Below are 57,671 nucleotides of genomic sequence, written 5' to 3'. Positions count from 1 at the left end.
TTCATTTCAAGTCAATTCTTTTTAGACTAATAATCAACAACTTAATTGTTTTAATATTTTATCTATCCGTTCTTTAAACCTTTGTTATTTCTCATTTTTCAGCTTTAAAAAGTGCAATCGATTGCATCTATTGTCAGATAAAAGAAGAGCTTTTTACATACCCATAAGAAAGACTGATAGTCTTTTGATTTTAGTTTTATACTGTGTTGTTGTAAGTAATATGACAGAAAAAAGGCGTTCGTGTTATGCTTCGTAAAGTGTTTTTTTCTTCATTAAGAAACATCCTTTTTCTTCATACTTATTGATTATTAATTTCTGTTGAAGCGTTTAACCTAATGTTTTAAAGAGATCTTTTTGATAAATGAAAGGAGTAGGAAGCTCCTTTTTGAACTTCCTACTATCATTTTTATTTTTTGATTACTCTATTGATATAGACTTTCTCATTACTGATCAATCTAATGAAATAGATACCTTGTGTTTTATCAGACATATCAATCGATGTATGTTCTTTTCCTGTAAAGGAAGTCTGTTCTATTGTTCTACCATTGATATCAACCACTGATAATACAATTTGCTGATTGAGTAATTCAGCTGGAACTGTGATATTCAATTGATGAGCCACAGGGTTTGGTGATACGAAATTATCATAGCTTTCCTGATCGAAAACACTATTTACAATACCGTCGTCATCTTTGTCTTTGTCTCCGTCATCATCATCATCGTCGTCATCGTCGTCTTCCTCTGTAATTTCTTTTGCGTAAAAATCAATGAACTGAGGGCCTTCATCATTCAATCCTTCTTTGGTTACTGATAAAAAGTCAATATTCTGATATTGGAAATACTCGATTTTTACAGCATAGTAACCCGCTTCTAAACAAACTGTGTTATCTAATTCTACAAGATCATGTCTTCCGCTGTTATCGATAACCAATTCTTCATTGATATATAATTTTGCACCATCACTTGATGCTAGATTAAATCTATAAGGTCCTGCTTCTTCCACTTTGAAATAGCCTTCAAATTCAAAAGCAAATCTTTCAGCATTATCTTTTACTTGAAGAGTGATGGCATCTATTGTCGCACTTTTCTTTGGTGTAAGCGTTTCAAATTCAGGTAATACTACAAAAGCACCTTCATAGTAATGGTAATTGATTCCCTTTATTAATTCTTCTTCGTTTTCAATAGTAATCGGTGCAATTACATCACCTCCACAATCTGTATCCGGTACACCATCTAACATGATATTATTGGAACCTTGATCCATCAATTCGCCCCAAGTAATGTATTTATTATCACTTGATTTATCCCCTAATACAAAAGGATAGTGTGTGTAGTTTCTTACAATTGAATTAGTTACTGCATAGTCTCTTGTTCCATAAACATGTCTCCAGCCAGTTCTTACACCTGCCACTAGAATGTCTAAATCAGGAGCATCTTCTGCCGTATATTCATGACCTTCAGCGTATTTGATAGAAATATTGTGATTACTACCAGATAACCATGCCAGCATATTATTATAAACACCTGTCTCTTCTTCTACCTCAGATCTCAGCAATTCTAAAGTTGCATACCCATTTCTATCATTTGAATATTCATGAACAATCAATGGGCCGTTTGTTGCATCACCTTTACAGTTTACAGCCATTCCACTACCCATACTATAGGCTGTTTCACAACCAATCGAAACACAGTTTTCAGCATACTTTTTACCTGAAGCATGCGTAATTACAACTCCAGATCTGAAATTCTTTACAGTACAGTTCAAGACTGTCATGTTTTCTGTTTTTCTTTCACTATCTGACAACACATTTCTTTCTGCATCCCAAACACGGCCCGTATTATAAGCTCTAATTCCGTCCTCTTGACAAGAAAATCTCCAACCTCTTTCAAGTCCTAATTCTTTAAAACCTTCTACTGGATTAGCCTCGTTATTATTATTTTCATTACAATCATTGGCCGTACGGAAATAACCCCATTGCTGATACACTTCATCTGCAGGAGACCCCGTACCGATTTCATCATAAATATCATCTGTTGTACGTACTTCACCCTCTATATAACATCCTTCAATTACTGCATCATGTCCACCTTGCACAAAAATACCGTGACCGTAAGCAAAGCTATAAAGTTCACAATTTAGGAGGTGGTTTCTATTTCCTCTTACCAAATAACCACTATGTTTACAGTGACCTATTTGATTACAAGTCCCCCCTTTTCCAAAAATATCACCATAACCATACGGGTAAGAACCACGGATCGTTAGTTTGAAGCCCTCAATAAGATTATCGTCACCATCATACATTACACCTAACGCACCACCAAACACGGAGCAGTCCAACCCTTCTACATCTGCAATGATATCTTCCATTTCAAGATTTCTAAAAACGTTATTGTTCCCAGTGTTATGAAAATTCACGATTTCAGCTTTCGGTGCATTATCAAAAAAAGCATCAAAATTCACTTCTATTTTTACACCAGTGAAATCATAAGTGTTATTAGATCCCATCACTCTAATCACTGTACCTCCCCATTTATATTCATCAGGTCTGCTGTACATATTCGTTTTATCTACAACATAAGTACCTGGAGTCATCACAACATTTTGGTCAGATAATGTAGTTGTAGCCCAAAGTTCTTCCATAGAACTCACCGTTATTGTTTCGTTTGAGTGTACTAAAGAAGAAGCTAAAAGACATAAACCGATAGAGAGTAAAAAGGATTTAAAATACCTTCTTAAATTTGATAATTTAGTAAATAAAATCATTTGTGTTTACATTTTGAAATTAAAAAAATTACATAAAAGTATTGAAGTAAGTAAAGCAAAAAGTTGCTTTACTTACTTATCAAAATACTTTATTGTATTACACTATTCAAAAAAAATTAATTACCATTTGCTAAGTATTCTTCTAACTCAGCCACAGATCTGAATGTAATGAACCATTCTAACTCAAACTGCTGACCAATGACAGATGCGTCCATCTCGCTACCATTGAATTTATTCATATCATAAATATTAGTACCTTGACGTCCTGTTAGGTTATCAGTCATCATTTCAGTATTGGTTAAATCTACACTCATATCCCAATAGAAAACATCGTCAGAAATAAATGTACCTGTATTATCAGTTCTTGATTCAGAAATCTGTATAGAGTTTAAAATATGGTCATTACCACCAAAACCTCTTTCTGATCTAAAGGCTCTTGTAAACCATGACCCTGCAGGTCTGTTACCCATTCTTGCTGCATAAATCGGGAATTCAGGGTTGTAAACCCAGTTGTCCACCCAATCAGCATCTCCAGGAACATTTTGTCCTGCTGTTGAATTTTTACCGTTTTTCCAGTTTTGACACATATCAAGACGTCCTTCACCGAATGTCACTACAAATTTACCATCAGCTTGATGTGTAGCGTTTGATGATCTATGATCTGTCCAATCACAATTTACTTTCTCAGATTCGTTTCTATCAAATTCCCAAACATACTTACCATCAGGCAAGCTTTGCTCTGCATATTCTTCCAGCTTAGGAAGGTTCTCAAATGATCTGATGTATTCAATCTTCAAACCACTGTTCAACATTGTATTTAAGTTGAACTGTACTAACTCCGTGATATTATCTTCTGTTGTTGACATAGTATGTGACTCACCTGCTTCATTTTTGAAGACACCTGAAGTCAAGTCCCAATAGTAAATATCGCCATACAATACACCTGTGTAATTTGTAGAATTATAAACACCGTTTAGTTGTTCGAACGTACCAAAATCAGTTTCAAATGTTAGATCATAATCCGCCATTCTTGTTGCTTTCATCGCAATGATTGGATAAGTAGCCACATCAAAGTTAACACCGCTTTCCAACTGAATTGAAGATTGACCATCTACAAGTGATACATTTAATACATTATCAGAAGTACCGATTGAACCTTTAGCAGCTACCCAACCACTTTCATCTACAGAGAAATCTGATTCTAAACCTGTGAAAGGATATGTAAATAATGGACCTTCAATCACTTGTGGGCCGTGCATCAAAGTGATGTTGCCTGAAATACCACCTTTTGGTACTTCTACTAAAATTTCAGTTTCAGAGATAGACTTGATTGTTCCTGCAATACCTCCTTCATTTGATTCAAAAACAACCGATACATCATAACCTGATTCCTTGAAGTTTTCACCTTGCACAGCAATGATATCACCTGCAACACCAATACTTGGTTCAAGACCACTTACTTTCGCACCAGGAATTACAACGAACTCCTCTTCCATCAATACTGATTGTGTAAGGTAACGCACTTCGATCGCTCCAGTTGTAGCATCTACAGGAACTGGAAAAACAATACTACTGTCACCGTAAGAGATGTATGAATTTTGGTCTACTTCAATACCATTGAAATAGATAAATGTAGGCTCTTTGAAGTCTCCAAAGTTTTTACCTGTAATCGTCACTTGAGTGGATGGCAAACCTGTTTTTGGAGCAAAATTATTGACTTCAACTTCCTGAAAACTAGGAACTGTCGCTTCATATTCATCTTCCTTCGTACAAGAATAGAATAGAACCCCTGCAGTCAATAAGGATGGTAATAAATATTTCGTTAATATGTTATTTTTCATTTTTTTCATGTCAGATTAGTGAGTACCCACAAGGAATACCTTTAAGTGATATACCTTGTGGATTAAAAAAATAAACACTGTTTCAATTAGTAACCCGGGTTCTGTGTTAAATTCTCATTCAATAGAATTTGACCCGTTGGCACTGGTCTCAAGTAGTTTGTTATTGAGAAGTTTCTAACTCCCTCATCTGCAACTACAATTACCTCTTTTGTCTCGCCATTTGGCAACGTATAAGGGATTGGTTCATTAGGGTAAGCCTCTCTCTTGAATTTAGCTGGATCGTTTTCAAATGGAGTACCTCCTACTACCATACCTAATAATGGATCTCCTAGCTCCTGCTCTGCGATACCCCATCTTTTAAGGTTGTGGTAACGCTTTCCTTCCGAGTAGAACTCAATCGCCCATTCTCTTCTGATTTCTTCTTGTACATCAAGTGCATTAGCAGAAATGAAAGCATTTGTCAAAGGAGGAATACCAGCACGAGCTCTTGTTTTATTGATAGAAGCGTCTAATTCAGTATCTGATAATGTTCCATTCAATTCGTAAAGCGCTTCAGCATATGTCAAATAAACTTCTGGCAAACGAATGATTGGATAATCTAAACCTCCTTGAGCAAGTACATCAGGGTTATCATTTTGTCCCCATTTTGTATACTTGTGACACTTATAACCGCCACCTGCATCAGCATCTGTAAAACCTGCCAATAAAATTGTTTCGTTTGTTGGCAAACCAGTTGTCAAGTCAGTGTAATCACCGTATTGATTGTAAGATGAGAAGTAACCCTTCATACGGTAATCACGGTTGATAAACTCATCGCTTGCATTTACATATCCTTGGAATACTGCACTTTTTTCGATAGGCAAACCATCTGAGCAAAGTATCATATCCATCATCTTACGTGTAGGTGCTGTACGGCCAACCTGCGATGGGTTTCCGTCATGGAAAAGAGCCATATCGTGTTTACGAACAAAGATAAATTCTCTATTGATAGACTTGTCTACACCCACTGGATTTGAGCTTGCATCTAAGTTGAATAAGAAGAAGCTACTCATATTCTCTAATTGAGTATTGTAGTCAAATAACTGATAGTAAGGATCATCCATTACTTCTTTTGCTACTTTAGCTGCTTCTGCTAAGTAAATATTGATGTTTGCTTGGTCATAACCTTCACTACCTGCACCTTCTGAAGTACCGTCACCGTCCGTTTTGGTTCCCACAAACTTCATCCATGTCGCTTCATGCAATAATACACGTGCCTTGAATGCTTTTGCAACACCTTGACTAATCTGTCCTTTATCACCATCTGAAATACTTGATTCTAATGGTAAATTTGGAATCGCCGCATTTAAATCTTCAATAATTTGAGCAGTCACTTCGTAACGACTATTACGCTTTGCGTAAAGTTCTTCAGAATCGGTTGATAGTGGTTTTGTAACAACAGTTACTCCACCAAAATACTGCATCAATTCAAAGTGGTAATACGCACGGAAAAACTTCGCTTCAGCCACTTCTTTCATAATGTCCGCTTGATCCCCTTCATAGTTTTCTGCAAACTCGATTAACTTATTTACAGTACGTAAGTTAGAGTAATCTTTATCCCAGATCTTATGCGTCAATGGTGTAGAATAGTCACCATAGCCATATCTTGATCCATCATCAATCGCCTTGGCCATCAAATCATTACCATAACCATACAGATCCCATGTTTTTCTGTCCGCATCTCTAAAACTTGGCAGACCTGCGTACATTGCATTGGCTGCTTCTCTGAATTGGTAAGGTTTATTGAAATAACTGTCCTCTGTTACTTGGGCAGGATCGTCAAGGTCTAGGAAATAACTTGTGCAACTACTTAATAAGGCTACACCAAAAATTGATATTATATTTTTAAGTTTCATGATTGTAACTTTTCGAATTAAAATGATAGGTTAGCACCAAGGGCAAATGATCTGTAGAATGGGTAAGTCTGGTCTAAAGAGTTACCATATTCTGGATCCCATCCGTCTAAGATTTCATTTGAGAAGGTCAACAAGTCATTACCTGAGAAGTAAACACGTACTTTGTCCACTCCTTTAATTTTCCCTGTATTGAATGTGTAACCCAATGACAACGTTTTCAGACGGATATATCTACCACTTGACAACATAAAATCAGTGTTTCTGTAGTTCCAGTCATTGATGTCTTGCCAGCTTGTAACACGTGGGTAAGGTGCTCCTGTATTATCTGGAGTCCATGTGTGTCCTACGTAAGATACATTTTGGTTGGTAAAGTGTCCTGAACGAGGGAATACTGCTTGACCTTCGTTACGGTAGATTTTTTGTTCCAACACTCCTTGCCAGAACATATTGAAGTCAAATCCTTTCCATTGGAAACCTGCGTTGATACCGAATAAGAAGTGAGGTGTTTGATCACCAACATACACTAAATCACCAGCATCACCATTTTCAGGATCACCAATTGCATCAATGTATCCGTTGCCATCTGTATCTACGATTCTAGCATCACCTGCACGAAGAGGGTTAGCTTGCGGTAAACGACCTGGCTTTACGGTGCCATATAGCTCATAATAAGCATCTGCTTCAGCTTGAGTAGCAAAGAAACCATCTGTTTGATACATAAAGTAAGAGTTAAGTGGGTATCCTTCTCTTTGTCCTACTAAGCCTTCAGCCACATCTGTTTTTCCTTCCATTGAAACCAATTTGTTTTTGGAGTCACTTAGGTTGAAACCAATGTTGTAAGAGAAATCTGAACCTATCTTGTCATTCCAAGAAATCTGGAATTCCCATCCTTTTGTTTCTAAAGTACCGCTGTTTGTTGTTTTTGGCGAACCACCTAAAATTGAAGGATAAGTTACACCGATCAACATATCTTCATTCAACATTTGGTAGTAGTTGAATTCACCTTTCAATTTATCGTTTAAGAAACCGAATTCAAGACCAATGTTACTTGACTTAATTGTTTCCCAAGATCTTTCGTTTGTTGTGATATCATTAGCAGTTGCTGTAAGGTATGGATAAACACTTTGATTACCGAAGTAAGTAAATGAGCTTCTGTTCACTAGTGATGCATAATCATGGTTTCCAATACCGCCTTGGTTACCTAATTCACCATAACTTGCTTTCAGTTTCAAGAAACTTAAGATATCATTGTTCTTCAAGAAATCTTCTTGTGTAATTACCCAACCTAATGAACCACCGGCAAATGTTTTCCACTTGTAACCGTCAGCGAATTTAGAAGAACCATCACGACGAGCTTGTAATTCAATAAGGTATTTGTTTTTATAACCGTAGTTGAAACGTCCTAAAAGTGACATTAAACCCCAGTTTGAACCTCCACCATTCACTTCAAATTGATTTTCAACGCTACCCATTTCTAAATCATAGACACCTAAATCTTCAAAGTCATATAATTTCGCACCTAACTTATCATGAACTCTTTTCTCTGCAGTACCACCTGCTGTAACATTAAAGCTATGATTATTGTATGATTTCTCATAGTTAAATACACCTTGGTAAGTTTCATGTCTATCTGTATTAGATGACTCTGAGATATAGTTGTTGTTTGTATTTATTCTCGCATTAGCAACAGTATTATTCCAAGCATAAGTTGTCACTTCTGATCTATACTCCTGATTTCTATCCCAAGAACGATCCAATGCTGCATCCGCACGGAAAGTTAAGCCCGGTAAAATTTTCGCAGTAGCACTCAACATTGTTCTAAATTCCTGACGCTCTTTGTTTCTTCTACCACCGTCTACCATTTCAGCAAGTCTGTTAACTCCACCACCTGCTTGACCAAAGTTAGCACCCCAATTACCAAATGGGTTAGTTGTTGGGAATAATGGAATTTCTTGGAAAGCTCTAAAACCATCATAAGTAGGACCTGAGATTGTTCTGTTGAAATAAGAAACATTAGCACTTAAATCTAACCACTCATTGACCTGGAATTTATAATTACCTCTGAAGTTATATCTCTTTAAGGCATCTTTTACAGGCTTCACCGGACCTACTTCATCTACATAACCAAAAGAGAAACGGTAACTGCTTCTATCCGTACCACCTGATACACTTGCATCATGTCTTTGAGAAAAAGAAGTACCATATAAATCTTCTTGCTTAAGGTTATTTCCTACATAAATATTACCCCAATAAGGTGTTTCTAAATAGCCAGGTTCCCCCTTTGCCATCCAGTTCAATTGATCCTCAGTCCAAGCCCAGTAATAAGTATCCAAACCGGCTAATTTATCTTGCTCACCATATCTCAACCATGCATTCGCATACTCTTGAGGACTTGCAGCTAACGGTGCTCTCATTGATGGAGTATTCATTGAACCTTGAATATTCACGTTCACTTTGATCTCCCCTTTACCTTTTTTAGTGGTTACTAATAATACACCATTAGATGCTCTAGAACCATAAATCGCTGCAGATCCATCCTTTAATACTGAAATACTTTCAATATCATCTGGGTTTAAGGAAGTAAATGCACTCATTCCTAAAGTTGGAATACCGTCAATGATGACTAACGGATTAGAATTACCGTTGATTGAGTTCGTACCACGAATGGAGATAGAAGGATCATCGCCAGGACGAGCTGATGTACGTGTTACTGCCACACCAGGAGTTTGACCTTGAAGTGCTAAAGCAGGGTTAGAAACCGCACGGCTTTCAAAAACCTCAGAACTTACTGATTCTACTGCACCAGTTAATGTTTCTTTTTTCTGTTCCCCATAACCAATAACAATAAGCTCCTCCAACTCTGTTAAATCATCTTCTAATTTGACATTAATCTCTGATTGAGTTGAAACTTGAACTTCTTGTGGCTGGTATCCTATAAATGAGAATACTAAAACTGCTGATTTATCGGGAACAAACAAAGAGTATCTTCCATCAAAATCTGTTGTTGTTCCTTTGGCTGTTCCTTTAATCATAATAGAAACGCCAGGTAGTGGATCGTTGTTTGCATCAGAAACTCGTCCAGATATTTTAAATTCTTGAAAAGTTTCGTCCCCACTATTGTCCGAAGCGGGATCGCTAAAACCTGAAGTAACAATACCTACTATCAAGAGTAAGGTTGTTAGTACTTTTTTACGGACATTGCTAGTAATAGTTACTGCTATCATAAGTAAAAAAAAATTAATAATTATTCGTCTCTCAACAGATGAGTTACGATGATGTTATAGATATATGAAGAGAGAAAAGAGAAATCTTCAATACTTGAAAGGTAAGAGTATGTTTGGAATATATTTTTTAGAAATAAAAATTCTCCGTTTTAGGTTGTGAGGAAATTAATTTCAGAGAAAATAGTGGTTCTACAGTGGATGAAATTAATAAACTCACGTTCTGAAAGGGTGGATTTTTACTAAAAGAGATGTTTCAAACATGCTCTACGCAAAAAGGTATATTAGTATTCGTACAATTAGAACTTAAAGAAGTAATTAAACTCCTCAGAGAATAGTGTGATACATTTTAACTGCACGGTAGTGATAATTCAGATACCTTGTGTTGCTATTAGATATTAGTTAAATAAGTAAGATTCATTTCGTATTCGTTTAAAAAGTAAATAAATAATTCATTTCAAAAATAATTATATTGCATTATTCCAATGTATACTAAATATAGATCAGAGTAATTGTTATTAGATTGTCTAAGTAGATTGTTATTTTATTTTTTTAGATCACTTAATTATACGCATCAAATTAATTAGCGTTATTTATACGTATATCTTATATAACAAAAGTAAACAACTCTAATGTATTAAAAAATGTTTATTTAAATTATATTTGTGTACATATGAAACATTTGTGATTTTATGGAGTATATTTTAAATAACAAAAACAGTGGCGATCCTTCTATCTCAACCCAAAGAATAGATCCTCTAAGAATAGAAGTGCTATGCTGTCGGCTATGGTGGCTAAAAAAATGGAAAAATGGGAAGCTTTCTTCTCCTTACTGGAGACTTTACTGGAACATGAATAAAGGCGCCTATATCGCTTATGAAGGCAGAAAAATTGAAATAACACCGAATAAACTAGTTCTTATTCCTCCCAATACTACATTTGAAACTTATATTGATGGAAACAATGAAATCAGTGAAAACAAATTGATGGGTGGTGTGATTCACAGTGATGATGACATTGAGGAATGCATGAAAAAAAACAATATCATTCACCTCTTTATTCATTTTAATTTAGGTGGAGAACTTGATCATTTTAAAAAGAATATTTATGAAATTCCGTTGTGTGAAATCCAAAACTTATTCATACAAGAAATAACAGAAAAAACCCTCAGCAACAATGATTTAATTCAGATACACACCGCCATAAAAATCCATCAATTAATCCTCTCTACAATACAAAGTATAGGCGAAGATGAGCTATTACCTCAACAATTGCATCCTAGAATAGTAAAAGTAATTGAATTCATTAATCAGGAATATCACAGAGTGATCGACAATGCCGAATTAGCTGATTTTATTAATATGGCCACGAACTCTTTTACTCGGTTTTTCAAGGAAAATATGCATCTGAGTCCACAAGAATACATCAAGAATGTACGCATCAATAAAGCTTGCTATTTAATTGAAAACGCTGACCTTTCCTTTGATTTTATCGCTCAAAAAGTGGGTTTTTCAGACCGTTATCACTTCTCTAAAGTCTTTAAATCTGTAAAAGGAATTCCGCCCGCTCAATACAAAAAACAATTTATCAGAAAATAGCAAACAGGTTATCAAGCCATTACCTCATCATTAGCCTAAACTTCAAGAAGTGAGCTAATGATGAGGTAACTGTATAAACGTAAAAAAACTATGGCTAAAAGTTTAACCATAGTTTTTCAGGCTGTCCAAAAAATTATTCTAAATTGACGATAAAATTGAATTTCCTTCTTGTAATTTTTTCAATCTAACCAATGCTTCTACGTAGTAATAATCCGCATAATTGATTGATGCATCTATCTCAGAACCAGCAGGATGGTGACCTGTTGAATGCGACAGAAAAGCAGAATTGCTATCTCTACTTTGGTAACGTTCGGAAGATAATTCGATAATCATTTTTTCAGTTAAGTTTATATATCTTTTCCCTTTTTCACCGCCTACATATCCACCTAATTCAAGTAATGCTGAAGCTGTAACTGCAGCCGCTGAAGCATCTCTTGGAGCATTTGGAATATCAGGAGCAGAAAAGTCCCAAAATGGTATTAAATCTTCTGGCAAACGGCTCAAATATACATCTGATACCTGTTGCGCAAATTTCAAATATTTTTCATCACTCGTCATTCTATACATCATTGTGTAGCCATAAATAGCCCAAGATTGCCCCCTTGCCCACATAGAATCATCTGCATAACCCTGATGTGTCACTCCTTTAATTTTCTGACCATTTTCACGGTCGTAAATCACTACATGATAAGAAGTAAAATCGTCTCTGAAATGATTTTCCATAGTCACATCCGCATGGTTTACAGCAACTTCTCTAAATGCTGCATCTCCACCGTTTTGTGCACTCCAAAGCAACATTTCTAAGTTCATCATATTATCCATGATGGTATTATGCTGAGGCCATTCCATATTTGGAACATCTCTGGGCCAGCTTAAAATGGTACCCACATTTGGGTTATACAAAGTGATCAACTGCTTGGAAGAGTTCATGATTAAATCCTTATACTCCTCATTTCCAGTGAGTCTGTATCCATTTCCAAAACTGCAAAACATCTGAAAACCAATATCATGATCTAGTGGAGGTCGTGTGGCTAAAGGTGAAAGGAAACGGCTGTACTTATCTGCCGCTGTCAACCATTTTTTATCTTTAGAATATTCATAAAGATACCATAGTGTGCCTGGAAAAAATCCACTTGTCCAATCTTCTACAGGCACATAGCGCCATTCTTTACTTCCTTTGTTAATGGTTCTTGGAAAAAGAGAATCAGCAGGCACTAAGGCTAATGTTTTTTCGGCCTGAGCCAAACAATAATCCAGTTGTGCATCTATGTTGAAACTATCTGAATTCTTAGCCACTGTATCGTTTTGGCTTTGAGGCTGTCCACACCCAAAAACAAGACTGATTATCAGCAAATTGAAAGAATACAGAGTAATATATGATTTGAAGTTTTTCATCAAATTTTGATTAAAAAGTGGTAGATTAGTTTTTAAAAATTCAGTCACGTTATATTTTATTGATCTCGATGCTTACTGGGTTTTTCACTCGCTCCATAAAAGTATGTAAGTACTGATTCCATTCATCTTCAGATGCAAATTGCTTACTTTTCTCCCATCCAAAACCGGCGTAATAATCAATTTCTGATTGATTTGGAGTGGCAAGCACCAATAGATGACTGGCATCTTTATGATCGGATACTTTCTCAAAACCTTTATCTAACTGACTCGGCATCACAACACCTAACCCTAAGTTTACATCATCAATTTTTTCCCAGTAGCTGTATATACCTTTTGAATTATCAATCAAAACCTCTCCTTTATTATCATGCAATGTAATACCTACAGCAACCTGAGGTACAGCACCTTCCGTAGTGAATTTTGAATGAAAATGACATAAGTTACTCCCAAGATCTAAACTGATAATTTTCTCTTCCGCTATTTGCTGTCCGTTCACTTCCCAAGGAGCATAACTCAATTGAAAAACAGTACGAATAGGCCCTTCTGAAATGGTTTTGTATGAAGTAAAATTCTTTGATGTGTAAAGAGAATCATCCACCCAAAATCCAATACCACCGATACCTCTACTAGGACCTACATGATAAGGATCGTAACCTTCACCAGTATCAATATGATAAGCACCTTCTTTTTCAGAGTTATTCTTATACCATTTATCAATAATTGGATAGTCTACTTTCTTCAGCCAAGCATCGATTCCGCTTGTCAACGTACCACCATACTCATTCGCTTCAGCTCTTCTCTGAGCATCAGGACCAAAAGTTCTTAATGCCACCCTGTCATTTTCCCAAGCGTAATCGTCAGTTCTCTCTGGAACAAACCTTGAATACGTCGTTTTTTGTGAAGAAGGTTGTGCCTCACCCGACTTCAATGGGCGAACAACAAGTGATAATTTAGAATTTGATTTTATGTCAATTTGAAACAACCACTGATTCATCACTTTATCATCATTCAGGTCAATCCATTGGTTGATTAACAACTCTCCTGTTTCAGTATTTTCAATGGCTAAATTTTCATAACCATATTTCTTAATCAGTTCTTCAAAAGGTTGAACATCAAGTTCAATGGTCTCATTTATACGGTCAACTAAAATTGTATTATTAATAGAAATCACTAATGTATCGTTATTTTTTGAACAACTAAATAAAAGCTGCATCAATAACATCACACTACAAAGCCTATAGAATAGAGTAGATTTTTGTTTCATAGTTCCTTTAGATAAATAGTAATAACATTTAAGTACTTGAAAAAAGTTATGGAACTTTTTTAATGAAGAATGATGAATGAAGAAAAATGTTTCTTGTTCTGGCATATAAGCCTGTCTTTATGACGGAAACCGTTGCAGAGATGTTGTATTGCAATGTTCATATGGACCATAATACTGATCACCTTTTCTTCATTCTTAACTCTTCATTCAAAAAGTCCCTTTTCTTCTGTCCTCGTAGTTAGTAGAAATACAAAGCATAATTTAAATTGATGACCTATTTCGAAATAGATCTCAATATATATTTTGCATTTCGATTTATCATTATCATCACATGATAATTCACAAAAATGTAATAACGTATATTAAATATACATCATTAAAAGCACTTTTGTACATTAAAGCCCAGAAGGGTAGTTTTTATTTATACTAAAATGAAAAGGCATAGAGAGTCCATGATTAAAAAGGAAGAAAATTTTCAATCGGACTTACTGGAGTAATTAGTTAAACAAATTACAATGTTAAACTTACTCTCAAAAAACAGATTTTCATTTTAGGACAAAATACATGGAAAGAAGAATTCAGGTATTTCGTAGACCCATGACTTCTAGTCATGGTGCACGATATTTTAACCTTTTTCTTTTATCCTGTGAATATTTAAAAAACGATAATAATTATAATATCAACATCTGCTCATATAAAGAATTCATCTTTGGAATGATAGCAGTAATGTAAATATTTTATTGATTCATTTTTTTTAAGTTCAAATACGTAGTTCATTTTGTAGTTAAATAGATTAAGATCTACAGATACTTTAGTTGTAATTCTTTCCTTTATTTCTATTGGAATAGCTTTCCAATATTCAAACACTTTCACTATGAGATAATCATGGAGGCTCCCTTTTGTTCTAGGACACAACTGAAGATGCCTTTTGTAATGATTGATCTTTTTAGTGAGACTTTATATTGTAATTCAACAATCTTCAAATTCAATGAAGACGCTTTACCGATTTTGTAATTTCTTATTTATTACCCATCATTCCATTTAGCTCGGGTGGTATTCTAGTTGTTCAAAAAACGACGCCTACGCAATCGATTGCATCATCTTTTATAACTTAAGAGTTTTGTTTCTCTTTATACTATAAATATAAGCAGTATAAACCGTATTATGCAAATTTTTTTTAGATATTTTGAATAAAAAATACAATCGATTGTTTTTATTGGTTTTTTTTGTGTTAATTGGTATTGAGTTCTGTTATACAGTGGTTTATTTAGATATAAAAACACAAATAACAAAATTCACAATTACTTGATTATCTGATACATAACTAGTTATCCAGTTGACAAAAAGTATCAACTTTATAATTATTACGAAATGAAACTTCTTCAATCCACTTTTCAAAAAGAAAATTATACTCCTCATAGGAAAAAAATAAAGCCTATTTAAAGTATGAAAAAGTAGTTTGGAACATTAAAAATTAATGAATGAAATAAAAGCAAATCTTCAACCTCAAATGTTCTTCACAAGAATTATGTCAATACAGCAAATTTGAATCAAAAATGTTCGTGTTTTCCCCATAAATCAGTGAAAAACTATTTGAATATAACGTGATTTCTACTACCGCTTGCACGTACTTTGTATAAACCAATTGAAAACAACATCACAAAACGTGTATAATCCTGATATTCAATATAAGACAGTGAACACCTGCTTTAATTTTTATGGTAATCAAGTAAAATGATCAAAGTATTGAATTGAAAATAGTTTATGAATGGAAATTAAAAAAGCAACCACAATCCATGACATCGCTAAAGCATTAAATCTCAACAGTTCAACAATTTCTAGGGCTTTAAATAATCACCCCCGTGTTTCTCAAACCACAAGGGATAAGGTGAAGGCAAAAGCTTCGGAATTAAATTATCAGCCCAATAATCTGGCGGCTAATTTGAGAACGAATAAAAGCAATACGATAGGTGTAGTGATCCCTTTTCTCTCAAGGTATTTTTTCTCTACAGCAATTGCCGGAATAGAAGATGTTGCTCAAGCTTATGGCTACAATGTGATTATTACACAAACAAAAGACATTACTGAAAAGGAAAAGGAAAGTATCAATACGCTTCTGAAAAGCCGGGTGGAGGGGATATTGATTTCTCCTGCGATGTATAATGATGATATTGAGCACATTGAAAAAGCAATCAATCAGCAAATCCCTATTTTTTGTTTTGACCGATATGCTGAGGGTTTTCAAACGACGCGCGTTATCATGGATGATCGAAAAACGGCCCTTCTGATGTGTAATCACCTTATTCAGCAAGGGGCTAAAAAGATCACCGTATTATCTGGATATAAAACAGCTTCAATTTACAGCAACCGACAAAAAGGTATCATTGACAGTTATATCAAACATGACATAGACTTGAAGCATCTGAATATCAAAGAGATGGAATTGGACACACATAAAGCCTATTGCTATGTGAAAGATTTGGTCGAAAAGGGTAATGTTCCTGACGCCATTTATGCTCTTAATGATATGACTGCTTTTGGGGCAATTAAAGCACTCAATGAAACGAAACTTTCTGTCCCAAAAGATGTGCTAGTGGTGGGTTTTAGTAACGAACCTCTTTCTGAACTTTTCACGCCTTCACTCACTACTGTCAATCAACCTGCTTATGAAATGGGGAAATTGGTGGCGAAAAAGCTTATTCTGCATTTAGAGGATAATGAAGAATTACTGACTAGTGAAACTTCAATTCTAAAAAGTGAATTGATTATTAGGGAATCTTCGTTGAGGAGAAGAAAGAAAGTTTAAAGACAATAAGTAGTAACACAAAACAATCATCGCCAACACTTTAATCTATTAATTAAGTGTTGGCGATGATTGTTTTTTATGTCAATTGCAATTTATTCTCCCCTTGATTTCTCTAATCCTCCAAAAGACGATAAACCTTAAAATTGTCCAGTGTCATATGATTATGTACTGTTCTTAAGCCAAAATGTCCTTCTTTGTAAGGGTGCTGATCTTGGTAATTGAAAATCAATGAGTCATTTCTGTAGTATTGAACGAGATCATTGTAGGCGATCAGTCTGATTTTTTTGGTGGTGTTGGGAGTGATTAGAAATTCAGGATCCGTTAGATCATGTTCTGGTAGAAGTGGCTTTTCACCATTACCGGTGTATCTACGGAAACGTGTTTTCTTGTTGTAGTGCCCGCCCATACCCACATAATAGAGGCTTAAGGAGTCGTAATTTGGAAAACGACCGCTTCTGAATTCTGATTTTGCGAACAGATTTGTAGGGTTTTCACTGTCAGTGGCCATCCAAAAACAATTCAAATCAGAAGCTCTGTCAAATTCACCTCCTTTTTTGATGACATGTGCATCATATTCAATCATTATTGGCCCTTGAAGTTTTTCTTTAAACCAAACGGTACAGCCTCCGGCATCATTTACTTCCAATTTTCCATCTTTATGATAGACTTCTCCCCCTGACATCTGCTCTGCTTTCCAGTTATCAATTCCTTTTTCAAAATCATCACTGTAAATCAGTTTTGCTTTTACCGTTGTGGTGTCATTTAATTTTAGCGTACGCACTTCATTGGAGTGGCAACCCATCATTGTGACGGCCAAAAGGCTCCATAAAATCTTCTTTTTTTTCATCTTTCTATTCTGCTAAAACTGCATCTTCGTTTACTGTCTCAGAGGACGCTTTTTGTTTTATTTTGATGGTAAATGAAGCCATCAATAAGTAAGCCGCACTTCCTAGGATAATAATTACAGCACCCATTTGTGAGTGCATCGCATCTGATAATAGTCCCATGGCAAATGGAATAATTGCTCCTCCAAATACGCCTGTGATCATTAAACCTGAGATTTCATTGGCTTTATCGGGGTGGACTTGCATGGCCATACCGAAAATAATGGCGAAGATATTGGCGATGAAAAACCCGATTAGACCGTATAAGGCGAAGATGCCGATCTTTGTTTCTACAAACAGTAAAGCTACAATACCGGCTACTGCAATCACCATACTTATTTTAAAGAATTTGGCTGGCGAAAGCTTTGCTAAAATGAATGCACCCATGAATGCACCTAATGTACGAAGTGCAAAATATACGCTTGGACCGTATCCTGCTTCAATGGAAGTGAGTCCACAACGCTCCATCAGAATTTTGGGAGCGGCGGTATTGATTCCTACATCTACACCCACCACAAACAGAATCCCTAAGAATAAAAGCGCAATTGTTTTATCTTTTAAGAGACCTAAAACCTGTCCAAATGAACTTGCTTTTTCTGTACTGATTGTTTCTTCAATAGGTGCGAAGTATAGCCAAATTGTTGAAACCAAAGTGATGACTGCATAAATAGGGAAAATGTATTGCCAATTATTAAAATAGCTTGCTGCAAATGCCGCAATAAAAGGTGCCGTAAAAGATGAAATTGCCTTTACAAATTGTCCTGCAGTTAAACTACTTGTCAGTTGGTCTCCGCTCACTACATTCGATAAAAGAGGATTTAGTGAAACTTGCAGGATGGTATTGGCAATACCTAATAGGGCAAATGCAACCAAAGCCATTTCAAAAGAATACTCAATCAGCGGTATAAACATTGCAAATACCGTAATGATATTACTGAGTAAAACTGTCTTCTTCCTTCCAATTTTTGTCATCAATATTCCCGTAGGAATAGAGAAAATCAAAAACATAGAAAATAGGGCTACTGGAATTAAGTTGGAAAGTGTATCTTGGTAATCTTTGCTGTAATCTACCAGTAAATCTTCTTTGACATGTGCTACGGTAATGCCTACTACATCACAGAAACCCATTACAAAAAAGCCAAACAATACTGGTAATACAGTTGATGTTACTTTGCTATTCATAATTGTGTTGTTTGAAGTAATAAAAACTGAATGCATTGTAAACTTTCAATTTCTACAAGCTTTTTATGATCTACTTTCAAGGCTGGGGAAGCACTACTAAACTAATCGGGTAGAAAGTTCATTGTTGCTAATGTTAGATCATCAGAAATCTCACAATTTTAAAAAACTTAGCTAATTGAAAACTGCGTTTACAATGTACTGACTACTTCTGAGTACCAAGACATCATCCGCAATGTCTCTTTTCTCTCTTCAAAATAATTGTGTATCACTATTAAACAAGATTGCGAACGATGACCTTGGTACTCAGAAGCTCAGTTGGATATAAGTATTAGAAAAAAAGTTATTGAACTTTTTTAATGAAGAATTAAGAATGTAGAATTATGGTTCGTAAAATGGTTTTTATGGTGGTTATTAAGCCACATCAAGAACCATAATTCTTCATTCTTCCCTCTTAATTCTTCATTCAATTCTACAGTGGTTGTTCTTGGTCTAAAACAATTTTAACGACTGAAACAAACTTATTGGTAGGTTGAGATGGTAACTGAAGTGCCCCTTCTACCCACTCTACATTTGAACCTGAAGATGCTAACAGTGTAGCACTTTTCACTTTTACTTTTTCGTTTAATGGAAGTTTGCCGTCTTCTGGCCAATCAAAAACGTGAGCATAAACTACATTTCCTTTTGAGGTATAAACACCCCATTCTGGTTTTTCAAATGGACTTGCTTTTGCTCCGTAAATGGCTTCTTCATTCTCCTTCATCCACTCTCCCATTGTGTTCAAACGAACTACGCTTTCTTCAGGAACATTACCTAGACCATCAGGGCCAATATTCAACAAGAAGTTACCGCCTTTTGATACGATGTCTACTAAACTTTGGATCAATAATGTATCGCTTTTCCAGTTCAAATCAGAAGGTTTATAGCCCCAAGAACCGTTCATGGTGAAACATGCTTCCCAATCTTCATCGATACCTGTTGCCGGAACTTCTTTCTCTGGCGTACCAAAATCACCTACAAAATTTCCTTCCACATTGAAACCCGCCATACCGTTACGTCCTTTATCCACTCTGTTGTTGACAATTGTGTTGGGTTGTAAATCTAGAATGTAGTCATACATTTCTTTACCCATTTCTGTAGTATAATCAGCAATCCATTCTCCATCAAACCATATGACGCCAATGTCTCCATAATTGCTTAAAAGTTCTCCAACTTGTGGTTTCAGATAGTTTTTAAAATACTTCGGAAATTCAGGATTTGATTTTGTCTGATCTTTTTGCCCAATGTTGTAATCAGGGTAAAAAACAGATTGTGCTTGAGGGTGATGCCAGTCCGTGATAGAGTGATACAGACAGAAAACAATACCTTGCTTTTTACATTCCTCGGCCATTTCTCTGATAATATCTCGCTTGAATGGTGAAGTATCCATGATATCATATTCAGTTACTTTTGAATCCCATAAACAGAAACCATCATGGTGTTTTGAGGTCAATACAATATATTTCATGCCTGCGTTTTTAGCTAATGAAACCCATTTTTCAGCATTGAAATCCACTGGGTTAAAACTTCGTGGGTACTTTTCATATTCCTCAATCGTCATATCTAATTTATCCATCACCCATTCGGCACCGCCCCAGCAGATCGAATCTTGGTATTCTCCACCAAGCATAGAGTAAGCACCCCAGTGGATAAACATGCCAAAACGGGCATCTCTCCACCATTCCATACGTTCATCATCGGTTAGTTTCACTTCTTCTGTTTTTTTGACAGAATTACATGCAAAGCCTAAAAGCATTGTAGCTAAGCAGATCAGTTTCGTGTATTTTCTCATTGTCTGTTTCTTATAGTTCTATATTGTATCCAGCAGGGTATTCCTGTTGATGTTCTCCTTTGATGGTAATAATCACCTCATCATTTGACGAGTAATAGTATTGTCCTTTTTCAAAACGCAGTTCAGCCGACACATCATTCCCATTTTTTGAGGCGATGGTATAATCGTTGAGTGTTAAGCGCTTTCCTTTTCCTAAGTAGAGGTAATCGAGCTGATTGTCTTTGAATGATGTCACTCCAAAAATGCCATTAAACTCCACTCCGTTTTGTAGTTTATGTGATTCGTTATCAGTAGAGGAAATAATATTTTGAATTAAACCTTTCTTGGATTCTACTTGTAATGCTGTGATCTCACTTTTATTTTTCTCTAAAGAAGAGACATTTACCAAAGAAGATTCTCCTTCAAAATAAGATTCAAAAACGGCTACAAATGGATCTTTCAGTGCATTGCTGTTTTGTCTCACAATCAAAGTTGGTGTTCCTTCAGGACTGCTATTGACAGCCTGAGGTGTGATATCATTTCTCAACGTAACTGCAGGTGCTTCCACTTGGAAAAGTGATCGGTTATTTTGACCTACCATCCACATATCTGTCACTAGGCTTGGCGATACCGCATTGATGGTCCATCGAGCTTTAAAATCCTGTTCCCAGTTTGCTTTCTTTGGATTCTTGAAATATGTATAACCTTTGTGATAAGTTGGTCCTAAACTGTTAACCGCTGTGGTTGAAATGCTTTTATCATCTGCAGTGTACAATTGAAAATCATTTCCAAGGTTGTGATAGAGGTAATCATTTTCATCTAAATCAGAACGGAAAATATCGACATAATACCCTGCATTTTCTGAAGTTCTGATCATGGCAACTAAACGTCTTTTCTCAGAGGCAGAAATATCTGTAAAAGAACAGTTTTTTGAAGTCACTTTAGTATTGTAAAAACCGTTATCTCCAATTTCAGGATCAATTCCATTCACTACAATTTCCCCTTTTGAATAACCTGGAAGTACGGTATTCGACCCCGTTGCCCCACTGAAGTATTTGAAATCTTCCGTCCAGTATGACTCATAAGCGGAAGATTTTGGTGAAATCGCCCATCCTTTTGAGTATAACTGCATTGCTAATCCATTGGCAGAAAGGTGGGCTCCTTTATCTCCACCGTACAGTGTAAACATCATTGCATTGTCAGCATCGTTGCCATTTTTTTGAATGACATGACGGTGACGTTCTGAATATACTGATTCTTTGAACGGAAGTTTTCCTTCCACATTTGAAAGAGGTTGATACAAAGAGATACCTTTCCAATCAAAATTATCACGCTGGTGCTGTCCTAAATCCACACCTTTCTGTATGATCGCCGCCATTTGTGATGCTCCCTCCTGATTTCCTTCTTTCACATAATACGCCATCACATCTTCAAAAATGTCGTATCCAAATGGACCGCCTCTCATATCTCCAAATACAACTAAATTACCTCTTGCGTCTAACCAATTCAGATTGGCTAAAACAGCCTTCAAAATCATGGGGTTGTTGCCCATTGTATTGATGTTGTTATTGTAAAGCTTTAAGCCCATATCAAAAACCGTTGGGATCATTCCAGATGCGTAACCTGGTGACTCAGGCCAAAGTCCCGTTTTTTCATCCCAAACCTTCATAATATCTGGCAATGCGGCGTGATAATCTGTCGTGATTTCTGTGTAGTACGGAATGTAATAATCCTTTCCTTTTCCATCTTTATAGAAATCATTCGGCTCCAATACCAACATACTGTTCAAGATATTTTTAAAGCCATTGACATTCCAATTTCCTCTTTTGCCTCCTCTGATCAAACCTAAATCGATATAACGCTTGAATACAACGCCCGACACTTCCACTACACTTTTGTTGATTTCTTTTAAATGCTCATGTGGATGATCTTGAAGATAGTAATACAGAAAATCGTAAATGACTGCCGCACTGACTTGTGTATTATCATGAATTTGCTCTACGTCATAATAACCTAAAATTCCTCCCGGTTCATATCCTCCAGGTCCTTTCGTTGCTTTGTTAGGGTCCAAAGGCGGTTCCATGTAGTAAGTTCCTAAAATCCACGTCCAATAGATATCTGCTGCAAACTTTGCGTACTTATCGTCTTTTGTCAACCAATAAAGAAAAGCCGCTTCCTCCCCTAATTTTAAAATGTCAAGGTTATTGTATCGAATCATATGACCTGATTTTTTGTAAGGCACTTTTACATATGATTTATCACTGCTTGAACGGTCTATACCTAGCATATCGCCCGATTCGCTATAAGGAATTCGATTTTCCAAAGGGACATTGATATAATTATTCCATCTACGCATGCCAGGAAAACGAACCGTGGGTACGGGTGCATTGCCAGTGCCATAATCCCAGTCTTGATTTTTATTGATGTAGCACTGTGTAAAACGTTCGCCCTCTTTCCAGTACATAGAAAGGCGTGATGTGATCCATTCCGGATCATTCATATGACGAAGTACATAGGGTGTAATTCTATTGCTAATTTTTTGATACGATTGCTTTGCCCAATCCTGTTCCTCTATCTTCTTTAGAACTTCTGTTCTGTCATTTTCCTTCACATAAATTGTAGGATGATTGACAGGCGATTCTTTACAGGAGACAAAGATATTCAGTAAGATCAATAGGGGGAATATGATGTAATTAGATTTTCTCATTGATGTAGAAGTGTTTCTGAAAACTGTAGATTTTTATCCTATACTTTTGATGAATTTTGGTGGTGAACCAGCACCTGAAACAGGTGCTGGCTTTACTTTTTCACTATTTATTGCACAAATACTTTTGAGACATGATTTCCAACTACCACTAAGTAGATACCTCTTGCCATTGTTGTAGCGTAAGCACCTGATGTTGCAGTAAGGTTTTTAATTTGTCTGCCTTCTAGATCATAGATTGCGATTTGCTCTCCTCCTTTCAAGTTGTTTACTTGAATCGTTCCTACTGAAGCGATTACTTTGAAGTATTCTTGCGCTACATCAATAGAACTAACAATAGAAACTTTAAAGTTGATCACATACTCTTCTGTATTACCCGCCTCAGCAGTAACCGTTACAGTATGTGACAACTCTCCTTCTGAAAGAATAATTTCACCTAAACCGCTTACATCAGCATCAATATCACTTGCCGTTGCTCCGATCACCATCGTAGAAATTTCAGTTAAAACCACCTCATATGATTTCACTGATTTATCAAAACCTGCAATTGTTTCTCCATTGATTTGTAAATCGGATAATGTAGCATCTTCTGACTTCAAGACTGTGAAGTTGATCGAATATTCCATTGTATTACCAGCCTCAGCAGTCACTACTATGCTGTGAGACACTTCGTATGCGTCTAAAGCGATTGTTCCTATACCATTTACCATTGCGTCAGCATCTGTGGCTGTAGTGGCAATTTCTACGCTTGATGTCTTCGCGGCTAAAGTCACATCATAAGTTTGAGTAGCTGCGTCAAATCCTGTTACTGTTGCTCCATCGATTTGTAAATCTGATAAAGTCGCAACTTCTGATTTCAAGACTGTGAAGTTGATCGTATATTCCATTGTATTACCAGCCTCAGCAGTCACTACAACGCTGTGAGATACCGCATACGCGTCTAAAGTGATTGTTCCTACACCATCTATCATTGCATCGGCATCCGTAGCTGTAGCGGCAATCTCCACGCTTGATGTCTTCGCTGGCAAGGTCACATCATAAGTTTGAGTAGCCGCATCGAAACCTGTTACTGTTGCTCCATCAATTTGTAAATCGGATAAAGTAGCTACCTCTGATTTCAAGACCGTGAAGTTGATTGTATATTCCATTGTATTACCAGACTCAGCAGTCACTACAACGCTGTGAGACACCTCATACGCGTCTAAAGCGATTGTTCCTACACCATCTATCATTGCGTCGGCATCCGTGGCTGTAGCAGCAATATCTACGCTTGTCGTTTTCGCCGGTAAGGTCACATCATAAGTTTGAGTAGCCGCATCAAAACCTGTCACTGTTGCCCCATCGATTTGTAGATCAGATAACGTGGCAACTTCTGATTTTAAAACAATGAAATTGATAACGTAATCTTTCTTATTTCCAGCTTCCGCTTCTACAGTAATTACATGTTCCGTTTCATACTCCGTCAAAGTAACTTCTCCAACTCCCTCAAGAATTTCACTTGCATTATCCGCTAATGTTGCACCCACTACCACTGAAGTTGTTTTAGCAGGAAGTGTTACATCGTAGTTCAATACCATTGGATCAAAATTCTCTACCGTAACGTTGTTGACTTGTAAATCTGATAAGTTGGTATTAACAGACAGAGCAATTTTAGTGAAGTTGATTGTGTATGTTTTCTCATCACCGTTTTCTGCTGATACTACGATTTCATGCTGCTTTTGGTCCGAATCAATAGCAATTGCTCCTAAACCACTTGTGATGGTAGCTTTAGCGTTATTGGTCTCAGCAGTGATGTTTACTGATGTAGTTTCATTAGACAATAAAACATCATAAGTAAATGTGGCAGGATCGAAATCGTAAACTGATACATCATCAATTTTGATATCACTTAAAGTAGCATCTGCTGATTTTTCGGCTTTTAAGAATTTAAATCCATAAATATTGGCAGCATTAGTGGTTGAAGCAAGACAGTATACTCTAACTATTGCAGGAGTATTAGCTTTCAGTGCAATTGGTGCATTGATAAATCTGTCGTCTGCAGGTGTCCAATCTCCATCTACGCCCACAAATGGAACGTTGTATGATTTTGAAGGATCTAATTCCCAATCTGTTCCCATTTCATAAGTTGAAACATTCAGGTAACTATCTGGTGTGTCAAATCCATTTGTACATTGAATATTAAAGCTGAATTCCGCATCAACTGGAGAGTAAACATAATACTCTATAAACGTCTTATTTTTTGTCTCATTCACTCTGCCAGGAATCACATTCAACCCCTCATAATGATAAACATCTTCTTGAATATCCAAGGCTTTATCAACTGCAACTTGGATTGGAGTCACGAAGTTGATTGTATATTCTTTTCTAGTTCCTGATTCTGCAGTAACCACAATAGTAGTACTCGTATTTCCTTCATTGATCATGAAATCATCACTTAATCCTTCTACACCTTGAGCAGCCGCATCGTTAGCAGTACCTCCAATCTTCACAGAACTTGTATTCATTGGCAATACGACTCTATATGAAATCTTTTCAGGATCAAAACCTTCAATCTCCACATCATTAACTGTTAGAGTAGATAATGTAGCATCTGTTGAACCAACGTTTTCTTCAAATGAAATTCCATAAATATTGGCTGCATTTCCTGTTGTTGTTACACAATAAAGTCTTAAAACTACTGGTGTATTGGCTGTTAACATCACTGGAATGTTCACGTTTCTATCATCTGCTTGAGTCCAATCTCCTTCAACTCCTACAAATGGAACGTTATATGATTTCGCAGGATCTAAAGTCCATTCTCCACCTAGTTCATAAGTCGATACATTCAGATAACTATCAGGCGTGTCGTAACCGTTGGTACAGTTCACCTTCATTGTAACATTTAAGTCAGTCGCTGAATACACATAATATTCAATGTAAGTACCGTTTTTCGTTGAATTCAATCTACCTGGAATGACATTCATACCTTTGTAGTAATAAGCATCTTCTTGCATGTCCAATGCTTTGTTGTTGACAATTTCAATTGGAGTAACAAAATCAACTGTATATGTTTTCTTAGCTCCTGATTCTGCTGTCACAACAATGCTTGCTGTAGTTTTTCCTTCAGAGATTGTCAAATTATCACTTAATCCCTCAATACCTTGTGCTGCTGCGTCATTAGCTACAGCTCCTAATTTTACAGAAGTAGTGTTGAAAGGAAGTGCCACTGTGTACTGAATTACATCAGGATTAAAACCTTCAATTTCAACATCATTGACCGTCAAAGTACTTAAAGTTGCATCTGTAGATACACCTTCCGCTGGTGCTTCTGTAAAACTCAATTCAAAAATATCGGCCGCATTGTTCTGATCTGTGATACCGTATATTCTTAAAACACTTACTTCGTTGGCATTAAAACTTAAAATGCCCTCAATGAATCTATCATCAAATCTACCCCAGCTTGTAAAAGGAATATTGTAAGATAATTCTTCATTTAGTGTCCAATCACTCCCTAATGGGTAAGTAGAAATATTTAAAAAGCTGTTTGGTGTATCATAACCATTAGAACAGATTAGTTTTAATTGTATGTCTTGATCCGTTGCTGAATAAACATAATATTCGATATAATCTCCATTTTGGATATTATTGAGTTTTGAGTCATTACCCGCAATTCCACTGTTATGGTAGGCGTCAGAAAAACCATTTATGGTTGCACCTACAGTTACTTCAATTGGTTTGAAGAAGTTAAGAACATACTCTTGTTGTGTATCACTTTCTGAAGTCACAGTGATGGTCACTGGTGTAACATTATCAGTAATGGTCACCTCTCCAGTTCCTGCAACAGACTTTGCGTTTGCATCATTTGCTTCAGCAGCAATCTCAATTGTTGATGCACCTATTGGCAATGGAACATCATAAGAAGTTACCGCAGGATCAAAACCCTCAAGAGCTGTTCCATCAATTGTCAAACTTTTTAGTGTTGCATCTACTGAACCCGTTGACTCTTCAAATGAGATACCGTGAATATTACAGATCCAATCGTTAGCAACTGTATTAACATAGTTAATTCTAACTGTATACACTTCGTCAGCCTCTAGTGTCAATGGAAAATAATAAGGGTTTTGGTGCGCCCAGTTATTTGTATTAAGGATAGATTGTGTTTCGCCTAAACCTTCTGCAGGCCATGTTTCTGATGTTGTTTTATAAGCACCAACATTTAGCTGTGCATTATCTTTTTCTGTACCAGCTAAAATAACTACCAAAAAATCACCTCCAGCAGTAGATTTAACTTGGTATTCTACATAAGCCCCTGGTTTTGAAGCTTCAATTTGAGTATCTGATATTTGTAAGTCTTGTCCACTATCAGAAGCTTTTGTTGCAATAAGATGCTCAAGGAATAAAAATTCTGTTGTCGCATCTCCGTCAATAGTAGGTACCGCTCTTACTTTTTCAGCAACCACTTGTCCTACGGATTGAGAACAAATGATGGATGAAAGCATCATAATACCAAGTATCAATTTTGTAAATAGATATTTCATAAGTAATATGTTAGTAAAAAAATTATATGTAACACTCATTAAAAAATGAGTTCAAAAGTTTCATTTCAATTCTGGCTATTAATCATTGCCGATAGTATTTATTACAATTGAGGAAGGTATTCCACCTCTACATAGTAAGCACCTAATTCTGAGTTGTCTTCTAGAATAAATTTAGTGTCGAGTTTTGCAGTTCCTTTCTCTAATCTTACCTGAAAATCAACAGACTGTGCTAAGGTATTTACTTCTTTCTCTTCTTCTATGTGTTGTATTTTTATGCTTGCCTTTTTGATGGCTAAAGACTTCCCTTTTTTGCTTGCAGTAACACTTGTACCTGCCAATGCTGGTCGACGAGCCACAGATGCTCCTAATGCTAAATTGGTTTCTTTGGGCCAACGACGAAGTTTGATATTATAAACTCCAGATTGTACCACCTTCACCGACCAATAACCGTTGTCTCTATAACCTGTTCGGATATGGTCTTGCTTCCATGGACTTACTTTTTCAGTGTGCCAATCATGGCAATGTAATGTGGTAGGATTTTCTTCTTTTGCACCTAAATGAATATAAGGTTCATCTGCAAATGTAGGGGCTAATTCCTCCCACCATTCAGCATACGCTTCTTTTAAGGTTTTCATCTTTGAAGGATGCTGTGCTGCAATGTTATTTCTTTGTTCAGGATCTGATTTCAAATCATATAACTCTTCTCCATTGACTAGCCTCCAATTATCCTGCATCAAGGTTGTATTTAACCAAGGCTGAGGCACCTCTGTTCTTTGCCCGTCTACAATGACAATTCTATCTTTATTCCATTTTTTTGAATTCTTCTTTTTCAATAATGACACAAGACTTTTTCCATCAAATTGAAGAGGTTTTGATTGCTTTAAATCACATAACTCTATAAGAGTCGGAAATAAATCATAATGAGCCGTAAGAGCATCAATATCTCTTCCTTTATTGATATTTCCTTTGTTCCAATGAATAAATAACGGCACTCTATGCCCTCCTTCATAAATACTGGCTTTGATACCACGCATTCCGTCATTAAAACCTTTCACTACAAATCCGTTGAAACGGTGACCTTCTACTTTTGCTCCTGCTGCAGTACCATTATCTGTAGTGAAAATGATGATGGTATTGTCCAAAATATCTTTCTCTTTTAGAAATGTCATCAGACTACCTATATTCTCGTCCACGTTGGTGATCATTCCATAAAAGTTCGGGTTCGGTATCGCTTTATTGTCCTTATAAGGGGCTGAATATTTATCAGCTACAAAATAAGGAGAGTGTGCGGCATTGGTTGGGATATAACAGAAGAACGGCTCATTTCCCTTTTGATCAATAAACTTTTTCGCATTCTCAAACCATACATCTGTGCAGTATCCTTCAAACTGTTTTGGTTCTCCATTGTGGTGGTAAACATCATCGAAATAATCATTATCAAAGTAGTCCATCGTTTGTCCGATGCCACCGCCATGATGTACTAACACCTCTTCAAAACCTTTATCCTGAGGTCTGAATGGGTAATTATCACCTAAATGCCATTTCCCAAAGATTCCTGTTCTGTAACCATTTTCTTTGAAAGTCTGTGCCATTAAAGTTTCACGCTCTAAAATCAAAGACCTTCCGTTAACAGTGTGCCATACGCCAGCTCTATCACAATGTCTTCCAGAAAGCAAAGAAGCACGTGTAGGGGCACAAGTAGGACTCACATGAAAGTCTGTAAAGCGTGAACTTTCTGTATATAACTGATCTATATGTGGTGTTTTTATGTAAGGATTTCCCAATGCTCCAATGTCTCCATATCCTTGATCATCAACCAAAATTAGGATCACATTGGGCTTATCTTGAGCAAAACAATCCGCTACCTGTACAAAAAACAATATGATAAAAATCCATTTCATAAACATTGATTTAATAGTTGATTTAATTTTTTAAAGTACCAACACCCAAAGGATGCTGGCTCTTTTCACTTTTTAATTTTAACTCAAAATTAATTGAGTCATTTTGTCTATTATTTTAGTCCACATCGTGAAATTTTGAGGTATAAAAAAATCGAAACTTTATTAGAGCATGTTTGGAAAATATATTTTAGAAGTGAAAATTTTCCATTTTAGGTTGTGAGGAAATTAATTTCAGAAAAAATAGTGGTTCTATAGTTGATGAAATTAATAAACTCACGTTCTGAAAGAGGGAATTTTCACTAAAATAGATATTTCAAGTATGCTCTTAGTCAATCTGTTGAATAAGCACCAAACTCCAAGGACTTAATTCTCTTGAAATAGAGATTTCACCCTTCTTATTCGCTCTTAGTATCTCAGTATCTAAAGCTTCCGCTATTTTCTTCATGGTCTTAATTTGTTCACGAGTGGGTGGTTCTGGTTTCCCAATTTTCTCCCAAAAATCGTAGATGTTTCCGTGGTCTTGATCAAGGGTTTCCATTTTAAACATGGCCCCCGGTTTCAAGCCTTTCAGCGTAAAATCAAGCTGTTTTGATTCTCCCATTTTTTCAAGCTTCTTGAATGTATTGATGCTTGAGGGTACTGCTTCTAAGTGATCATCAGGATAATTATACGCTAACCCTACAACCTTCCCGTTACCTGATTTTTTGGTCATAAATAAATAGTTGTTCTCAAAAAGTTTTTCATCTCCTAATTGATGTAACATCTTGTAGGCATGAAAACTTGGCTTTACTAAACCTTGGTAATTGATCATACCAAACCCTCCATGAAAAATGCTTGACGCACCGCCTTTTTCTTCAAAAATATCCGTGAACGTCCAAAATGCTAAGGAGTTTGTAAGTCCGATACATTCTAAATTAGTCTTCACAATGTAAGCAGCAGGAGGTAACCAATCATGCATCCGGTCTCTGCTGCTTGGGCTTGTATTCCACTCCGTCAGATGAATTTCAGCATCTGGAAAAGCACTTTTTTTAATGGCCTCATTCAACCATTCAATATCATTCTTTGTGGATGCTGCAAACCTTGTTAAACCTCTTCCTTTTCCTGTTTCAGGATTGAAAGCAAAATCAGTAGGATAAGGGTGTGTGGTGACAAAGTCTACTGGAAGTTTTTCCTTTTCACAGTATTTTAAAAAGTCTTCAATCCATACGCCATGCCATTCCAACTCATTGATATCCTCTACTTTAAAGATCTCTTCTGATACATGATTGTTGATGATTTCTCCATCAAATCTAGCATCTGGAACGAAGTTACTTGTGGAAGGCCCTCCTACTTTAAGTCGTTGATCAACAGACTTTACCGCAATAGCAGATTGTTTATACAATTCAAAAAACTGTGATTTTGTACCATGCCAGAAGAAAGGGTATAAATTGGGCTCATTCCACACTTCAAAATACCAATTCATCACTTCATCAATTCCATAACGATCTACTACATGCTGTGTAAAAGCTTGGATTAAATCGTGCCATTGCTTAGCGTATTCTGGCCCTGGAGTTACTTTCGCTTTCCACCAGAAAACCGTTTTTGAGTCTTCAGCAGCAAACTGTTCTGGGAAAAATGCCATCTCTACAAAAGGACGAACATTCATATCCAACAGTCGGTCAAATACATCGTCTATGTATTGCCAATTGTAGACTAATTTCCCTCCTTCAGAAAGTACAGGGAACATATCCTCATGAAATAATCCATGAAAACGCACATATTCAAATCCACATTCATTGTGGACTTTTTCCATCTGTTCTAGCCAGCCTGCTCTAAGTGCTTCGTTCGCTCTTCCCGCTCCAACACACTTACTCCAAAAGTGTTCAAATTTCTCCCCTTCAGCGTTCGCATCTACAACGACTTTTTGAGCGTGTAAGTTTTGGAAGAAGACTAAACAGAACAATAATAAGATTCCTTTTTTCATGACATTAAATGAACTAAATCTTCAAAATTAATTAACGTTCATGTTGAATATCACAGAGTTGATAGACTTCGCTTTCGCCTCAAATGAAGCGGCTACTCCACTAACATCCACGCTCACTTTCTTTGCCGACTCCTCTGGATTGTACATCATCAAAAGGATTCTTCCATCGGTTAATTCAAAAGCAACGTGATTATCACCTTCTGAAGATTTTAAGTAATGTGCTCCTGGCTGAACGTAATGTGATAAGTGTTTGAATAAATAGAATTCATCATTATAAATCACTTCTTGCTTCTCACGATCCACTACAATCATAGAGTTTTGAGGCCATCCCCAAGCACTTTTTCCAGTCTCATCCAAGATCATATTCCAATACATATAAGATCCTGTTTTGTTTTTGAAATAATGTACGATCATCTTCCAAGAAGCTTCTAATGAAGTCCAATCATTTTCTTGCTCACCACACATATTCTCTGTTTGCATATACTTCATACCAGCATATTCCTCTTTTATTTTAGGCAATGCTTTTGAACCACTCCATTGAAAACCAACACCTTTGATATATTTCGCATATTTTTCCTTATTCAAAATTGTTCTGACATAATTAGGATCGCTGTTATTAATTGTTCCTAACCAGATTTCAGTATCTAAACCGTCATTTTCAAATTGTGGTCCAAGATATTCACCAATAAAGTAAGACATATCTTCTGGTCTCCATGTACATGCAGGCCAGTTGGGTGCCCATTTGATTTCATTTTGAGGCATGATCGCCCAAAGCGGTACTCCTTCTTCTTTATAAGCTTGCACAAATTTTGAAAAGTATAATGCGTAGGCTTTCAAATATCTTTCTTGCATTTTAAATGCCGTCGCATTACTCATGATCTCCGCTCCTTCAGGCATTCTGTTGCCACTTGGTCTTCCTTCCACATCACCTCTACGCAATGAATAATGATTATTTACTTTCATCCAAGCAGGAGGACTCCATGGTGAGGCCCATAATTTAAGATCCTTACGTACTTTTAATGCTTCTTTGATATAAGGAATAAGGATGTATTGGTCTCTTACGATGTTGAAATCACGCATCACAAAATCCTCTGGCACTTCTGCATGTGAGTAATAACTTAATGCATAATCACTTGAACCGATCGGCAGACGGCACATTGAAAAGTTACAGCCTTCTTCTGAAAACAATGCATCAAATGCTTCTTGTCTTTTTTCGGCAGGAAGTGAACTCACAGCAGTCCAACCCAATTCATTAAAAGAGCCTCCAATTCCATCAATCACCTGCACTCTTTGGTCTGCATAAATTGAAATATCACTTTGCCCTGACGCTTCCGCCACAACAATTTCTTTTTTCTTCAAAGATACCCACGGGTTTTCTGAAGTTGTACTGACTACCTCTACTTTTTGTGCTTGCGATAGTTGAGTGCCAAATACTAAAAAGAGTATATTAATAAGTAAGACGTTTTTCTTCATAATTCATTCCTTGTAAGTTTATTAAAATGTAGTTTAATTTTAGCTATCTTATTTCTTTCAGAAGAACCTTAAATTCTTGTTCTTCTTGATTTCTCATAACTATTATACTTATACTTGATTTGCTATTATTTTCCTTTAACACATTAAAAAATTCTTTTAGATCAGCCACTCTCGTTCCTTCGACCTCTAAAATGACATCTCTCTTTTTCACTCCAGATTTTCCAACCAAACTGTGTGCACCTATATTCAACACCACTACTCCCTTGTCATTTTCCAATCCATAAGCAGATTGCTCTTCTTTAGATTCGATATTTTTTAATTTTGCTCTCAGCCATTCCACTGTTGGACTTTCCGTTGATGTGACTCTCTTTTCTGTCAATACTGGTGCTTTTGGTGTTTTAGCCATTGCTTTTAAAGCTGGGCTTTTTACTCCAAAGGCGGTCATTGAAAAATTCACAAAACCAATTTCCAATGCTTTTGAATTTTCTTTGACTGAAAAATCTAATGCCTCAGGGTTCTTGAAAGCAGGATTTCCATAAACACTGTGCTTTTCAATCCCATAAACTTGTGCTTTCATCAATGATTCCTCAAACGGAAATAAATTGTAATCCATTTCTCGTCCCCATTCTTCAACTCCAACATCTTTATAACTATCCTGAACAATGTTTCTTTTGAACACATCTTCAGATGCTTTAAACCAAACATGAGGATGCAAAGAATTATTGACCATAATGTTATTCTCCACTCTTCTGCCAAACCCTTCTCTCAATTTAATTCCCCCATTAAGGCATAAATTATTGTAAATGTGATAGTTTGTTGACCCATCGTCTAAATCAATGTCCCATCCATGATCACATCTAAAACGATTATTTCTGATCACCGTCGTATTACAGGCATCCCAATAAGGCATAGTGACATCATTTTCAACTAACTTATTCATTTCTTTTCTGTTAGGATGCCAAAAGCGATCTCTACCCCAAGAGTTGAAAGAACCATGATCACCTGTTTCCAACACCGTATCAAACACATCATTATACTCCAAAATGTGTCCTCCCCAAGTACCATCACCGATATTAATTCCAGCTCTTGGCACTTCATAAATACTATTATGACTCACAGTGATATTCATAGCCATTGCAATTTGTACGCCCGCAGTCTGTTTTTCAATTCTTCCGATGCGGTAAATTAAATTGTCATCAGCTACGCAATTTGTAGGATAATCATTGGATTGAGGTCCCCACACTTTATCCATATTACTCAATTCTACATACTCTCTATAAGTATACGATGGAGAGCGTACTGCTGAAGATTTTCCTACAAAACTTATGGCACTTGCACCGCAATTGTAGATATGATTTCCGCTTATTAAATGGTTTTGATTGTGTCCACTGACAAAAATTACATTCCCTCCAAGATTTGTCAACTCACAATTTTGAATAGCGCAATTATTCGCATTACTTAAATAAATTGCTCCTCCTCTATAAATTGACCAGTCACTTCTTAGTAGTTGTTCGTATTCCTCAAATAAAGTTCTTTTTGTGTGCTCCAACTTGATTCCTTGAATTGAAACATCCTCAACAATTTGATTTTCAACACCTTCAATTCGAATTAATTCTTTTAAAACCACCCCTTCAGCAACTACTTTAGAAAGGTCCATTTCTTCACTTGGATAAAAATAAAGTTTTTTATCTTCCTTATCTAGATACCATTCGTGTGGACTATCTAACTCTTCCAACACATTTTCTACCATTCTCAATTCCTCATGAGGCTTTGATGGTCTGTTATTTTGTTGACCTCCTGATAGAATTGCTTCTCCATTTTTATCCACACCTTCTATCAAATAATGGAATCCTCCCCACTTACCGCCGTGCATTGCATGAAAAATTGCTCCTTTAGGGTTTTTCCAAGTGGAAATGCGTTCAGCAGAAATAGCATCTTTCGCGTGTCCTTGCCAATATCCTCCATCTTCATTATAGTTGGGATACCTTGCTAAAATTTGAGGTTGACCATTAATAATCAATTGATCAAAATCGATATCTTCCTCTATTTTAGCGACATACACTCCTTTTTTATGCTTCTTCCATTTTAATTTCAAAGGAGCTGAACCTTTTAATGTCACTTTATCCCCTTGCTTTGCTTTGATGGTCAACCCACTTAACTGAGCATTGATTTTAATACTCTCACTTAAGTAATATTCTCCCTCTTCAATGCTGATAACAATAGATGTTGCTACATTTTTTTGCTTCAAAACATACGCCTGCTTTACCGCCTCATGAACATCAGAGAACACTAACTCAGTCTCATTATGAGAGGTTAAATTATTCGTAACCGTTATGATTACTTCCTTAGCAGTTGAAGGAATAGTTTGAATAGAAACTATTAATAATAGTAAAATAAACTTATTCATCATTTCATAATTATTGAGAGAAAACCAAGTGAACAATCGATTGCTTGCAGTAAGAGAAAATAAACAAAATTTTAGGGATTGTTCTTTATTGTGTCGTAAACTTATTAAGCTAAATTTTATAATCCAAGAGATTTTTTAAAAAATACAATCGATTGCATTGATTGTAGGCTATATTTTTAATTTTTTGAAGATTGACATTATATTCAAACCCAATAAAAACTATCTTAATATACTTATAAATAGACATTAATACCCCTAAATTACTTGTGCAATCGACTGCATTATTCCTAGATAAACAATCAATTGTTTGGAGTTCTTGACGATTAAAAAATCTTGCTCTATTTATATATATATTCATCAATAACATCATTAGATCAAAGTAATTTTAGACTTATATAAATAACAACTTTAAAAAATATCTCTTTTCAAATTTTAGTGTTTCTCTTTTGAAAAGCTACATTACAATTATAACAAGAAGAAAAGCGATTACAAAAATATCTGAAGAATATTAATTTCATAAAACATTGATTATCAGTTATAGATCACATATGTATACCCATATTGATACATCAGTATCCCCTTAAATTCTCTAAATTTCAATTCTATTATTCGCTGAATAACGAAATTGCATACACTATTTTATGTTTTTTGATTTTATAAATTATTTTTTAAAACGTATTCTCTTATTCAGATACAATACATAAAATATTACCTCTGCTCAGACCGATTTTAGCAGGCTACGCATTGATACATAAGCAACGTAAAAATTAGTATGGTGAAATTCAATTTTCTTTTCAAAGTATTGTACATTGGGTTTGTCACTTTTATGATTCAATTTGATGTATTTGCACAAAGTAAAAGTGACTACTACAACTCCCCTTTTCCTCTGGAAATAGGTGACGAATCTATTAGTTTAATATCAATCTTTAATATTAATAAGCAAGAAGAAAAAGTACCCAATACTTTTATCTCTTACTCCTTTTCTAATGCGTCAGATTCTACACCTGTGTCAAAAACGATTTATGAATTTGATGCTTATATTAGAACGACTCAAGCTTTTAATTTTAATTGGGATAAGGAAGCAAAAAATTGGGCAAAGTACAGGAAAAATAGTTATGAATATGATGAGTATGGAAACTTGGCTTTATCTGTGACTTATCAATGGGATGCAATTTCTCAAAAATGGAAGGGTGCTTATAAAAGTGAAAAGAAATACGACTCTTCTGGAAATTTACTCTCCTCTAATTTTTATAAATGGGAGAATGTCCTCAACAATTGGGTGGGCGTATCAAAAGTGGAGAGCAGTTTTAATGTGAAAAATCAATTCACTCAAAAAATAGCTTACACTTGGAATACAGACTCGAATCAATGGGAAGAATCTACCAAAGAAACTTTTCTCTATAATCAGCAAAATGATTTAGAGTTGTATACCTTATATAATTGGCAGGATAAATGGGTCGCTGTCAAAAAGGAAGAACATCACTTCGACTATACCAACAACACTTCGATTCAAACGCTATCAATTATAGATGCTTCTTTTCAAAATTGGGTAAATGATACAAAATATGGATTCAAGTATGATGAAAGTTCTAATGTGATTGAAAAAATTTACTACCAATGGATTTCCAATGAATGGTTATCAGTTGAAAAAGAAGAGGCAAGTTATAATGTCCATAATCAACTGATGGTAAAAACTGAATTTAAATACCAATATGTGATGGGATGGACAGAAGCTTTAAGAACTCAATACAACTACGATCATGATCAATATAATGTAGAGCAACTTGTTGAAACTTGGAATGCTGAACAACAAGAATGGGACAATAATCAGCTTTATCTTATAGCATTTAATGAAAATGGTCGTCAAATCAATAAAGAAAAATACGTTTGGGAGAAGGATGAATGGGTTGGTGCATCAAAACTTTCACAGTCTTATAATTCAATTGGATATTTAGAATATCAGGGTGTATACCAATGGAGTAATTCCATAGCTGTATGGTCACCCAATCATAAATCGTATTTATTCTATTCTGAAGATGATATTTTATTGAGCAATGACAATCCGATACTTCAAGTGACTGTATTTCCTAATCCTGTGAAAGACTTTCTTAAAATACACGCTTCACAGCAATACGGCACTTTACAATTTGAGATGTTTGACTTAAAGGGCAATAAAATCATTCAATCTATAGACAAAAATGAAATCAATGTACAAGAAATACCGTCGGGCTATTACCTCTACATTATAACGTTGGACAATTCTAAAATCTTTAAAGGGAAACTTATCAAATAATAGTTCACCCTCATTTCAAGAAAATTAAAACTAGAAATTATGAATACAAAAAAAATATCACTGTTGATCATGACAGCGATAATGGCATTCACTTCCTGCGAAAAAGCCACTGAAACCGCAAAACGACCAAATATTCTCTTCATCATGTCTGATGATCACGCTTACCAAGCCATCAGTGCGTATGGAGGAAAATTGAATCACACCCCTCATATTGACCGGTTGGCTGATGAAGGAATGATATTTACAAATGCTTGTGTGACTAACTCTATCTGTGCTCCATCAAGAGCTACAATTTTAACGGGTAAGCATTCTCATATCAATGGTAAAATTGATAACTTGATGCCTTTTGATACTACACAAATCACTTTCCCTCAGATCTTCCAACAAAATGGCTATCAGACGGCTATGTTTGGAAAACTTCATTTTGGCAACAATCCAAAAGGGGTGGATGAATTTATGATTCTGCCTGACCAAGGATATTATTTAAACCCCGATTTTCACACTCCAAGGGGTGATACAACTATTGTTGGTTATGTAACAGACATCATTACGGATCTCACTTTAAACTGGTTGAAAAACAAACGTGATGAAAGCAAACCTTTTATGATGATGTACTTGCACAAGGCGCCGCACAGACCTTGGTGGCCTAGTCCTGAGAAGTTTGAGGAATACACGAAAAAGCAGTTTCCTGAGCCTAAATCTTTATTTGATACTTATCAGAACAGAGGTACAGCGGCGAAAACAGCGGAAATGAATTTGTTGACGCATATGATGTACAGTCATGATAGTAAAATTCGTCCAGAGCTGTTAGAAAAAATGGGGAGTAAGGTGACGCCCGTTGTGGAAGAATTTCAAAATGGTTTTTATGGGCCTTATAATAGAGCGACTGAGGAACAAAAGAAGCTGTATAATGTAGTGCTTGATTCCATCAATGAGGTTTTTGAGAAAGAGTGGCCGACAATGAATGATGAGGACAAAATGAGATGGAAATACCAAAGGTATATGCAAGATTATCTGGCTTGTATTTCTTCTGTAGATGATAACGTAGGTAGAGTGTTAGATTACTTAGATGAAAGTGGTTTGGCTGAAAATACAATTGTGGTTTATACTTCTGATCAGGGATTTTACCTTGGAGAGCATGGCTGGTTTGATAAACGATTTATGTATGATGAGTCTTTCAAAACTCCTCTTATAGTACGTTGGCCTGACAAAGTAAAAGCTGGAACTACTGAAAATGAGATGGTTCAAAATTTAGATTTTGCACAAACTTTCTTGGAAGCAGCAGAGATCAAGGCTCCTCAAGACATGCAAGGTGAAAGCTTAATGCCACTTTTAATGGCTGAAAAAGAAAAATGGAATAGAGAGGCTGTGTATTATCACTACTATGAATACCCAAGTGTACATATGGTGAAAAGGCATTACGGCATCGCCACTAAAGAGTATAAGCTTGCTCATTTCTATTATGATGTGGATGAATGGGAATTATACGACAGACTCAACGATCCTTGTGAAATGAACAATATTTATCATGATGAGAAATATACAGATGTAGTGAATGAATTAAAGGAACAATTAGATCAACTGAAACTGAAATACAAAGATTCTCCTGAACTCGCTGAGCAATTTATCCAACAGCATCAAAATATTAAAGTGGATAAGGGGAATGAGTTTTGGTAAAAACTGAAACTAGGAGTAGAACTAAATAGCGTGCACCACGACTGAAGTCATGGGCAAGTGATATTGACTCCACCAACACTAAAGTGTTGTCTACGTCATCAACCTTCAAGACTTCAGTCTTGATGAGGTTTTGGTATCACATGCCCATAGTTTTAACTATGGTGCACGAAACGTTTTTGCTTAGTTCTCCTATTACTTACACAAACAAATTATACATCAAATGAATTATTACAAAATTGCATTAACGTGTGTGATGTGCCTTCTTTACTCTTTCAATCTTTTGGCACAACAAACGGACAGCAAACCGAATATCGTATTTATTTTTGCGGATGATCAGACTTTTGAGAGTATTGGTTCTTTCAACAATAATGAAATTAAAACACCAAACCTGGACCGCTTAAGAAACCAAGGCACAGCATTTTGGCATACCTATAATATGGGTTCTTGGAGCCCTGCCGTTTGTGTTTCTAGCCGAACGATGTTGAATACGGGTAAATCTTTATGGACTGCAGCTTCTTATCAAAAAAAGCTTCCTCAACCGGAAGAAAAATACATGCATAAAGACATGAAAGCTTTTGATATTGAACACGCTGAAGCTAAAGGGTATTGGAGTTCTTATATGAAAGAAGCCGGTTATACTACCTATCTCACAGGAAAGTGGCATGTTGAAATGGATGCTGATAGTGTTTTTGACGTTACTAGATTTGTGAAAGGCGGAATGCCAAAGCAGTCAAGACAAAGGTATGCTCGTAAATTTTTGGAAGGTCATGAAGATGAATGGACACCTTATGATGAGAAGTTTGGTGGCTATTGGAAAGGAGGAAAACACTGGAGTGAAGTGGTAGGTGAAAATGCCGTAAACTTCATTGATTTGGCCTCTCAAAAAGAAGATCCTTTTTTTATCTATTTAGGGTTTAATGCTCCTCATGATCCTCGACAATCTCCTAAGAAGTTTGTAGATATGTACCCGACTGAAAACATCAGCTTACCTGCCTCTTATATACCAGAATATCCTTATAATGAAGGTATTGCTTCTGGAAGAGAATTAAGAGATGAACGGTTGGCGCCATTTCCTCGAACGGAGTATGCTGTAAAGGTCAATCGACAAGAATATTATGCCATCATCACTCATATGGATGAGCAAATTGGAAAAGTGCTTGACGCTATTGAAGCAAGTGGTAAGAAAGAAAATACTTATATTATTTTCACAGCTGACCATGGTTTGGCTATGGGCGATCATGGGTTTGTAGGCAAGCAAAATTTGTATGATGCTAGTGTTCGTGTTCCTCTGTTTATAGCTGGTCCAGGGATTAAAAAAGGAAAAACGATCAATGAGAAAGTTTACTTGCAAGATGTTATGGCCACTGCTTTGGATATAGCGGGTAGTGATGCAGAGGTTGATTTTCAATCTTTAATGCCTATCCTATCAGGAAAGAAGAAGGGACACGAAGCAATTTACAGTGCCTATTTGAATGCTCAACGCATGATAAGAACGGACCGTTATAAATTAATGATCTATCCCATTATCAATAAAGTGAGATTGTATGACTTGAAGAAAGATCCTAATGAAATGAATGATTTGGCTTATCAGAAAAAATACAAAAAAGTAGCTGATAAGCTATTTATGAAATTCAAGGAACTCCAAAAAGAACTTCATGACCCTTTAGATGTAACAGAAAATTATAATGCTTTTTTCTCTAATATCGATGAAAGTAATAATGGAAACCTCTAACATTCCTTTCTCTCTAAAAAAGTATACTTACTAATAAAGTAAAGTCTATCACCCACTCTTGTTTGAAAAACGTGTGATAGACTTTATTATTTGATAAATAAGTAGTAGGACAAATGAAATAGGTTATAATACCGCGCACCATGACTAGAAGTCATGGGCTTATGGGAAGCTACCTCATTTTCAACTTTTAGTATAAATCTAATATGTCCCAAAGATTTACAGTTTTCACATCTACTTAAATACGGACATGTCAAATATTATCATCAAAAGTTGATAAATGAGTTGTCTTCACAAAAGACCATAATTTCAATTATGGGTCTACGAAACATCTGTTTTCTTTCATCCTATTACATCAACAATGGTTCTACTTATTGAGCCAATTGAATCGGCTGATTGGCTTCCGTAACTAACTTTTTCATTTCCTTCACTTTAGCAGGAAATTCTGAAGCCAAATTGTTCTTCTCATAAGGATCATTTGACAAATCATAAAGCCCCCATTTATACACCCTTTTCTGTGTTGCATAATCACTAGCTTCAAGATCCATTTCATTGACCAATTTCCATGCATCTTGAATTAACACATCCCTTGCAGCACCTGTAGTATTCTTGAAGAAAATATAATCATGCCTTTGTTGTTCCCCCTCATCCAATAAAGAGGGTAAATAGGAAATTCCGTCCGTTTGTTTGATTTCACCATTGATCAATGCTGCGATCGTTGGCATAAAATCATAATCTGTTATCACAACATCACTGAGTGTAGAGGCTTTTATTTTTTTCGGCCATTTTGCAATATACGGAAGGTGAATTCCTCCTTGAAAACTATACCTCTTCATCCCTCTTTCTCCTCTTGTGCCATTAAAAATATCTTCCCCTGCATGATGACCATCCCAGAATTCTGGTTTTGATTTTGGCTTTACAATGGGCTGATTGAAAGTCTTTGTTTTATAATCATAAACCAAATTAGGATCTATTGTTTTAGGATTTACTGTAGTATACGATTGAATTTCGTGTCCATTATCACTCGTGAAAACAATTAGCGTATTTTCAGAAAGCCCTAATTCATCCAATTTCTTTACTAGACTTCCCACAGATTGATCCAATTTATGAATCATAGAAGCATATACTTTTTCTTGTTTTGTCCATCCTTCCTGATCTTTATAAACATAATCTTTAGGAGCAATAGAAGCCGGACCGTGTGGCAACTGCGTCGCATAAATCATAAAGAAAGGCTCTTCCTTTTTATCATCAATATACGTCAATGCTTTTTCCAGCCAAATATCTTCTGAATAAGTCATACTGTCTTCCCCTACCAATAAACAAGTCGGTGATCTCTTTGTCACTTTTGGATTGTTGGGCAGAAGGATTCTCTTTCCATTTTCAAAATAATGAGGAGGATAAAAACTCCAGCACATCACTGCATCTAACAGACCACAATGATAATCGAAACCATAGCTATCAATCATTTCGCTGGTATCAGAATAACCAAAGCCTAATTTCCCAAAATATGAGGTCGTATACCCTGCTTTTTGGGCCATCTGTCCGATGTAATAATGGCCTTCATTCTGTTTTCTATAAATCTTTTTATCAAAAGTTGCTTGATCAATCAATCCGGCTACTAATTGACATTGTAAACCACCTGGTGTATGTACTGGCGCATGGGCGTTGTTTAATCCTGTCAAAATGGATGCTCTTGCTGGCGAACAAACATTACTACCATAGGCATTTGTAAATACCTTTCCACTTTTCGCTAATTGATCAATGTTAGGTGTTTTAATTTTAGTTTGACCATTATAACCTAAAATCCCTGCACCAAGGTCATCAGCATAGATTAATATAATGTTCGGCTTTTCCTCTTTTACATCAGCACTTGTTTGTGTCGTTTCTTGAGCACATGAAATACAAAGAAGTGAAAAGAGGCAAAGTATTAGATGATGTTTTTTCATAATTGTTGGAGTATGATTCATCATTGATGATAGATTTTTTTAGGTATAATGAAGAATTAAACTCCTCTTTTACTGTTCTTCGTCTTGTTTTTCCAGCTTCACAGATTCCTCAATAGCATCTTGAAACTCATTTTCAAAGTTGATCACTTTTTGGATCGATTGATTATTTCTTTTTTCATGAGGATAGAAGCGGCGCCATTTAGAATAATCTCCTCCTTCCCATTGGATTAATTTCAATGCAGGAGAATCCCCTTTCCATTTTTCATCTGCTTTCTGCTTTCCTTTGGCTTTCCACCCAGCTTGAAACGATAATTCAGTTAACTCATCCCAATCTTTCAGAGGCTTTCCTCCTTTCGTTTGAAAATCTGAAGGTGATAATTCAATTGTATTCAAACCATTATTAGGCAGATCTACCAACGCAGTATACTCTTCTGTTCTCCTACCTAAATAGGATAACCATTGATTTGTGATGATCTCAACGGCAATTTTATTCCCTGCTTCATTCGTCTCCACTTGAATTTTCAATTTTCCTCCCTCAGGCCCCATAAATGAGGGGTCAATAACTTTGCGAGTGCTATAAAACCAATGTTGACGATTTTCAGGGAACAGTGTGTACCAATCCTGCATTCCGTTTTTGAAGTCGTCCACCTTTTTCTGTCTATGTTCTGTCGCTTTCACTTTAGCAGATTTCAGCATTTCAGGATAAGCCTCTTGGTATTCCGAACTCACGGTGATAAAGTTTGTGGCATTTCTCCCTGGCCTTGCAGGAATTTCAAATCCTATATCATAGGTGATATTAGCAAAAGCAAATAAAGGCTCATCTATATCAAAAACAGGGCATTCCGCTTCATAAGAATTTCCATTTTGTTTTACTTCTGCACTTCTAAAGAAACGTACCCTTGGGTCTCTTCCATAACCATAATAGATTTCCACTTTTTTGACAGGCAGACCAGAGGATTGATCCGGTTTCAATGAAAAAACAGGAATACTATTTTTTGTTTTTAGCTGTAATGTTGAAGGTGTCTTTTTAGGGAATTTTAATTTACCTTCTAAATGAGAGTACATCCACACAAAACGAGAAGCATCAGTATTATCTGTAAAACGGTGGTTTAAATGTGGTGCTAAAACTAAGATCCTTTCTGTTTTAACAGGCAACTGTTGCATTCCTTTAATCACTAACTCTGTAGGAGAATTGAAATCATCCGTTGATCCTAAGAATAAGATAGGTGCTTTGATATGTGGCCAATATGACTGACAATCTACTACCTGCTTATAATACTCTTGGTCTTCACGCATTCCTCTTTTACTTCCCGGCAGTCCCCATAAATCTTCATACAAATAACCTGAACCACCTACTGAAGGTGCGGCTGCTTTTACACGCGGATCTATTGAAACTTGAACCGTCAATTTACCTCCCATAGAGTGCCCTTCTACACCTAATTTCTTCGCATCTACTTCAGGCCTTTTCTCTAAAAAAGTCAATGCACGACGGCCTGACATAGCCACTAAATTCCAACTACTGTTTAGAGCGTGAGGTTCACTGTACAAAGTGTTAGGTCCAGGGGTTACATCATTCCAATGTCCAAGCTGTTCTGAGTTTCCGATAAAGCCTGCTGCCAGACCATCCCAGTCTGTATTTAGCAAACCACTTTCCACTTCTTTCTCTCCCCAGTTGATACTGATACAAGCAAAACCTAATTTCACCCAAAATTCTACTCTTGACAATTCTGCTCTTTGTCCACCACCATGAAGGTGAAGAATGGCAGGTGCATCTTTAGCTCCTTTTGGATAACCATAGTATGCACTAATTTTTGGAGAAGCAGACTTGTTTGTGCCTGTTAACTTTCCAAGGTCATATCTAATGTATTCAAAGTTTCCATTATCCTTTTCCCACTTTTTCAACACTTCAACATTCAGTTTCTCTGACTTTGGATTATATTTTTTCCAGAGTTCTTCTACAGTCTGTGGTGTTTTTTTTTGAGCAAAAGCCAATTGAAAGCAACCTATTATCAAGGTCGTCAATAATAATTTTAAAGTAATCTTCATCTTTCTTTTCAATACTTTTTCAAATTAAGTACAAATTCAAAATTAACTATGATTTATTTTTGACTTAGTACTTTAAAAAATTTAGTACACTTCCATAAGGTTCTTATGTACAAATCATCTACCTGTCAAATATAGAGCTGTAGTAACTAGGTTTATTTCAATTTAAATATCATTCTTTTGTGCATATCTTTCAAGCCATAAAAATAAAAAAAGAGGTAATGTTTCACTACCTCTTTTAAACTTTCACTTTAACTCTTCATGCTATTTTTCTTATTCTTTGGCTTGTCTTTCTTCCAAATCCCCTCAAATATCTTCTTGTCCTCTTTATCGAAAATAACACCAAAACCTTCCCTCAGGTTATCACTCCAGAAACCTTCATAGCGTTCACCTGAAACAAAATAATAAACGCCGAAACCTTCTCTTGTACCATTCTTGAAGTTCCCTTCATAGCGGTCACCGTTTTCCCAAGTGTATTGTCCCTGTCCGTTTCTACTGTTGTTTTCCCAGTAGCCTTCATAGAAACCTTTTTTCTCAAACACCGCATAACCAAAACCATTAGCTTGTCCATCTAAAACTTCACCAATGTATTTGATTTCTGCACCGTCATGATTTACAATTTCTAAGCGGTTAATTTCTTTTTCCTTTAAGACTAATTCCTTTTTGAGGTTCTTAATCTCCTTTTGATTATGCTCTATATTTTCTTCAAGGTCACCTTTTCTTTTGGCAAGCACTTGATTATTTTTCTTATAAAATTTGATACTATCATAAAGGTGTACCTGATTTCGCTTCAGGTTTTTGATATGAATTTCTTTATGATAATAGCGCTTTTCTAATTGATTGATTTTATCAAAAGGTAATTTCTGTTCATTAATATATGACCATGCTTTTTCAGTATAATCAGTAGTATTACTGATACTGTCCATAATGCCATAGTAATGCAGTGCCGTATCATAATGATGTAACAGCAATAATGAATCTGCTTTACTTTTAATTGATAAAATCTCTAATTCAGTTTCTTTTTTCTCTAGAGTTTGAATCTTCTGAGATAGATCTCTGATATGTGTACTATAGTAGTAAATGGTACCACATAGTATTGTAAAAATGACGAGTATAAGTACTTTTTTCATGTTAATAGCCAAGGTTTATTTTCGGTATTGAATTTCCTTTCTTACGTGTGTCTAATCCAATAAATACATTGAATCTAAAAATATGACTGGTTTTATATTGATACCCACTTGATTTCTGCCCTAAAGTCCACATATGACCGGCAAACAAGGTAATATTGTTATTCACGACATAACCAAATCCATTGTACGTTCTGAAGTCTTCAAAAGGATTAAAGCCAATTGAACCTCCTGAATGCATAAAGATTTCCATACTTGGAGAAAAGTAGAGTGTATTTTTCTCGATCTTTCTTTTATTGATCGGGATGTACATGAACATCTTATAACGGTACCTGTTTGTATAATCATACTCCGCTCCTACATCATTGTCCTTTTTCCATCGGTGCTCAAAACGAAATTGATGATACATTTTCACCCTACCCATAGTGGGCATTCTGAAAAGCCATTGGTGCCAAATACGGTGTTCTAGCGTATAACTTTCATATAGGTCACTACCTGGGTCTGGAGAGAAGTTGACCACCATAGTGGGACCTACTACAAACTCAAAGTAATCATTGATGTAAACATTTAAACCTGCACGGTTATAAACTTGTCTCGGTCGGCCTATAAATGAATTGACATCATCAATCGCATTTCTCGATCTATAATGATGCTCGCCATAATAGCCAAACCGCTCTGATAATCGAACTTTTAGATAAAGTCCATTCCAGATACCTGTTTCTTCTAAATTGACCTCAGGACCTTCCTGGGCAGTAACTTGAGTACAAAAAGCCAGCAATACAATTGCAAGCGACGTAATTATTGGTAGTTTTAGCATAAATCAATTAAGTGAAGTTAGATCATTTAGTTTAACGATTTGAGTGTTGTGAAGAGTGTTGGTTTTAGTGAAAGCTATGGATATTTCTTCGCAGAAAGCCATAAAACAGTACAAAACAAAAGTAGGCGGGTGATTGGTTATTTCTTAATTTATTAAAGTCTGTTCTTAATTTTTAAGATATTTTTCAACTAAAAAACGGGTTTGGTTAATATTTGTAACTTAAAATGAGGGGTTCTTATAGATGTAAGACACAAAAAACTACCCTGCCGTTTATTCAACAACAGGGTAGTTCTGGTCAGTCTCTTATATCAATTATTATTGTTTGATGATTTTCAACTTTTTGTAAGCTTGAGTTCCTTCAACCTCTATAAAGTAGACACCAGACTTCAATTGTCCTAGATCTAATTTATATACTCTTTGCTGAATAGATTTGTCAATTAATAATCTACCATTCAGGTCATAAAGCTTTACATTTTGAGTATTTTCAAGAAGTTCTAAATTCACATAATCCTTAGCAGGGTTAGGGTAATATAGAATAGAAACTAGCTCATCTTCGATTGAAGTCACATCACCTTCAGTAATTGTCACTGTCATTGCTTCTGAAGTTGTAGATGCATCTTCATCATCTGTAGCAACGGCTGTGATTGTATATTCACCAAGGCTAACAGGTCTCCAATCTAAAGTGTAAGGAGCTTCTGTTACAACGCCTAATGATGTTGTTCCTTCGAAGAATTCTACTTGAGCAACCGAACCGTCGATATCTGAAGCATCAGCAGTTAAAGTTACTGTTGTATTGATTTCATACTCTACTAAATTGTCTGATGTTGAAACTACAATTGTAGGAGCTACATTAGGCAACGCATTGATTTTTACTGAAATCGCAGTTGATGTAGTTGAAGCACCGTCATTATCCATAGCCACTGCTGTGATGCTGTATGTATCTACAGTGTTAGGTGTCCAGTCTAATGTAAATGGAGAGGCAGTTACTTTACCTAATGAAGTTGTTCCTGCAAAGAACTCTACACTTTCAACTGTTCCATCTGAATCAGAAGCCGTAGCTACTAAATTCACTGTTGTTCCAAGATCGTATTCAGTTGCATTATCAGAAGTTGCTACTACAACTGTTGGTTCTACATTTGGCAATGGAGTAATTGTCAGAGTCACTACTTCCGAAGTAGTTCTTGCACTAGCATTATCAATCGCAACTGCTGTGATGCTGTATTCTCCATCAACTTCAGCCTTCCATTCTACTGTATAAGGTGCTTCTGTCAATTTACCTAATGACGTTTCTCCTGCGAAGAATTCTACACTTTCAATTGTACCATCCGCATCTGAAGCCGTAGCGTTTAATGTCACTGTAGTTCCAATCACATACTCTGTAGCTTGATCAGAAGTAGACACAGTTACAACTGGTGGTTTATTTTCAATTACAGGATTAATCGTAATTTCCAATGCCTCTGAAGTTGTTCTAGCACTAGCATCATCAATTGCAACTGCTGTAATACTATAAACATCTGCCGCTTCTGGTGCCCATTCTAATGTGAAAGGAGCTTGTGTCACAATCCCTAATGATGTTGTTCCTTCGAAGAATTCTACACTACTTATAGTTCCATCTGAATCTAAAGCATCTGCTACTAAAGATACAGTGCTTCCTAAATTATAAGCCGATTGTTCATCAGAAGTAGAAACCGTAACTGTTGGTGCTTCGTTTTCATCCACTGTTTCTATCGTAATTTCTAATGCTTCAGAAGTTGTTCTTGCTGTTGCATCATCAATAGCTACTGCCGTGATGCTGTATACATCTGCTACTTCTGGTACCCAATTCACCGTAAATGGAGCTTCTGTCACAACACCCAATGAAGTTGTTCCTTCAAAAAATTCAACACTTGTAATCGTTCCGTCAGTATCTGTGGCATCTGCGTTGATCACAACAGTGGTACCCAATGTATAAGATACTGCATTATCAGATGTAGCGATTGTAATCGTTGGAGCATCATTTTCACCTGCTGTATTGATAGTGATCATTACTGCCTCAGAAGTTGTTCTTGCACTTCCATCATCTGTAGCCACTGCCGTGATGCTGTATGAATCTGCAACATCTGGCGTCCATTCCATTGTGAAAGGAGCTGTTGTTACTTCACCTAAAGATTCTGTTCCTACAAAGAACTCTACTTTTGAAACCGTACCATCAGCATCAGTTGCATCCGCTGTCAACGTTACTGTTGTACCTACTGTATATTCTGTTTGAGCATCAGAAGTAGATACAGTTACCGTTGGTGGTTGGTTTATAATCACTGCATTCACAGCAACCTCAATTGCCATTGAAGTAGTAGAAGCGTCTTGGTCATCCGTTGCCACTGCTGTTACGCTATAAGTATCAGCCAACTCAGGTGTCCATTCTAATGTAAATGGAGCTTCTGTAGCTGTTCCTAAAGATTGAGTTCCGGCAAAAAATTCAACTTTTGCCACTGTTCCATCCTCATCGGTTGCAGTAGCATTCAATGTGATTGTTGAACCTAAATTGTAAGCTAACTGTCCATCTGAAGTAGCAACACTTACTACTGGAGCAATGTTTTTAGGCTCCATGATAAAGTTCATTTTACCTAAGTTAAAATCACCGCCTACAAAGTTTACTTTCAATACATGCTTACCTTCAGTCAATTGAAGATCAGTAACGGTAGCAGTTGCCCAGTCACCCCAACCTGCAGTTGCGTCTACAGCAATATCAGCTGAGATTTTTTGTCCATCTAACTCAAAGAAGAATGGTCCTCTGCTTTCATTATTTCCAGAAGCATATCTGAATTCACACTTATAAGTTCCTGATTCTTTCACATTTACTGTGTAAGTCAACCATTCACCACCTTGAACCCATCCTACAGTGTTTCCTTCAGCACCTTCAGCCACAACGTCAACCAATTCTTCTGTTCTTGTTCCACCTTGATTGATATTTGATAATTCAAAATATGTAATTCCTTGACCTGAACCGAACTCAAATTTATCAAAGTTACCTGCTTCAACAATACCAGGAAGCTCATAAGGCGTATCTTCAAAAGGAAGAATCTTACCTACAAAAACAGTTTTCTCAGTTGACATCAATGTACTTTGATCATCGAATGTTGCCACTGCTTTCAATTTCAATTCACCGCTTACATCAGAAGTCCAAGTGTAAGTGTAAGGTGCTGTTGTGCTTGAACCTAATACTGTTTCTCCTGCAAAGTATTCTACTTTTGTAATAGTTTTTGTAACATTTGCTACTTCAGCTCCCAATTCAATTGATGCTCCTAATACAAACTTAGGACTGTTATCTACACCGTTTAATTTTACGATTGGGTCAGTTGGTGCCGTAGCATCACAATCACCCACTACAAATGTTTGACGGTCATCTGCTGTATTTCTCTCACCTCCTTCAGGGTGATTATAAGTATAGTAGAATTCTACTGTACTTCCTGCTGCTGCATTCACTTGGAAAGGTTCATTTGGCTTAGCATTATGACCTCCAATTCCACCTCCATCTACAGAGTAATAGAAAATAAGCACTGTATTACCTACGCCTTCCACAATTGGAACAAAAGTTACTGTTGGATTTTCACTTGCTCCAGAGATTTCATAAGAGAAGTGTCCATTTGCCACTGCACCTTCATTACATACATCGCCAGACTTTCCTTTGATCGTCACTACATCTGAAATAGTAGTTTTACCATCATTGTCTGTAGCAACTGCTTTAATGTAATTTTGATTTAATGCTACTGTATAATCTTGCTCATAAGGTGCTTCTGTGTCCGTTCCGATTAATTGATCATTGGCATAGAAAGCAACACTTGTTACTGTTCCGTCTGAATCAGAAGCATCAGCAGTAATTTTAATTGCTGTACCTTCTTTGAATGAATCACCTTCATTTGGCGATGTCACTGAAACCATTGGAAGAGTCTCATCGATAGGAGCCGAAATACATGTACCAATAACATAATCGTGTGGATTTTCTAAAGTATTTCTTTCTCCTCCTTCTGGATGAGAATAAGTATAATAGAATTGGATTGGCGTTCCTTCAGCCGCATTCACTTGATAAGGCTCATTTGGCTTGACGTTATACCCTGCTAATCCACCACCATTCACATTCAAGAATAAGATACAAACTGTTGATCCCATCCCCACTTGATTAGGTACAAAAGTGATTGTTGGATTATTTTTATCATCAGAAATCACATAATCATAATGCCCATTTTCACTTGTACCAGAACATGAAGGAGGTGCTTTAGTGGTGATACTTACTGGATCTGTTGAAGTTACATTACCTTCATTATCTGTAGCAGAAACAGAGATACTATATGTATCAATTGCATCCGTACTCCAATTAAAAGTATATGGAGCATCAGTTAGTACAGCCACGCTATTTGAATTCACGAAGAATTCTACTTTCTGAACTGTTCCATCTAAATCCGAAGCATCTGCAGTCAACGGCACTGTTGCACCTGTAAAGAATTCACTTCCGTCTTTTGGAGAAAGTAAAGTAACATTTGGAGCTAAAATACCATTTTCAGAAGCAAATACTTTCACAAGGTCAGAGTTTGAGTATGAACCATTAGAAACCGTCAACTTGATTAAGTACTCACCCGCAACCATTGAACTTAATTGAGGCGCCGCTATTTTATCATCAGAGAAGACCAATACACTTGGACCATAAACCTGCTCCCATAAGTAAGTAAGGCTTGCATTTCCAGGATCAGAACTTGCAGAACCGTCTAGACTTGGTGTACTTCCAGATAAATCCACTACAAAATCATCACCTGCATTTGCTGAAGGTAAATCATAAGCTAGATCTGCTGTTTTCTCAAATGACATTTTACCTAGGTTGAATTCACCACCATCAAATGCCACTCTTATGATATGAGTTCCTTTCAGTAATTCAATATTACTCTCTGTACCATCTACCCAGTTCGACCATCCGCCTGTACCTGCAACACTGATATCAGTTGTGATTTTTTCACCGTTCAATGACAAATGGAAAGGACCTCCACCTGCACCGTTGCCACTCGCATATCTATAAGTCAAAGTATAAACTCCTGACTCACTTACTTCTACTGTGTATTCTAACCATTCACCACCGGCAGTCCAACCTACTGTTGCTCCTTCACCATTTTCCAACACATTATCTACACCTTCATCTTTTCTATAATTACCATTGTTACCAGGATCTTGATCATGATAGGTAATACCTTGACCATTTCCACCTTGGAACTCATCAAAATGACCCGCTTCAATAACACCTGGAAGTGAAACTGCTGTTCCACCAAATGGCACTTGGAATCCTGCTGTAACAGTAGCAATATTCGTTACAGTGAAGTTTTCACCATCATAAATTTTTGCATAAAACTGATGCATACCAGCTGTCAAACCCGTTGCTTTTACAGTATAAGGAGCCGTTGCTGGAGAACCAATTAATTCACTTCCTTTGTAAATTTCAACTTTAGTTGGTGTCACACCGCTAACTACTACAGTTAAATCAACTGCTCCATTTACTGCCGCCAGTGCAAAACTACTTTCAATTGTACCAGAGAAGTCAACATCCTTATTTGTCACTAATTCACCAGCAGGCACTACTAATTTGTAACCATCAGAGAACGTTACTGTTTTTTCAACTGCACTGTAGTTTTGAGCCACATACGTAATATCTCCGTTATTATTGAAAGCTACCGCCATTGGTGAATCGGCTGTTTTTGTCATGTCCAACTGACCTAATGCATTCATAGCGTGTAACCAGTGATAAGTATGAGCATCTGAAACACCAAACTTCATCGTACGATCAGGATGATCATTATAAAGTTCAATCGCTCTGGCAGGATCTGAGAAAGATAAATATTTCCACATCACATCATACCAAAGGTTCGGATTATCTACTTTATCCAATACCTGCGTATTTTGAGTCATTTCTGCCCATAGTTTATCTACATAAGCTTTATTATGACCTAAATACAATGAACCACCATGAATTGGGTATAACTCAATATTATAAGAAGCTGCAATATCAGCCGTCCAGAAAGTACCATTGTCATAGCTGTTACCCCAAACTCTAGATACTAAGCTGTAAGGTTGATCTGCTTTGAAATTTCTTTCATCCATATCAAACCAATATTCTTCTACCGCTGCTTGTTCAGTAGTATAAAGATAGATACCTAAATCTCTGATTTCTTTATTACCAGTCACCTCTCCCCAGTGGATCAATGAAGTATTAAATTGCATACTTTCAGAAGTAGATTCTTGATCATTTCCTTGAGGGAATGAAGCGAAACCGTTCGCCCAGCAGTGACCTGCATATGGACTGAAATTTCTTAAATAAGGGAAGGTATCATCATTTCTATTTGATGAAGCGGCATCTCTTACTAATAAATTGACCATATCACCATACTTGGCTGCCCAACCTGGCTGATATTGCTCCATAAATGCCGCAGCATGAATAAAATACCCCCAGTGGAAGTGGTGATCATTCAAGTTTGAATCTTGTCCGTGACCTGCAGGGTAACCGATCATAGCAGACCAGCTTGTGTTGTAATAGAATAAGAAAGCTACCTCTCCTAATTCCGCAGTCAACCAATCTTCTAATCTTTCCTGTACTGTTGCCAGCATTTTATCTCTCGCTTCAATGTTACCTGTTTGATCAGCAATTCTAGCAGTTTGGATCAAACGGTTCATCACCTGACCTTCATTGTATGAATCAGTCCAAGTTGCTAATGACTCGTTCTGTAAGGCTTCAACTTTCTGGTTCAATGCAGAAATATCAAAACCGTCACTGTAATTATTCACATAAGGCAGTGTTGGCAATACGCCATAGAAAGTGCTTTCTGTTGTAAATGTATTACCATCAAGCATCTTTAATTCTCCTCTTACTGAAGAATAAGATAAATCAATCGGTTGCGGAGAACCTGAAGATAAATTGGCCCACTGATGAGGTAAAAGCCCCATTAATACATTTTCATCAGTTCCTTCTTTTACATCTACTTCAACATTGTAGACTGTAGTTAATTTTGATGCCGCTTCATCGTATGTCCAATCTGCTGTAGTGTTTGTTGGGAAAACATAAGCATATTTCTGAAGGTTTGAAGCCTCCTCTGTAATGTTTGTAGTCGTCAATGGTAATTTGGCTAATGACCAGTAATTTTTACCATTTAAAGTTGAAGTATATACTTCACCATTTTGTTCCCATGTACTTCCAGTTGGTCCATAAATAACAAAGCTTGCTCCATTACGTGCATTCTCAACCATAATGATCTCATTTGACACTGTTACAGTACCTTGACTGATGGTAACACTCGCTACGTCAGCATCTAACTTGTTGAAATACACGAACGGCATACCAATGCCTGATGTTGCTTGAAAATGTTGCGTTCCGTCATTCCAGTCCATCGTTACAGTCCAGTCGGAATGATCGGCAATTGTTGTCTTTGTAGCTTCAAGGTTTTGAACCCCAACTAAAATTGGAGACACATCATCCAAAACTCCCCAAGGGATATAAGTAACAACCAATCCTTCATTCGTTGTTTTCATCGCTAATGGATAATTGAATAGATTGTTTGCATGATCACTTTGAATCAAAGTAGACCACCAGTCATTTGTAGGGACCGGTTTATTGATAGCCGCTTCGCTTAGTTGCGGACTTCCTGCGGGTTGTCCATTACGGCCTGCTTCATCTACACCAGGGTGTACAGTGGTATAACTTCCACTACCCACAGCTGTTATTTGAGCAACAGAGTTGAGTTGAAGAGTTAAAGACATAATCGCCCAAAAGAGGACAGATAATGTCAACGTAAACTTTCTCATAAGATTAAATAAGTAATAATTTCTTCCGTGTAAAAAAATTTAATTATTGGTTGAATTCAGTCAGTTTACATACAAAATTGTTTGTGCACAGTTAATAGATTGTAAGTGTTCTTTGCAATTCATTAAAAATATATAGACGATAGGTATGGATGTCGCACAGTATTGTGATTTCATCCTAAACAAACATATATGAAGTTTTAGAAAGTTAAAAATCAGACAGTTCTCGTATTATCATTTAAATAAAAAAACATAAACAGCTCAATATCTGTATTTTAAACACTTGTTAAGATTCATATAAAAGATCAGCCTTTTCACTTAAAAAATATTTATTTAACACATAAAAGTGTCAATATGACTAATAATGGTTTTGATTTAAGTACAAAGTCAAAAATAAATCATAGTTAATTCTATTTTATTCTTTTTCATTTGAGTCAATGAAAGAGACAGCGTTGCAATAAAAAATTGGAATCAAAAATCAAGATTTCCTACTGCAATTCATAAGAGTATATTGAAAACATCTCTAAGTAGTCTATACAACAATCAAATTACGTCTTTGAGTATTCACTTCTAGTAAAATTCACGACAATATAAAATACTGCCCCACACTCAAATGACATCATATTAATTCTAAACAAATATGTATTTCCAATAAGTTTGATTTTTGTATTATCAAATATTTAATATTTTTTTCCTTTTTTCTTGCATAATATAAATCAATTTTCAATATTTGAGTATGAATCGTTAAGCAGTGCACCCCCTGAGGGGGGTGTTCTATTAGAATTTCACAATTTTTTTGTGAAATTCTTTTTTTTTGTCCTTATTTTGATATTCTCAACTGTTACTAAACTATATATAATGAAAAGCTACTCAATCCATAAAACACTCTTATTCAATATATTATCAGTAATTTTAATTACTTTATCCGTTCAGAATAAAGCACTTGCACAAAAATTTCAAAAAATAGAGAAGGAAATTCAAAAGGGGGATGATATGCCGAATGCCTACCAAAAAACTGACAAAAGCACGAGCACTTCAAGTGCTATTGCTGAAATAGTAGGTACAATATTATTTAGCTTCCCTAAAGAATCTGATTTAGCACAGCTCTATGGACACCCAATCAAATTATCTAAGTATACTTACTCCGGACAAAGCGACGGACGTTACACTAGAGTACCTGAACAACAAAAAATGTTGAATTGGGACTTACAAGCTAACTATATTATTGAAAGTCAGAGTATACAAGGAATACAGGCATTTACACGTTTTCAGTTTATGCCCAAATTGAGTATTGATGTTGAATATTCTGGCCTTCGAGAAAAAACAGATAATGAACAAGCCATGTATCTTGATTTTCTTCATATTGATCTTGCTTATCACCGTTTGGCATTGACTAGGTTTGATTTCTGGGTGGGCACTGGCTTTACGAGCCTTTGGATTGGTGAAAATTACACAGGCTGGAACTTCAACCTCGGCGTAGAGATTTATATTGCAAAACCTGTGAGCATTTTCTCTAACTGGTATTTTGGTGGTATTGAAGAAGTGAACTTCACTGAGGGCAGTACAGACCTGAAAGTTTACTTGAACAGGTTACAGCTTTTCGCAGGATATCAATTTTATGAGTTAGGAAGTGTAAGGATTAATGGATTTAGAAGTGGAATTGGTTTTTCTCTGTAATAGAGGATTCCTAATGAAGAGTTAAGAATGAAGAAAAGGTGGTTTAATTCGTGTTTTCATCTTTTAAAGTTTCAATGAATTTCTGTTTTGATGCTTCAGTCCAACTGCTCTACAGTAAAAAGTAATACACAATAATATTAAAATTGGAATAAAAATACCTATTAGTGGGTATTGGTTAACTAACTGAATTCAAATAGATTTGTAATCAAGATATTGTTTAATTTGACTATTAGATAGTAAGCAAACTCTCATTCAGACTATTTAATAACTCTGAGTAGAATACCTATGAAAATAGCGTAAATTCTCCATAAGAAGTTCAAATGTTTCATATCTTTTATATGTATCAGACTACATGACTACAACTGAGTTTAATGTTTACTTATGAATACAGATCAACTGCTATTAAAATTTGTATTCGCTTTTTTATATCACGTTCAAACTTTTAATCATTTTTTTATTATGAAAAAATTATTAGCAAGCTTATTATTCTTTGCTTTCTCTCTAATGTGTTCGTCTGCCTTTGCTCAAATGCCTATCAAAGCAGGACTTTTTATTGGTCCACAATTTCTTGCATCTTCTGAATCCGTAGATGAAGGTGGTGGAATCACTGCATTTGGCTTTACCGCATTTGGTGACTACTACTTTCAAGAAAACATGTCCGTTGGATTAGAAATTGGCTATGCAAGCAGTTCTAAGACGTTTGATGAAGACTTTAAAGTATCAATGTCAATTGTTCCAATCATGGGTACTTATAAGTAGGGAACCCTGGTAAATACTTAATCTACTAACAATGAGTTATTTACTTGTTATAAAATGTAAAAAAGACCCCGAAAAATGTCGAATTAGGCTTTTTTCGGGGTTTTAACTTGCATAAATTTGAGTTCCAACAAAAAATCTATTACAAGTCTGACTCAAATATAACATGCAATTC

Annotated in this window: 27 protein-coding genes; 7 read left to right on the top strand and 20 right to left on the bottom strand. The window is 36.1% G+C overall.

All coding sequences use genetic code 11. The features are described 5' to 3' along the window. Positions 1-406: 406 nt before the first annotated feature. The 4 genes from HHU12_RS12505 to HHU12_RS12490 form a co-directional block, all read right to left on the bottom strand. Positions 407-2,764: a PA14 domain-containing protein gene (locus tag HHU12_RS12505; RefSeq protein WP_169657079.1), complete on the bottom strand. Its 2,358-nt coding sequence runs from the start codon at positions 2,762-2,764 to the stop codon at positions 407-409. A gap of 116 nt (positions 2,765-2,880) precedes the next feature. Then, positions 2,881-4,605 (bottom strand): IPT/TIG domain-containing protein, encoded by a 1,725-nt coding sequence (locus HHU12_RS12500; protein WP_169657078.1) that lies wholly within the window; start codon positions 4,603-4,605, stop codon positions 2,881-2,883. An 86-nt stretch (positions 4,606-4,691) separates the two neighbouring features. Beyond that, positions 4,692-6,500, bottom strand: coding sequence for a RagB/SusD family nutrient uptake outer membrane protein (locus HHU12_RS12495; protein WP_169657077.1), 1,809 nt, complete (start codon positions 6,498-6,500; stop codon positions 4,692-4,694). A 17-nt stretch (positions 6,501-6,517) separates the two neighbouring features. Next, the gene (locus HHU12_RS12490; protein WP_169657076.1) at positions 6,518-9,724 is read right to left on the bottom strand and encodes a SusC/RagA family TonB-linked outer membrane protein; all 3,207 of its coding nucleotides are present in this window, start codon (positions 9,722-9,724) and stop codon (positions 6,518-6,520) included. Between the two features lie 689 nt (positions 9,725-10,413). On the opposite strand from HHU12_RS12490, the gene HHU12_RS12485 reads away from it, so the two are divergent. Beyond that, complete coding sequence (locus HHU12_RS12485; RefSeq protein ID WP_169657075.1) at positions 10,414-11,319, top strand: helix-turn-helix domain-containing protein; 906 nt, start codon at positions 10,414-10,416, stop codon at positions 11,317-11,319. Positions 11,320-11,457: 138 nt separating this feature from the next. On the opposite strand, the gene HHU12_RS12480 is transcribed toward HHU12_RS12485, so the two are convergent. Both HHU12_RS12480 and HHU12_RS12475 read right to left on the bottom strand, forming a co-directional pair. Next, entirely contained in the window at positions 11,458-12,714 is a 1,257-nt protein-coding gene (locus tag HHU12_RS12480) for a glycoside hydrolase family 88 protein (protein ID WP_169657074.1), read from the bottom strand. 49 nt (positions 12,715-12,763) lie between these two features. Continuing rightward, the gene (locus tag HHU12_RS12475) at positions 12,764-13,978 is read right to left on the bottom strand and encodes a DUF4861 domain-containing protein (protein WP_240970944.1); all 1,215 of its coding nucleotides are present in this window, start codon (positions 13,976-13,978) and stop codon (positions 12,764-12,766) included. A gap of 1,768 nt (positions 13,979-15,746) precedes the next feature. Between HHU12_RS12475 and HHU12_RS12470 the strand changes: the two genes are divergently transcribed. Then, entirely contained in the window at positions 15,747-16,784 is a 1,038-nt protein-coding gene (locus HHU12_RS12470) for a LacI family DNA-binding transcriptional regulator (RefSeq protein WP_169657073.1), read from the top strand. A gap of 112 nt (positions 16,785-16,896) precedes the next feature. On the opposite strand, the gene HHU12_RS12465 is transcribed toward HHU12_RS12470, so the two are convergent. The 9 genes from HHU12_RS12465 to HHU12_RS12425 form a co-directional block, all read right to left on the bottom strand. Then, positions 16,897-17,631, bottom strand: coding sequence for a DUF6250 domain-containing protein (locus HHU12_RS12465; RefSeq protein ID WP_169657072.1), 735 nt, complete (start codon positions 17,629-17,631; stop codon positions 16,897-16,899). Between the two features lie 4 nt (positions 17,632-17,635). Continuing rightward, positions 17,636-18,850 (bottom strand): MFS transporter, encoded by a 1,215-nt coding sequence (locus HHU12_RS12460; protein WP_169657071.1) that lies wholly within the window; start codon positions 18,848-18,850, stop codon positions 17,636-17,638. Between the two features lie 469 nt (positions 18,851-19,319). Continuing rightward, on the bottom strand, positions 19,320-20,678 hold the full coding sequence (locus HHU12_RS12455) for an alpha-L-fucosidase (protein WP_205959875.1): 1,359 nt from the start codon (positions 20,676-20,678) through the stop codon (positions 19,320-19,322). A 10-nt stretch (positions 20,679-20,688) separates the two neighbouring features. Beyond that, entirely contained in the window at positions 20,689-23,364 is a 2,676-nt protein-coding gene (locus tag HHU12_RS12450) for a hypothetical protein (RefSeq protein WP_169657070.1), read from the bottom strand. A 107-nt stretch (positions 23,365-23,471) separates the two neighbouring features. Further along, positions 23,472-27,878: a cadherin-like beta sandwich domain-containing protein gene (locus HHU12_RS12445; protein ID WP_169657069.1), complete on the bottom strand. Its 4,407-nt coding sequence runs from the start codon at positions 27,876-27,878 to the stop codon at positions 23,472-23,474. Positions 27,879-27,979: 101 nt separating this feature from the next. Next, complete coding sequence (locus tag HHU12_RS12440; protein ID WP_240970942.1) at positions 27,980-29,779, bottom strand: sulfatase-like hydrolase/transferase; 1,800 nt, start codon at positions 29,777-29,779, stop codon at positions 27,980-27,982. A 325-nt stretch (positions 29,780-30,104) separates the two neighbouring features. Then, entirely contained in the window at positions 30,105-31,742 is a 1,638-nt protein-coding gene (locus tag HHU12_RS12435; RefSeq protein ID WP_169657067.1) for a GH39 family glycosyl hydrolase, read from the bottom strand. Between the two features lie 27 nt (positions 31,743-31,769). Then, positions 31,770-33,215: a glycoside hydrolase family 30 protein gene (locus HHU12_RS12430; RefSeq protein ID WP_169657066.1), complete on the bottom strand. Its 1,446-nt coding sequence runs from the start codon at positions 33,213-33,215 to the stop codon at positions 31,770-31,772. A 43-nt stretch (positions 33,216-33,258) separates the two neighbouring features. Continuing rightward, positions 33,259-35,625, bottom strand: coding sequence for a PDZ domain-containing protein (locus HHU12_RS12425; protein WP_169657065.1), 2,367 nt, complete (start codon positions 35,623-35,625; stop codon positions 33,259-33,261). Positions 35,626-36,394: 769 nt separating this feature from the next. Here HHU12_RS12425 and HHU12_RS12420 point away from each other — a divergent pair. From HHU12_RS12420 to HHU12_RS12410, 3 genes are all read left to right on the top strand, one after another. Next, the gene (locus HHU12_RS12420; RefSeq protein ID WP_169657064.1) at positions 36,395-37,915 is read left to right on the top strand and encodes a T9SS type A sorting domain-containing protein; all 1,521 of its coding nucleotides are present in this window, start codon (positions 36,395-36,397) and stop codon (positions 37,913-37,915) included. Between the two features lie 39 nt (positions 37,916-37,954). Continuing rightward, positions 37,955-39,592 carry a sulfatase family protein gene (locus HHU12_RS12415; protein WP_169657063.1) on the top strand — a complete coding sequence of 546 codons (1,638 nt, stop codon included), beginning with the start codon at positions 37,955-37,957 and terminating at the stop codon, positions 39,590-39,592. A 220-nt stretch (positions 39,593-39,812) separates the two neighbouring features. Beyond that, a complete protein-coding gene (locus tag HHU12_RS12410; protein WP_169657062.1) occupies positions 39,813-41,324 on the top strand; it encodes a sulfatase-like hydrolase/transferase in 1,512 nt (503 codons plus the stop codon). Positions 41,325-41,692: 368 nt separating this feature from the next. Here the strand turns inward: HHU12_RS12410 and HHU12_RS12405 are convergent, their stop codons facing one another. From HHU12_RS12405 to HHU12_RS12385, 5 genes are all read right to left on the bottom strand, one after another. Further along, the gene (locus HHU12_RS12405; RefSeq protein WP_169657061.1) at positions 41,693-43,291 is read right to left on the bottom strand and encodes a sulfatase-like hydrolase/transferase; all 1,599 of its coding nucleotides are present in this window, start codon (positions 43,289-43,291) and stop codon (positions 41,693-41,695) included. Positions 43,292-43,336: 45 nt separating this feature from the next. After that, positions 43,337-45,313: an alpha/beta hydrolase family protein gene (locus HHU12_RS12400; RefSeq protein WP_169657060.1), complete on the bottom strand. Its 1,977-nt coding sequence runs from the start codon at positions 45,311-45,313 to the stop codon at positions 43,337-43,339. A 248-nt stretch (positions 45,314-45,561) separates the two neighbouring features. After that, positions 45,562-46,440, bottom strand: a complete 879-nt coding sequence (locus HHU12_RS12395) for a hypothetical protein (protein WP_169657059.1) — start codon at positions 46,438-46,440, stop codon at positions 45,562-45,564. Between the two features lies 1 nt (position 46,441). Next, entirely contained in the window at positions 46,442-47,254 is an 813-nt protein-coding gene (locus tag HHU12_RS12390) for a DUF2490 domain-containing protein (RefSeq protein ID WP_169657058.1), read from the bottom strand. A 315-nt stretch (positions 47,255-47,569) separates the two neighbouring features. After that, a complete protein-coding gene (locus tag HHU12_RS12385) occupies positions 47,570-55,066 on the bottom strand; it encodes an Ig-like domain-containing protein (RefSeq protein WP_169657057.1) in 7,497 nt (2,498 codons plus the stop codon). Between the two features lie 855 nt (positions 55,067-55,921). On the opposite strand from HHU12_RS12385, the gene HHU12_RS12380 reads away from it, so the two are divergent. Next, on the top strand, positions 55,922-56,740 hold the full coding sequence (locus HHU12_RS12380; protein ID WP_169657056.1) for a hypothetical protein: 819 nt from the start codon (positions 55,922-55,924) through the stop codon (positions 56,738-56,740). A gap of 459 nt (positions 56,741-57,199) precedes the next feature. Further along, positions 57,200-57,499, top strand: coding sequence for an outer membrane beta-barrel protein (locus HHU12_RS12375; RefSeq protein ID WP_169657055.1), 300 nt, complete (start codon positions 57,200-57,202; stop codon positions 57,497-57,499). Positions 57,500-57,671: the final 172 nt, after the last annotated feature.

This window comes from Flammeovirga aprica JL-4 (assembly GCF_012844305.1).
In the GTDB taxonomy this organism is placed as follows: domain Bacteria; phylum Bacteroidota; class Bacteroidia; order Cytophagales; family Flammeovirgaceae; genus Flammeovirga; species Flammeovirga aprica.
Note: the sequence above shows the minus strand (reverse complement) of the source record. Positions and strands in the feature narration are given on the sequence as shown.

Coding starts and splice junctions, on each gene's coding strand:
- HHU12_RS12505 (WP_169657079.1), bottom strand. CDS start 2,764: ATGATTTTATTTACTAAATTATCAAATTTAAGAAGGTATTTTAAATCC.
- HHU12_RS12500 (WP_169657078.1), bottom strand. CDS start 4,605: ATGAAAAATAACATATTAACGAAATATTTATTACCATCCTTATTGACT.
- HHU12_RS12495 (WP_169657077.1), bottom strand. CDS start 6,500: ATGAAACTTAAAAATATAATATCAATTTTTGGTGTAGCCTTATTAAGT.
- HHU12_RS12490 (WP_169657076.1), bottom strand. CDS start 9,724: ATGATAGCAGTAACTATTACTAGCAATGTCCGTAAAAAAGTACTAACA.
- HHU12_RS12485 (WP_169657075.1), top strand. CDS start 10,414: ATGGAGTATATTTTAAATAACAAAAACAGTGGCGATCCTTCTATCTCA.
- HHU12_RS12480 (WP_169657074.1), bottom strand. CDS start 12,714: ATGAAAAACTTCAAATCATATATTACTCTGTATTCTTTCAATTTGCTG.
- HHU12_RS12475 (WP_240970944.1), bottom strand. CDS start 13,978: ATGAAACAAAAATCTACTCTATTCTATAGGCTTTGTAGTGTGATGTTA.
- HHU12_RS12470 (WP_169657073.1), top strand. CDS start 15,747: ATGGAAATTAAAAAAGCAACCACAATCCATGACATCGCTAAAGCATTA.
- HHU12_RS12465 (WP_169657072.1), bottom strand. CDS start 17,631: ATGAAAAAAAAGAAGATTTTATGGAGCCTTTTGGCCGTCACAATGATG.
- HHU12_RS12460 (WP_169657071.1), bottom strand. CDS start 18,850: ATGAATAGCAAAGTAACATCAACTGTATTACCAGTATTGTTTGGCTTT.
- HHU12_RS12455 (WP_205959875.1), bottom strand. CDS start 20,678: ATGAGAAAATACACGAAACTGATCTGCTTAGCTACAATGCTTTTAGGC.
- HHU12_RS12450 (WP_169657070.1), bottom strand. CDS start 23,364: ATGAGAAAATCTAATTACATCATATTCCCCCTATTGATCTTACTGAAT.
- HHU12_RS12445 (WP_169657069.1), bottom strand. CDS start 27,878: ATGAAATATCTATTTACAAAATTGATACTTGGTATTATGATGCTTTCA.
- HHU12_RS12440 (WP_240970942.1), bottom strand. CDS start 29,779: ATGAAATGGATTTTTATCATATTGTTTTTTGTACAGGTAGCGGATTGT.
- HHU12_RS12435 (WP_169657067.1), bottom strand. CDS start 31,742: ATGAAAAAAGGAATCTTATTATTGTTCTGTTTAGTCTTCTTCCAAAAC.
- HHU12_RS12430 (WP_169657066.1), bottom strand. CDS start 33,215: ATGAAGAAAAACGTCTTACTTATTAATATACTCTTTTTAGTATTTGGC.
- HHU12_RS12425 (WP_169657065.1), bottom strand. CDS start 35,625: ATGATGAATAAGTTTATTTTACTATTATTAATAGTTTCTATTCAAACT.
- HHU12_RS12420 (WP_169657064.1), top strand. CDS start 36,395: ATGGTGAAATTCAATTTTCTTTTCAAAGTATTGTACATTGGGTTTGTC.
- HHU12_RS12415 (WP_169657063.1), top strand. CDS start 37,955: ATGAATACAAAAAAAATATCACTGTTGATCATGACAGCGATAATGGCA.
- HHU12_RS12410 (WP_169657062.1), top strand. CDS start 39,813: ATGAATTATTACAAAATTGCATTAACGTGTGTGATGTGCCTTCTTTAC.
- HHU12_RS12405 (WP_169657061.1), bottom strand. CDS start 43,291: ATGATGAATCATACTCCAACAATTATGAAAAAACATCATCTAATACTT.
- HHU12_RS12400 (WP_169657060.1), bottom strand. CDS start 45,313: ATGAAGATTACTTTAAAATTATTATTGACGACCTTGATAATAGGTTGC.
- HHU12_RS12395 (WP_169657059.1), bottom strand. CDS start 46,440: ATGAAAAAAGTACTTATACTCGTCATTTTTACAATACTATGTGGTACC.
- HHU12_RS12390 (WP_169657058.1), bottom strand. CDS start 47,254: ATGCTAAAACTACCAATAATTACGTCGCTTGCAATTGTATTGCTGGCT.
- HHU12_RS12385 (WP_169657057.1), bottom strand. CDS start 55,066: ATGAGAAAGTTTACGTTGACATTATCTGTCCTCTTTTGGGCGATTATG.
- HHU12_RS12380 (WP_169657056.1), top strand. CDS start 55,922: ATGAAAAGCTACTCAATCCATAAAACACTCTTATTCAATATATTATCA.
- HHU12_RS12375 (WP_169657055.1), top strand. CDS start 57,200: ATGAAAAAATTATTAGCAAGCTTATTATTCTTTGCTTTCTCTCTAATG.